Below are 57,671 nucleotides of genomic sequence, written 5' to 3'. Positions count from 1 at the left end.
ATTTTGGTCTTAAACATCTAAAAATTTTTCAAACATTCAAACACAAAAATATAATTATCATACTCGCTTAATTTTCCTCTAGGTATTTTATCTTCATTACTGAAAACAGCATAAGTATCACATTGTACATAAGACGCTTTAGATAAACCAGAATTAGGGCTATCTAAAATAGGTACACGATTAAATCTTGGTGTACCAGTTATTTTCAACCCCACTGCTTTATTTTTATCTTGAGTTAACATAATAATAAAGACAGGGCGATTTTTAGCACCTGCCCTTCTTCAAATGGGAATCTCAATTCATAAATGTAACCTGGTTTCATTAGTCATCTTCCGTCCAAAATTTATATTGAGGATGGTCTGGTGTTATATCTACATTTCCAAAACGATCGACAAGTAATACATCATCTAAGTCTAGCTTTGACGTATCAATTCGTTTTGAAATAGCTCGTAATCTGCGTTCTTCTACATCTTCTCTAACAGCTTTAGCTGATTTTTTCTCAGGAGTATTTGAAATCATTCTTCTTCCTCCTTTTTTCTTCAATACCAATCACCACCTTATGGTAATCAGTATATGCATTTTTATTAAAAATAATAATATCTACATCTATATTATATCAGATAATGTGTGCATCATCCACTTGATTATTTACTGTGTCGGTAATTCGTTTACAACTACCAAGCTGCAAAAACTTTGACATGGATAAATTTATTTTTACAATGTGTATGAACATTTGTTTCCAAATAAGCAAAGAGAAACTGCCGGCAAATCAGACAATTTTTTAATGATTCATCTAGCCCAACGTACCATAACGCTGTTTTACAATATGTGAAGAATTGGAGGTCGTTGCATGGAAAAATCCATCTAACTCAACAACAAACTGATGCAGTTAAATCTATCAAATACGTATCAACAAAATCTCAAACAGTTAGAAATTCTATTAACAAGACCTAAATATGTTTGTTTAAACAATTTGAGTTTAGATGAACTTTGTCGAGTATTTTATACTTTTAAATCCGAACAATAAGTAAAATCCATTTTCATCCATATATTGACGTGGTACCACCCTGGTATCACAACATTAAAAAAGCACTCATATTCCATAAATCGGAATGAGTGCTTTTAAAATCTCAAGATCCTATAACTCTTGTTATATCCGCCTTCACATTTAATGCGGTCGGTGGGAGTCGAACCCACACGGGTTATTCACCCACCAGGCCCTCAACCTGACGCGTCTGCCTTTCCGCCACGACCGCAAAGAATATAATATGGTGCGGATGAAGGGACTCGAACCCCCACGTCCAACGGACACTAGAGCCTGATTCTAGCGCGTCTGCCAATTCCGCCACATCCGCAATATTAAAATGGTGAGCCATGAAGGATTCGAACCTTCGACCCTCTGATTAAAAGTCAGATGCTCTGCCGACTGAGCTAATGGCTCTATTTGATATAAATGACTTTCTATAGTCTCTATCAATAAAAAAATACTATTATTAGTAATAGTATCCGCATGTACACTTTCTAAAAAATAAAATGGCTGGGCCACCAGGATTCGAACCTGGGGTGCACGGGATCAAAACCCGATGCCTTACCGCTTGGCTATGGCCCAACAATAATGGCGGTCCGGACGGGACTCGAACCCGCGACCTCCTGCGTGACAGGCAGGCATTCTAACCAGCTGAACTACCGGACCAATTATTTATTTTGAATTTTTAAAAAGATGACCCGTACGGGATTCGAACCCGTGTTACCGCCGTGAAAGGGCGGTGTCTTAACCACTTGACCAACGGGCCATTATAAAAATGAAAATGGCGGAGAAGGAGGGATTTGAACCCTCGCGCCGCTTACACGGCCTACACCCTTAGCAGGGGCGCCTCTTCAGCCACTTGAGTACTTCTCCAATAATGGCTCCACAGGTAGGATTCGAACCTACGACCTATCGGTTAACAGCCGATTGCTCTACCGCTGAGCTACTGTGGAATGTAAAGTAATCAGTTACTTGCTATGTAATATCCTTATTAAGCAACAACAAGAAATATCGTACAATATATCCTGTTTTTTGTCAACAAAATCTTTAAAATTTCTTAAAAACTTTTTTCGGCTTAGAAATAAGTAGATGCATTCCAAGTAATTTGACAATAACTGTGACGTACAATTGCTGAAAAACAAATTGTCATCTCATGTCAGCTTAATTAATTTACCACGTATCATATCTGTTCGTCAATACTTAAATCTAAAATTAAATTCGAATTAATTTTCCCTTGCATTTTCCGCATCGAAATCTGGAAACATCTACTTTCCGGATTCTTTTATAAGTCATTTTACATTTTTCGCATTCATAGGTATACCGGTAACGATTCTGCTGAGAAGGCAATTGTTTACAATGGCGGGGAGATCCTGTTTTGGCTAGCAGTTCTCTAAATTCTCTATCCCGATGTTGATATCCTTTTCCTTCAATATGTAAATGATAATGACAAAGCTCGTGTTTTATAATACCGTGAAGTTCTTCTTCTTCAAATTCCAATACATATTTCGGATTTATTTCAATCAGCCGTTTACTTGGAATGTACCTGCCGCCAGTTGTTCGTAAGCGGGAATTAAAATGCGCTTTATCATGAAAGGATTTATGAAAAAAAGTTTCTGACAGCCGATTAACCAATTGATATAATTCTTCATCTGATAGTTGATTCATCCGTTTTTTCGCTCCTCTTTTCAATAAAGCATGAACCTGAGATTCTTCATTTCTTAGAAATGCCCCCACGGCTCACTTCTCTCTATTTATTAAAATATGTCATGAAAGACCACATCAAAAATAATGCATCTCATAATGATTCATTTTAACATAACAAGGATATATCAGGAACTTTCATTCTTGCACCTCATCATTCACTTCTCTTCTAAATTCTCAATTAATATATACAATTGATAATAAATAGAATCCTAAGTATACCCTCACATTTCTTATGAACAGAAAATAAATCTTACGTTCCTCCTGTTTAAAAATACGGTTTTCACTGTTAAAGAAGAGTTCTATATATTTATTAAAAAATGTCATATAAATAACACAGAATATTAATAGCAATCTACTATTTATTATGTTATTATAATAATTGTAGTTAATTTACTAGGAGGGGAACAATTTATGAGCGATAAAAGAAAAATGACCACCGCATTTGGCGCTCCTGTACCAAATGATGATGATTCGAAAACAGCCGGTAAACGTGGTCCATTACTAATGGAAGATTTTTGGTTCCTTGAAAAGCTTGCACATTTTGACCGTGAAGTTATCCCTGAACGTCGTATGCATGCTAAAGGATCCGGAGCTTATGGAACACTAACTATTACAAATGACATTACTAAATATACAAAAGCAGACATCTTCTCAGAAGTTGGCAAGCAAACGGACATGTTTATCCGTTTCTCTACTGTAGCTGGTGAACGCGGTGCTGCAGATGCAGAACGCGATATCCGCGGAACAGCGATGAAGTTCTATACAGAAGAAGGAAACTGGGACTTAGTTGGTAACAACACTCCAGTATTCTTCATGAGAGACCCTAAACGTTTCCCTGACTTGAACCATGTTGTTAAACGTGATCCAAAAACAAACATGAAGAATGCTGATGCAAACTGGGATTTCTGGTCTAACTTGCCAGAAGCACTTCATCAGGTTACCATTGTAATGTCTGATCGCGGTATTCCAAAATCATTCCGTAACATGAACCTATTTGGAAGCCATGCATACAGCTTATACAATGAAAATAATGAACGTGTCTGGGTTAAATTCCACTTCAAAACAGAACAAGGAATCGAAAACCTTACTGACGAAGAAGCAGCAAAAGTAATTGGTGAAGACCGTGAAAGTAATCAACGTGACTTATACACGAACATTGAAGAAGGTAACTTCCCTAAATGGAAAATGTATATTCAAGTAATGACAGAAGAAGAAGCTCAAAATATGCCTTACAACCCGTTTGACCTGACAAAAGTATGGTATAAAGATGAATTCCCGCTTATTGAAGTTGGCGAATTAGAGCTGAATAAAAACCCTGAAAACTATCATGAGGAAGTAGAGCAGGCAGCATTTGCACCAACGAACATTGTTCCGGGAATCGGATTTTCTCCGGATAAAATGTTGCAAGGCCGCCTATTCTCTTATGGAGACGCGCAACGTTATCGTCTAGGCGTGAACCATTGGCAAATCCCTGTTAACTATCCGAAAAACGCGAAAAACTTCCATCCATATCACCGTGATGGCGCTATGCGTGTTGTCCCTTATACAGGCGGACAAGTCAGCTATAGTCCGAACCAATACGGTGAATGGGAAGACAGCAAAGAGCATCAAGAACCTGCACTGCAGCTTGGTACAGACGTGAATGCAGATTACTTTGATTTTGACGAAGATGATACGATGTACTATGAACAGCCTGGTAAACTATTCCGCTTAATGTCAGATGAGCAGAAACAAGCGCTCTTCCAAAATACAGCGAATGATATTGCACCAGCTTCTAAATCCGTTAAACTTCGTCATATCAACAATTGCTATCGTGCTGATCCGGAATACGGAAAAGGCGTTGCAGAAGCAATTGGTATTTCACTTGATGAAGTGGAAGCTGCAAACGAAGAATCCGTAAAATAATAGCAAAACAAAAGAAAGACGCTCTCTTTTTCCTTAAAGGCGAGCGTCTTCTTTTTTATAAACAAAAAGGAACTTAACAAATACTTAAGTTCCTTTTTTGATTTCTCTTCTTTACTGAATCATAGAAAGTGCAATTCTTCCTTTTTGTACGTTGACATCATCAACCCAAACAGTGACAACATCTCCGACAGAAGCAACATCCATTGGATGCTTAACGAACTGCTTAGACATTTTAGAAATATGCACAAGTCCATCTTGTTTTACACCGATATCAACAAAGACACCGAAATCTACGACATTCCGAACGGTTCCTTGCAATTCCATACCAGTGGTTAAATCTTCCATATTCATTACATTTTTCTTTAATAACGGCTGCGGAAAATCATCGCGCAGGTCGCGTTCTGGCTTGCTCAGCGCTTCAATAATATCCTCTAACGTCGGTAAACCAAGTTCCAGTTCTTCTGCAACAGCTTGTTTATCGATTCCTTCCATTTTTTTCTGCAAAGGTTCTGTCCCCAGATCTTTTTCATCAAATCCAAGCTTGTGTAACAGTGCTTTTGCTTGTGGATAGGTTTCCGGGTGAATCGGGGTACGGTCGAATGATGTATCCCCATCCACAATTCTCAAGAATCCAATAGACTGCTCGTATGTTTTGGCACCAAGACGCGGAATTTTCTTCAGCTGCTTGCGGTTAGTGAATTTTCCTTCCTCTTCCCGCTTCTTAATCACATTGTTCGCTACGGTTTTACTTAAACCAGATACATACTGTAGAAGTGAGGAAGATGCAGTATTCACATTAACTCCTACCTGGTTAACCGCTGTTTCCACAACGAATGTCAGAGAATTGGACAGCTCTTTTTGGCTGACATCATGCTGGTACTGACCAACACCAATCGACTGCGGATCAATTTTCACCAATTCGGCCAATGGGTCCTGTACCCGTCTTGCAATGGACACAGCACTTCTTTCCTCTACCTGTAAATCGGGGAATTCTTCTCTTGCCAGGGCGGATGCAGAATATACACTTGCTCCTGCTTCATTCACAATAATATATGGAATATCCAGGTTGTTATTGGTTAACATATCCGAAACAAATTGTTCTGTTTCTCGAGATGCTGTCCCGTTTCCAATCGCAACCAGCTCCACGCCAAACTGCTGAATAATATGGAGGACAACTTTTTCTGCACCTTTCACATCTTTCTTTGGAGCAGTCGGATAAATCACATTAATTTGATGAACTTTCCCTGTCTCGTCCACAACAGCTAACTTACAACCTGTACGGAAAGCCGGATCAACTCCCAGAATCACTTTCCCTTTTAGCGGCGGCTGGAGTAATAAGTTTCTTAAGTTCACAGAAAAAACTTCAATTGCCTGTGATTCTGCTTTTTCTGTCAACGCATTGCGTATTTCTCTTTCCACAGAGGGCTCAATCAGTCTTTTATAACTATCTTCCACAGCAGCTGTTAACAGCTCTTTGATATGTTGCGGACAATCGTTTTTGATCACCCTTTTTTCCAAGTAGGAAATGATTTTATCCACAGGTGCTTCCACCTGCACTTTTAAAATGCCCTCTTTTTCACCGCGATTCAACGCAAGAATACGATGAGAAACCAAAGATCGGATGGTCTCACTGTATTCATAATACATTTCAAATACCTGCTTTTCATCCGCTTCTTTATTTTTATCTTCAGATTGTATTGTTCCTTGCTTCATTGTGGTATCTCGAATAAATTCACGATAAGCCGGTTCGTCTGAAATCCACTCGGCAATGATATCATTAACTCCCTGAAGCACTGCTTCCACTGTATGCAGCTCGTGTTCCTCTGAAAAGTATTGGGCTGCCTGTTGTTCGACATCTACTGCTTCCTTCTGTTCCCAAATAATCAGCGCCAGCGGCTCCAGTCCTTTTTCTTTGGCAATCGTTGCCCTGGTACGGCGTTTTTGTTTATAAGGGCGATACAAGTCTTCTACCTTTTGAAGCTGTGTCGCTTTTTCAATGTCATTTCTTAGTTCTTCGGTCAATTTACCTTGCTCGTCAATGATACGAAGCACTTCTTGTTTTCGTTCAGACAGATTAAGAACATACGTCCATCTGTCCTGTATTTCTTTTATTTTTACTTCATCCAATCCGCCTGTTGCTTCTTTTCGATACCTGGCAATAAACGGAACTGTATTTCCCTCATCCAAAAGAGAAATAACTTTAGAAACAATACTATCTTGTACACTGGTATCTTTTGATACAATTTCCATGAGTTTTTCATCTACATTCACTATATTTCTCCTCCTTACTATCCTTCCTTATTGTATCAAAATAAACAAACTCATGCTTTCTAACATACTAAAAAGATTGATTTGCCATCCTTAACAACGGAACCAATGTCCATGTTATTTCATAACAAATCAACCTTTTTCACCTTTATATCTAATAGCCATTAATGTTGTGTCGTCCTGTCTGGTATTATCAATGTTTTGGGCATATAGATCGGTAATCCGTTCTACATTATAGTCTGTGAAATAATACGCTGATAATTCTTTATCTTTCACCCCATCGGAAAATACAATAAAATTTGTTCCATCACTTAACTTCTCTGTCATTACCTTTACTCCCCGATAACGCGAGCCAAGATATCCAGAGCTTGGAATATTTCGCTTCTTTTTACATCCTTGTTCCAAAATAATAATCCCTATATTTCCGATAGAGGAAAACGTATAAGTCTGATCAATAAAGTCTATTTTTAGAATCCCCATCACTGCACCGCGCATGCCTACAAGCTGTTTATTGCATAAATCAATAATCTCTTTTACTGTTTGATGCTTATACTGCTTCACAATATCGATCACAGCTTGTGAAGATTCTTTTGCATTTTCTCCGCTCCCAAGACCATCTGCAAGCACTCCTAAAAATAACTGGTCTTCTTCTATAAAAAAGTAACTGTCTCCACAAAAATGGTTACCTTTCTTCGATTTTTGATAAACGGAAACATCTACATACTTACCGGAAATCAATCGAATACCTCCGTGCTTTCCGATTGCATGGTTTCTCGTAATTTACGGAGTGCTCGCCTTTGAAGACGTGAGACATGCATCTGGGATATACCCAGCGATTCTCCCGTTTCTTTCTGACTCATATTTTTAAAATAGGTACATTCTAAAATGACCTGTTCCCGTTCTGATAAAACAGGAAGAATTTTTTCAAGCATCATTTTCTGTTCTGAATTATTAAAACTGTTATCTTCATTGCCAATTAAGTCAAGGATAGCAACGGTACTGCCGTCTGAATCAGCTTCAATTTTATGATCAACAGATAGTGCCTTATAACTTTTGCTCATTTCCATTGTTTCTAATACTTCTTCTTCTGGTACGCCAATGTATTCTGCGATTTCTTGAATGGTAGGAGATTTTTGATTTTTAGCCGTCAGTTCATCAGCACTTTTTCGGATTTTCGGCCCCAATTCTTTAATACGGCGAGGGACATGCACACTCCATGTTTTATCCCGTATAAATCGTTTTATTTCGCCGATAATGGTTGGGATTGCGAATGATTCAAACGACTTACCATAGGAAGGGTCGTACCTCTTAATTGCCCCGAGTAATCCAATCATGCCGACTTGTACAAGGTCTTCATGAATAGCACTGTTTTTGGAGTACTTTCGGGCAATAGATCCAACAAGATTTTGATAAGCTAAAACGATTTTTTCCTGTATTTCTTCATTTGTCGGATCTTCCTTAAGCGCACGTATCCACTGGTAAACCTCATCTCCCCCTCTATTGAATGGTTGAGATTTGGTCGTCATCCATGTCCACCTCTTCTTCTCTATTGTATTTAGTCATAATAACCATTACGCCATATTTATTGTTGATTTTTACTTCGTCCATTAAAGCTTCAATTAAGAACAGGCCAAAACCCCCTTCCCGGATTTTTTCAACTGGTTCATCGTTTGTATATGGCCCCGTGCCATTCTTTATTTCTTCCAGATCAAAACTTCCTCCACGATCAGCAACCATGATTTCCATGCGGTCATCATATACGCCAAAGCCGACGGTAATTTCACCGGATTCTTTTTCTTCATATGCATGCTCGACAGCATTTGTAATTGCTTCTGATATAGCAACTTTTAAATCCTCAATTGCATCATAAGAAAAACCTACCCGATTAGCAACACCTGAAAGCGTTAAGCGCATCACTCCAATATATTCCGCTTTCGCCGGTACCTTCATTTCAATATAATCAAATGCTTCCATTACTCATTGCCACCTCGAATCGCTGCTTTAATATCCATAACTCCGTTCAGGCCGGTTATCTCAAAAATACGATATACCCGTCCCTGGACATTTTTTAAAGTGAAATGACTGTCACTTTCCTTTGAAGCTTTTAAAGCACTGACAAACACACCTAAGCCAGTACTGTCCATATATGTTACATTTTCTAAATCCACTTCAATTTCATTGCCATCCTCTTTGATTAAAGGCATTAATGATTTTTTTAACTCCGGGGCTGTATAAGCATCAATCTCCCCGCTCACTTCTATAACTTTTACATCCGTTTCTTCTTGTACATTAACTGATAAATTCATAATAACCCCCTCTGTCATCATACATATAGATTATAGATAGATGACCATACAATGATAAAGTAGAACTGAATTCCGTCAAGGTTCTAAATTCCTTTTTAGAATACCAGCCGAATGAACTGAACTTATACAGATGCTTTCACCCTCACCCGCCAAACTTCCTATCTGATGGATTATGATAACAGCAGTCCGTTGTTCCGTTAAACTGTGATATTTTGCTTTCTCTATCAATCATTAAGATTAAACTAATATATTGTATTCCCTGCATGTATAACTTTAAACCTCTTTACGAAGAACAATTAATGTAAAATCATCCCGCAACTGGAAATCTTGAAGTTTTTCAAAATACTGATACACATTTTCCACCAAGTCTTGCGCGGGTAAATCAATATATTTCCGGATTACTTCCAGCAGTTCTTCTGTTTCAATAAAACGGTCACCGTCCCTGCATTCTGAAACGCCGTCCGTCAGAAAAATAATTAAATCATCTTTTTCAATATCCAATTCATATTCCCGATACTGCGCATCAGGCATAACACCGAGAACAATACCTTTTGCCCGGACTTCTTCAAATGTGCCAGTGGCTGCACGGAAAATATATCCCGGCTCATGACCAGCCGAGGATAATTTTAATTTACTTTCCTCAGGCAGATAGTGCGCATAGCACATAGTGATAAACATACTGGAATCAATATTTCTTTCCACAACCCGGTTCAGATTTTCTAACACTTTATTCGGTGACATCGTCGCTTCCGGATAACTGTCCATTGCATATTTGATCATGGACATACATAGCGCGGCCGGTATCCCTTTGCCGATCACGTCTGCAATAGCAATTCCAACAGTTCCATTGTTCCCTTTTGTAAAATGATGATAGTCGCCATTCATCTGATGAGCGGGAACACTAATCACACCAATGTCCAGTCCATCGATTTCCGGCTTTTGGGTTCCCAGCAAAGTCTTTTGCATGTTTGCCGCTACGGAGATCTCCGAAGTCAGCACATCTTTTTCCTGCCTTAAATAATCTACTTCCTGCAATGCCAATCCATAGAAAACAGTCGCTTCCAACAGAAATTCCATGGAAAGCTTGTATTCATCCATCAGTTCCGGATAAATATGCTCCATCGCTTGAATATGCAGATTAATTAATTCTTCAGGAAGGATATTCTTTTTTATAAAATCTTTACTGATCAATTCAAGGTCATATAATGCTTTTTCATCTTGTGTTTCAATATATTTCTGTAATAATTCCTGATATTTTATAGTGTTTTTTTCAATGGTTTCTTTCACGATGGTTACTCCCCCTATACTCAGAACCTTTTATTCTCTTTTAAGGCTTTCCCCAAGATGGTAACTCGGGTACGTGCGCCAGTTAAGCGCAACGTTATTTTCTCTTCTCACACCCGAATTATCCGTGCATTCATTGTTTAAAACAAGGAAAGTCAAACGAAAGGATCAGAGGATGAAACTACCTGATCCATTTAATCACCTTAATTTGTGTCCCTTCCCCTACTGTGGATGCTATATCAAAATCATCCATCAAACGTTTTACTCCAGGTAATCCGGCACCCAGCCCTCCAGAGGTTGTATAGCCATCTTGCATAACACGGCTGACATCTTGTATTCCTGGACCAACATCAACTGCAGTCATTAATATTCCTTTTTGACTGTTCGTATAGATGTGCTCAAAACAAATTTGTCCATTTTCAGCATATAAATAGATATTACGAGCTAATTCGGATACTGCGGTGGCAATTCTGGCCTGATCGACATTTCCAAAACCGATTTCTTTTGCCATTTCCCGGCCAAGCTGTCTTGCACCTACAATGTCCCACTCTTTTTGAATGTTGACACAGGATCGCGGATTCATATACTAACCTCCTAATTCCTGGTGCAGCTTCAATAATCCCTGTTCTAAATCTAATGCAGTCGGGACCTTTTGCAGGTGTATTCCTAGATCGATTAATGTCATTGCTACAGCCGGCTGTATTCCGGTTAATACAACACGTGCCCCCATTAAATCTGACATCGATACGACATCACCCAGCACCTTTGCAATGAAAGAATCAATAATCTCTACAGATGTTAAATCAATCACCACACCTGATGCATCTGTTTTATGGATCTTTTCCAATAAATCTTCTTGAAATTGAATGGCTGTCTGATCATCTATTTCCGTCTGAATAGAAATTAACAAATAGTTATGTAGCTTTAATATAGGTATTCGCATCCTGTTACTCCCCCTTAAGAGAACCCATAATATCTTCTATTCCTTTGCCGTTTGCAGGCAATTCAACGACTTCTCTGCCCGTAATCTCAAGCGCTTTTGTAAAACCTTTTTTCAAGGTGCTTCTGGTAGGGAATTTACTTAAGTCAATTCCGATATTTACGATGGTTTGAGCAATTTCCGGACGGATTCCGACAAGGATACATGTTGATCCGATTAATCTGACTGCTTCCGCTGCCTGAATAATATGATGGGCAACCATAGTATCTACTACCGGAACTCCTGTAATATCAATTAATACAACTTCAGAATTGTGCTTAATGGTTCCTTCCAATAAATTTTCCATAATTAACTTCGCTCTGTCGGTATCAATGGTACCAATCAGCGGCATAATTGTTATGCCTTCCATCACTGGAATGAGCGGTGCTGATAACTCTTGCAATGCTACCCGCTGCAGTGAAAGCATATTTTCCCAATTTCCTGTATATTCATTAACCAATTGACGGATTAACGGCTCCACCCACTCATCCACACTGGTTAATACATTTTGAAAATGATTGGAATCGACTTGGTCTGCTTGTTTCAATAAAAATTCGATAGTGACACGTCGAAAAACCTGCAGTCCATCTGTGATGTAACTCAATGGCCAGCCCAGGTTGATAATTTTCTCCGAGAATTCCTCCACTAATTTGGAAGACCCTTCATTCTGGACACTTGCAAAAATCACATTTACAAATTCTCGGTTGGTATTTACATAGAGTTCCTCAGAGATACTTGCTGTATAGTTCCCTGATTTCATTCGTCCGACTTCATCCATCCAACTATCAACAATAGAATCACTATTATTGAGAATTAATTCTTTCAGCTTTTCATCCATCAGTAGTACCCTCCATTTTACTTTTTTTGATAAATTTCTTATTGTGATGAGTGTTGTTATTCTTGCTGCATCGACTGTAAATACATAACTACTATTTAGAAAGCTCTGCACTTATCGCTACCTTAGTATAACATACATAGTATATATCTAGCATTGCTGGAAATAAGGCGGGTTTTGTCAAAATCGTTGTTGCGCTTACTCGTTCCATCGAAAAACATTTGTATGTCGAAAAGCAAAACGATCCGCCCCAGCGGTCGCCTTACACGTTACCTCTTTCCCTTCTCATCTTGTCAGCAAATATATAAAAGAAACGACCAACTCCTGTGTCTTTGAAAAGAAAGTTACTTTTAAAGTACGAAATTTAGAACAAGAAGAAATTTGAGGCAGAAAAAAGACAGCTCTTTCAAAGAGAGCTGTCTTTTTCGTGGTTACAGAAAAATAATATTAATTATTGCTGTACACATCTCGTAAGCCAAGGCTTATTTCTAGTGCTTGATCGATTTTTTCCATCATTTCTTTATCTAATTTGGTAATTTTATCCGTTAATCGCTGCTTATCTAATGTGCGAATTTGTTCTAACAGAATGACTGAATTTCTGTCAAACCCATAACGTTTTGCATCGATCTCCACATGCGTAGGCAATTTAGCCTTTTGTATCTGTGCGGTGATAGCCGCCACGATAACAGTTGGGCTAAATCGATTACCTATATCGTTTTGGACAATCAGAACCGGCCGCACACCACCCTGTTCGGAACCGACTACAGGGGATAAGTCAGCAAAATAAACCTCGCCTCTTTGAACGATCACAAGTGTTACACCCCGATCACAGAGCGCTCTAGAGTTATTTCAGCCTCCTCTTCAGCTTGAAAAGCCTCTGAAGCAATCGTCAGATTAATTCTTGCCATTTCCTCATATCCGCGCTGCATTGTCTCATGAAAACGTTGGAGGTGTTCTTCTTTTTTACGGTTTAAATAATTTTGAGTTGCTTCACATATAAAGTCGTTTAAGTCGGAACCATTCTCATATTTCATTACACCGTCCACCTCACTTAGTAAATTCTTCGGTATTTTCACTAAAATTTCTTCATTATTTTCAGCCAAATCCTAGCACCCCCGCCAACAATTAACGTTCGTTATTCAATTTAATATTATGATAGCATTGTACACATACATTTGCAAAGGGGTTATGGCGAAATTATAAAAAAATCATGTAAATTTGTCGTTTTGCATCTTACATTTCGGGGTATCCCATTACTTTTAAAGATAAAAATAAACGTTTATACCCTCCTATTATACACTATCCAGGCATTAAGGAACAATTCCAGTAACATAAACCAAGAAAGGCCAATCAGATGCTGCCATTGGCAAGGGGGACTCGCTGCAAAGAATGATGGCCTTGAAGGTAAGCACTGTCTTTGAAAAGACACTATCTTCCCTGCGACTTTTTTAACACGTTGAAGTGCATATAATTATGCAATGAAATAAATACCTGTCTATTAATTATATGCCAATATGTAAAAATCATACCTCTGAATCCAAAACAACCTTAGAACGAAAAGCGCAGGAGCGCCCTTGCAGGCTAAGAACGCGACATCCTTGTCGCAACACCTGCACTAGCACATCGTGTGCGTCGAAAAACGTAGAGACTGCGCCCCCGGTCTTTGGGGGTGGTTCTTCGACCTTGGTCGAACTTCCTTTACTTCCTGAGATAAAGGATTCATGCCCCTTTAGGGGTATGCCGACGTTAGGCTTTAGCCTGGTCTTAGTCGGCCTTCCTTTACCTTAAACCGATGATGACTTTCACCCGAGGGGCACGGCACGACGTGAAATCTCTAAAGTTTGGCGCTTTCGTGGACATGGCTATTCCTGAATAAAAATTTAAAAAGGAAATCGTATACTTTCTTAACTTACAAAAAAAGCAGGCCCGGTATCCAGAGCCTGCTTTTGCCTTCGTTGTATCATTTGCTTAATTGTCCCTGTACAGATTGTGCAACTTCAATCATTTCTTCCCTTGTCAATTCCGTGCTGGCTAGTTGATACTCCACTCCCTGGTGATTCCACGTTAACGCATTCCCCTCTAACGCTGCCACAGTTGCGCCCAGATTCACAATATCTCCATCCACTACTTCTGGACCTGAATTCACTGGAGCAGTTTCTCTGATTTCCTGGACTAGCGTGAAGTTTTTCTCGCCTTCATAGGTCGTAATAATACGCTCTCCATCATCTAAGGAAACTTCCTGCTTATCTGCCAATTCTGCTCCAGCTGTAAAGGTAGGATACAGCTCACGGACTTCTTCAGCTGCTGTTTCCAGTGCTTCCCCTTCTTCCGCGCTGGCACTTTCTTCTTCTGTTTCTTGCTCCATATTCTTATCCATTGAAAAATCATCTTCTGCAAAGGTTGCGTCTAGATCAAACCCGTGGAATGTCACATTTACCAGTGGTTCTCTATCCTGATTTAAAACATTCACCATAGCTGGTGTATGGCTGGACTTGTCAAAATAAATTTCCTGTGCCGGTAAATTGTTATTGCTCTGATAATTGGTTTTCGTTCGGAAAATATAATGATCATCTGTCGCTTCAAATTCAGCTTCTGGATCATTCACTACATCGCTGACGAGGGATTGCAGTAAATACGGCTGACTGCTGTTTTCCGGCCAATCAGATTGAAATTTAAAACTTTTTTCCAAGGCAGGTGTCAACACAAAGACACCATCTGTATTTTTCAAAATCACTTGGCTCTCGTTCTGCTCTGCTTCATTTTCAAGTTTGACACGATATTGGTCATCTGCCTGGTACCAGATGTCAATTAAAAAAGTTTGTTCCTGCTCCCCTGTATTCATCGTCATATCCGCTGTTGCCTTATATCCATCCAACTCTGTCACTGTTTCCTGTAGTTCTTCCACGACATCTTCCTGCGTTTTTTCACCACATGCTGCCAATAGCAAACCACATATACCTAATAGGAAAACGACACCGAAAAAACGTCTATTTATCATTAGCATATCTCCCTTGTCTCAATTAACAAAGGGAACGATTTGTTAACAGCTTATCACACCGTTTTTTTAAGAAAATGTACGGATTGCTTCTGGGATACCTTGAATCACATCTCCCGCAAGCAAATCCTGTTCCGAGTGTTTTTCCTGGACAAGCAAGTCTGCAGATTTTCCGTGCAAGAAGCAAGCATTGTTTATCCCTGCAAAAATAGTTTCGCTTTGCATCACCATCGCTAAAATCATTCCGGTCAATACATCCCCGCTGCCGCCTTTGGCAAGACCTGGATTGCCGCTTGACTCCACGGTCTGATTTCCATCTGGATCCGTTATGATCGTATGCTTTCCTTTTAACACAAGATAGCAGTGATAACGTTTTGCAAATGCCGCGCTATACCGGAAAGGCTCTATAAGTAATTCTGGAACAGATATATCCATTAATGCTGCAAGTTCTCCTGGATGTGGTGTTACAATAAGCGGAGCCTGTCTGGATTCGAAATCTGTTAAATACGATTTCAAATGATAAAGGCCATCAGCGTCCAAAATGACTGGTCCTTCAAATGTAAGCAGTGCTGGAAAAATGGCTTTTGCAGTTGCTTCCTTTCTCCCTAAACCAATGCCAACAGCCACTGCATCATAATCTGACAGGTCTATATGATTGATTCCAGCAATACAGCCGTCTGCTTCTGGGACCGCGATATACATCGCCTCCGGATTATTTCCTGCAATCATGGAAATAACGTTCTTGACAGAAGCTGTTGTTAATAAGCCGGATCCTGTCCGCAAAGCAGCTTTGGTCGTCATAAGAACAGACCCTGGCATCGGATCACTGCCTCCAATAATCAGCCCTCTTCCATGATTTCCTTTATGCGCATTTACTTCCCGTTTCGGAAAAGATTCCTTGAAACGAGCGGTTGTCCACAAACGTCTTTGTGTATGCGCCTGAAATAGTTTTTCAGGAAATCCGATATCAGCTACAATCCACTCTCCGTAATAAGAAGACGTGTGCTGACAGACGGCGGATTGTTTGACGGCGCCTATCATAATGGTAGCGTCTGCTTCCACAGCTTGAAAATCCGCAGAACCTTCATCTGCCGGCAGTCCGCTTGGGATATCGATGGAAATAACATATGCATTTTGTTGATTGACTTGTCTGGTCACTGTTAATATATCTCCTCTTAATGGGCCGCGCACACCAATGCCAAGCATGGCATCAATAATCACATCTGCTTCTTGGAGAACGGTATCTATGATATCTTCATCATAACGCTCCACCTGGCCGCCAAATTGCCGATAAACCTCCTTATGATACGCTGCATCCCCCGTTATTTTTTCATTTGGTGCAACCTGAATCGCTTTGACCTGATAGCCTGCTTCTGAAAGGATACGGGCAATAACAAAACCATCCCCGCCGTTATTTCCACTGCCAATCAGAATAACGATTGTTTCTTCTTTCGTTATCCGCTTCTCTACTTCCTTGCTTGCTTCTCTCCCTGCATTCTCCATGAGTATTTTCCCATCAAGTCCAATGGTGCTGATGGTTTCCCGGTCAACCTTGTACATTTCTTCCGCGGTAACAATATACAAATTCGTTCCCTCCTACCGCAATAAAATATATGAGACAAACTATGCGTTTATGCATTTTTAGCATGCGCTTCTCTTTTCTTTATCCTATCTCTTTTCTAATAAAACCTGCGCCACAGCATGGTCCCTGCTGTGAGAGATAGACAAGTGGATATGAATGCCCTCCATTCCTTCCGTTTGCATCTCCGGGGATCCGTTGGCATGATTTGTGATTTCGATTTGTTGAAAGCTCAATTTTCCTATCCCGGTTCTGTTGGCTTTAGCAAAAGCCTCTTTAGCCGCAAACCGGCCTGCGACATATTCGACGCGTCTGTGATCTGATAAATGCCTTGCTTTTTCCTGTTCCGTTTTTGTTAAAACGCGCTCTAAAAAACGGTTATTTTTTTCAAGCAGCCGTTTAATTCTCACTAATTCAACGATGTCTACACCTGTTCCAAGTATCATTTTCATTGCTCCTAAATGTTATTTTATGTATAGTCGCGCTTTTTTAATGGTCATAATCAATATAATTACTTATTATATTATATAGGATAACTTATTCAGTTTGAAGCGTTGGCTATGGGAGGCAAAATATGTTTATAAGAACGGAACGGAGTGTCAAAGAATTTTTTCAATTATACCCTGTCGTAACTATCATTGTCGGGATTAATATATTTCTTTGGTTTATCATTGATTTTTTAAATTTACAAATCGGTCAGTATATCCAATTTTTCGGAGTAGGCATTAATGCTGGTATTGCACAGGGAGAGTGGTGGAGAATCTTCACACCGATTTTTCTGCATGCCGGGGTGTTGCACATGCTGTTCAATTCCTTTTCGCTGGTGTTGTTCGGTCCAGCACTGGAGCAGATGCTTGGTAAAATCAAATTTATCTTAGCTTATGTCGGCACAGCCGCCACAGCAAATATTGTGATTTACTTTATTGAATCCCCTACCTATGCCCATTTAGGTGCTTCCGGCGCGGTTTTCGGTTTGTTTGGAATATATGTTTATATGGTTATTTTCCGCAAAGACTTAATTGATCAATCCAGCAGCCAGATTATTGGTGTGATTGTAGCTATTGCACTTGTCATGACTTTCCTGCGCGGCAATATAAGTGTACTCGGGCATTTATTTGGTATTTTCAGCGGTTTTATCTATGCACCACTGCTCTTAGCAGGAGCGAGAAGTTATTCACCATGGGCACAGCCAAGACCGCGAAAACGAACGTATGCAGACGACGATGATGGCCCGCAATTCGATCCAAACCGCTGGAACAGAAAGAAGAAAATCCCAGAGGGTATCCGAAAAAATAAGTTGTGGATTATAGTCGGTATTATCGCTGTTTTATGGTTATTGGGACAGGCGAATATTTTATAAAGCAAGAGCTGGTCATGATTTTTCGTGGCCAGTTTTTTATGGACTCAACTTTCACACTTTAAAAAGTAATTCCTTTACTATCGGGACAGGGTTGATCTTTTCTCCTCTCAATCTGTTGATAAAGATGAGCAGGTAAGGTGTAAGGTGATGCTACACCATACCCTGTTCAAAAAATAGAAGAACGCTTAAACCAAAAGCAAACAGGATAATAAAGATTATGTTCATCCTGGAACAGTAAGGTTTATATACTTATTCTTAGGTGCGTAAGTTGAGTTACGGACAATATAGGTGAGCGCATCATCCGTTTCGGGATGTAACAATGCAGATGTCGTGAACTTATTCCGCTTCTCATTTTCAAATGATTATTGATACGCAAGTACAAGCTAGTGGCAGAAGAATGAAAGAAACTATATAATGAAGGTATATAATAATTTGTATCTACATGACAGGGGGAAAATAATGAATATTATCCAAGCAAAAGATTACAAAGAGATGGGCCAGATAGCGGCAAAAAAAATAATGGAACAAGTAAATGCAAAACCGGAAAGTGTACTCGGTTTAGCGACTGGCTCTACACCAGAAGGGTTATACGAAGAAATCATTCAAGCACATAAAGACGATAATGTTTCTTTTAAAGATGTGACAACTTTTAATTTAGATGAGTATGTCGGACTTGATAAAGATAATCATCAAAGCTATTACTATTACATGCATCATCTCCTGTTTAACCATATTGATATCAATGGCGGCCAGGTTAACTTGCCAAATGGGGATGCACTTGATTTGCAGGAAGAATGCAATCGCTATGAAAAGGCTATCAAACAGGCTGACGGTATTGATATTCAAATTTTAGGGATTGGTTTAAATGGACATATCGGCTTTAATGAGCCAGGTACACCTTTCTCCATGCAAACCCATATTGTTGACCTGGATGAATCTACCCGGCAAGCAAATGCGCGCTTTTTTGATTCCATTGACGATGTGCCATTACAAGCTATCACCATGGGAATCGATACCATTATGCAATCCAAACAAATTATTCTTATCGTATCTGGATTACAGAAAGCGGAAGCATTAAAGCAGTTAGTAAACGGGCCTGTCACTGAAGATTTTCCGGCTTCTATTTTACAAAAACACGCAAATGTAACGATTATTGCTGATCAGGATGCACTATCTAAGCTCTCTCAATAATAAAAAAGGATGAAGCAATGTTCCACAAGAACGATGCTTCATCCTTTTATTTACGAAAGTTGATTAGCGGTCATCTCTTCTTTTACGCTGGTAATTTCCTTTACCTTTGCGATTTCTGCCGCCCTGGTTTCTTCCGCCTTGGTTACGGCCGCCTTGTCCGCGTCCGCCATAATAGCGTTTGTTATTATTACCGCGGCGGTTATTATTATCATTCTTCGCTTTTTTCACGCTGATTGGTGCAGCGGAAGAAATACGTACTGGTGTATCTCTTCTTTCTTTTGTCATCATGCTGATTGCTGCAGCAATAACGGTAACGGAATCATGATCATCCAGTAATTCTTTTGCAGCATTATAATAAGGCTGCAAATCTTTTTCGTTAATTGCCTGTTTCATTTTATTCATCGTTACTTGCTGCTGGCCGCGTTGTGCGTCCTGATTAGTAGGCGGCGTTAAACGCTTCATTTTACTTTTCGTTGTTTTTTCAATCAAACTCAGATGCGCCATTTCTCTTGGAGTAATAAATGAAATAGCTTCTCCCGTTTTCCCTGCACGGCCTGTTCTGCCGATACGGTGAACATAACTTTCAGGATCTTGCGGAATATCAAAGTTATAAACATGGGTTACACCGGAAATATCTAATCCGCGGGCTGCCACGTCTGTTGCTACCAGAACGTCCACACGCCCTTGCTTAAATTTATTTAATACAGACATACGCTTCCCTTGCGTTAAGTCCCCATGAATTCCTTCTGACCGGTATCCTCTTGCCTGAAGTCCTTCTGTAACTTCATCCACACGTTTTTTTGTTCTTGCAAATACAATAGCTAATTCCGGAGAATTGATATCTAAATGATTATTTAACGTTTCAAACTTAAATTTCTCTGGAATCTCAATGAAATATTGGTCAATATTTTCAACCGTCATTTCTTTTGCTTTTACTTTAACTTCTTTTGGCTCTTTCATAAGCGTCGTTGCAATATCACGAATTTCTTTTGGCATTGTTGCAGAGAAAAGCAATGTTTGTCTTTCTTCCGGAATGCCTTTTAAAATTTCACGGATATCATCAATAAAGCCCATATTCAACATTTCATCCGCTTCATCAAGTACAGCTGTATGCACTTCATCAATACGGATTGTTTTGCGGCGCATATGGTCCATTAAACGCCCTGGTGTAGCCACCACAATTTGCGGTCCATCTTTTAATGCACGAATTTGGCGATCCATTGGCGACCCGCCGAAGATAGCAAGTGCGCGGATATGCTTGAATTTAGACAGGCGGTTAATTTCTTCAGCTACTTGAATAGCCAGTTCGCGCGTAGGCGCAATGATTAAACTTTGGACCTTTCTTAATTTGGGATTGATTTTATTAATCAAAGGAATACCGAATGCTGCGGTTTTCCCTGTTCCTGTTTGCGCTTGTCCAATGACATCATTTCCTTCCAGCGCATACGGAATCGTCTCTGCTTGAATAGGAGTTGCTTCTTCAAATCCCATTTCTTCTAAAGCTTTCATTATCGGCGCAGAAACACCTAGTTCATTAAATTTAGTCACGTAATCGTCGACTCCTTTTTATTTTTTATTGCAAAAGAGGCCTTATAAGTGCGTGTTCAAAAAGCTATGACAACCAGCTTATACAGGATATGACATCTTCCGCGCCTGTCACACTTGCTTTCGGACGGAATTTGGTAATCGCAACGCTCTTTGTTGGAACAAGCAAACCCGATCCCGAGACAAGGGTGATTTTAGCAGAAGATCACTTCCCAGCTGCTTTTATTTGAGAACTTTTTGAACCTCATCTATAAAGAAAGTAGTTATTAAGAGTTTCTCATACTTTTCATCTTATTATACAAATCAGTAACAATCTCTAAACTGCCCGGTAAAAAGACATCATATTTTATGCATCTTTCTGTTTCGCTGCACATGTATTTTCATTACTGATTTACTACCTAAAAATTGCTGATTGAATGAACATGCCACTCCACATCAGCAATTAAACGAATAACGTATTTTAGTTCGTATTCATTGTCCATGTTTAAAGTATTAGAAAACCTGGCATTCTACAACTTTTTGGGTAAATGCCTCCGTTGAGGTTTCTATGACTCATCCCATTAAAACCGTTACTTTTATACAGACAGGGCAACTTTTCATATTCCTGTCCGCCAAAAAAGGCATAACCAATTCCAATAAGGTTAAGAGGCCTCCATAAAAATGCTCTACTAATGATACCATATTTATGTGACAGATATCCAGTATACTGATTAAAATGATTTTTTTTTCGTTACGTGATAAAATATAGTTAGTTATGTATGCGTATGCACTAGAAATTTCCAGATTCATTATATTAGAGGGGCACCTCTTCCCCAATGAAGAATGTATCATGCGCCCACATCCAGTTCTTCATTTTGAACACACTCGAAGAAAAAATACATCATATTGAAAATGTTAAAAGGGAGTTATCACCATGCGTCATTCCGCATTCAACCCTAAAGCAGCAGTTGTTATTGGGGTTTTTTCTATTTCTACATCAGCAATTTTTGTGCGGCTGGCCACAGAGGCATCTGCTTCCATCTTAGCCAACTACCGCCTTTTATTTGCAGTTTTACTTTTATTACCATTTATTTTATTTCATTACAAGCACGAGATTAAACGTATTTCCACAAAAAATTGGTGGCTTTCTATTCTTGCCGGAACCTTTTTAGCGCTATATTTTATTTTGTGGTTTGAATCACTTCATTATACTTCTATCGCCAGCAGCGTTGTACTTATATCACTCCAGCCGTTGCTTGCTTTTATCGGAACATACTTCTTATTCGGAGAACGTTTTTCTTCCGCAGCCATTATCAGTATATTCATTGTCTTACTAGGCGGATTGATTATTGGTTCAGGAGATTTTCAGTTATCCGGAAACGCCCTGTTCGGAGACATGCTTGCACTGCTCGGAGCAATTGCAGTGACCATCTATTTTTTATCCGGACAGCATGTTCGGAAAAAAGTTTCTTTAATCACTTATACATTTATTGTTTATGGCATCAGCGCCATCTTATTAACGCTGTTTAATATCATCCGGCAGGAAAATTTCTTCTCTTATCCTGCAGACCATTGGTGGATTTTTATCGCTTTAGCCATTATCCCGACCTTTTTAGGACATTCTCTTTTTAATTGGTCTTTAAAATGGTTGAGCACCTCCACTATTTCCATGGCTGTTGTATTTGAACCGATTGGCGCGAGTATCCTTGCTTTTCTCATTTTAAATGAAGCGCCGACTTGGTCACAGTTCCTTGGTGGAACAATTATTGTATTTGGATTATTTTTATTTATCCTTAGTACATCCCGAAAAGACAAAGTTACTATTTCAACAAAGAATTACAAATAAAAACATATAAAGCAGGTGAATCAATGACCATCCAATTAATGACCGACAGCTCTGCTGATCTCCCTTTATTCTTAAAAAACAAACTTCATGTCAAAATCGTTCCGCTATATCTCCATTTCAGTGATGGCCAATATAAAAGCGGCGAAACAATGGACATCGAATTATTTCATCAGAAAGTAAAAGAATTAGGAGAAGTGCCACGGTCAGCAGCTCCCAGTCCTTCTGATTTCTATGAAGCCTATAAACGCGTTCCACCTGAAAAGCACATTCTCATGCTGAGCATATCCCATGAAATAAGCAGCACCTATGCGAATGCTGTAGCTGGAAAAAAGCTGTTATTAGAGGAAGAGCCTGAACGTATCATTGAGATTATTAATACAAAGACTGCTTCCTGCGGCATTTGTCTATTGATGCATGAAGCGGATAAAAAAATAGAGGAAGGATACTTCTTTCATCAGTTAGTCGATCATTTGAAAGAGCGAATTGAACAGACTGCTACTTTATTTGTATTAAAAAATTTAGATAACCTTATTTTAGGCGGCAGATTAGAGAAAGTGAAAGGGAAGATTGCCAAAACGTTAAACATCAAAATACTGATGAAAGCAACAGATGAAGGAACCATTGATGTGGCAGAAAAAGTGCGCGGAGAAAAGAAATCCATCCAGCGGTTTGTTGACCAAATCGGGGAATATACGCAAGATACAGAGAATAAAATCCTTACCATGACCTATTGCCGGGATAAAGCAAGAGCGGTTAACGTACTTGAAAAAATCCGCAGTAGATATGGTTTTTACGATACAATCTTAGAGGAATCCGGTCCGCTTATTTCAACATATGGCGGGGAAGGAGCCCTTGTTATTTCCTTTTTTAAAATGTAGTTTTTCAACCATTCCTTTTGATGAAAAGCCTAAAAAAGCCGGGAGCGTATCCCGGCTTTTTTAGGCAGTTGATTCCATCAGAAAATCATAAACCATATTATTTAATGTGTCTTTATCTGTTCCCAGGCAAATTAAGTGTTTGGATCTTTCAAAAAAAACGACTTCTTTTTCCTCTGAATGGATTTCCTTATCCAGATAATAAGCTGTTTTATAAGGCACCATACCATCAAGCTGTCCTTGGGCAATTAGCACCGGCGTATTCACTTTATCCAGGTATTTCCTTGTAAAACGAACCAATTTCATAAACTCAATGTGTGCTTTTAATGGAACAACGCCTGCTTTCTTTTTATAATGATGGAATAATTGGTTTTCTTGTAAATGACCGCGCAAACCATCTCCAATTATGCTGGCGACATCTATACCTATTTGCTTAAAGGATAAATATTTGCCGGAAGTAGCTAAGAGAACAAGCTTGGTAATGTTATATTTTGCTGCTAAATAGGAGGCAATCATTCCACCCATAGAAAATCCGATAATATAAATAGTATCGAACTGTTCAACAAGTGTTTGCAATTCGTCTTCTGCCGCCTGAATCCAAGCTTCATAAGAAGCATCTTCTAAATTTAATACGGTCCCATGTCCCGGCAATGTTGGTACCTTAATATGCCAGTCCGAGCTGTCTCTTAAATAATTTGCCAATGGTTCCACTTCGTAGGGCCCTCCTGTATACCCATGAATAATTAAACATCCTGTCATGATTTTCTTCTCCTTTTACAAATTTACACATTCCATGAATCTCCTCCTGTTATTGTCTCAGGAAGTTAACCTTATCTTTTCTGAATTTGATTGATATATACTTACATGAACCCTTTTACAAACGTGCTAAATTGTTTGACAATGGGGGAAACTTGATGGTAAGTACTTGCCAATTGACCTACCTTACTAATCATCGTGTCAAAATTAAACGGATTATTCTCATTCGTCCCGCCCGCACCGGCAGTCGGTTGTGATTGAACTTGCTGCTGGGACATTAAATACTGTGTTGGCAATTCTGGCTTTGAAAACAAATCATATGGAGTAAGTTCTTGCCTCATATTACGCTGACTTATATTTGAAGAATTTGGTATGTTCGGATGATTTCCATTCCATTCATTAGGGGGTACGTTTCTTTGATATGATGGTTGATATTGCACATCTCTCACCTTCTTTTGCCTTTGATGTTTTAGATTACTGCCATATTATGCAAAGGAGAGTGTATATGTGCATTACCTTTATTTATCTCTAAACACATTGTCAAAAGAATACGTATCGCTGTTTGAATTATCAGCTAATCCTAACTCATATCGTATTTTATTCTTTTGCACGCCTTCTATTTTCTTGTCATCAATAAACAGTGTCGGTGTACCAAAAATTCTCATTTCCTGCAGCTCTTTTAAGTATGCTTTGTTGTGGGTTACATTTTTCAGTTCATAGGAAACATCATTATTATCCAGAAATGCCTTTACCTTTTCTGATGCCTGATTGTCTTCACTGAAAAACAATGTGACCTTTTTCATAAAAAATCCTCCTAATTAGTCCCTTCTCTAACGTTTATCTTATTGTTAATTACCCTCTTTTTTTACGTGTAAAACACTTCATATTATTAAAATTTTGTTTTACTTCGTTCTCATAATTGGTTAATTCATTTTATATTTTGTATTTTTATATTTTTTTATACGAAGATATACTAACACGGAAAATGAATAGTTCCAAACGAAAAAAGAGGGCTGCATCGCCCTCTTTTTTCTATAGTTATTCATTTTTATCAATCATCTTCATAGTCGACTTCCAGGGAAAGAATATCTCCTGTTTCGCCATGAATATCAATATCTGCTTCTTGCTCTCCATTAGCAAGTTCCATCTCATAGACATATCTGCCATCATCATAATCCAATTCTAATTCGACAACTTCTCCATCAAATTCTTGTTTTGCAATTTCAATTGCTTCATTTTGGGCTATGATATTGTTCTTGTCAGCATGGTTGTTTTCATTTCCTTCACTTGCTTCTTGCTGACCGCCTTCCATATTTCTTTCTTCATCTCTGTCATCATCATCTTTTTCTTCGTGAACCACTTCCCCCGTAGCAGCATCGATTACCACATCGTATTCTTGATTATCAGCAATGATTTCTGCTTCATAGTAAAGATTGTTGTCTTCTTTATCTAATTCTAATTCTTTAATAGTACCTTGGTATTCCTCTTCAAGCTTTTTCGCTACATCCTCTGTTGCTACATTTTCATTTTCTGTTTCTGTAATTTGTATTTGCTCTTCATTTGAACCCGATGCTTCCGCATGATAAATTCCTGTCCCGACAACTCCTGTCAATGCGACTGCTCCAACGATGATTCCAATTTTTTTGTTCATTTGTTTTTCCTCCTTATTTCTTATTAATTTCATCTTACCCTAGAATAATGACAACACCATTGGAGTAAGATTAGAATTTCATGAGAAATAAGTTTTAAGGAAAATGCTGCAACCAAAAGGAACAATTATTGGATTTTGCCTTTGGACATTATCCAGTTGGACGTGTTATTCGCTAATTGCTTTAGCAAATTGCTGTACATAACTTGCTGCTGATTCTCCCGCCAGTTTGCCAAACACAGCTCCAGACATTAGTCCAGATCCTCCAGGATAATTCCCGTAAAAAAGTCCGCCTATCATTTCTCCTGCAGCAAATAACCCCGGTATTGGTTTTTGATTTTCATCTAGTACCTCGCTATACTTGCTAGCTTGAATTCCTCCAAACGTAAAAGTAATTCCGCAAGTAACTGGATAAGCATAGAATGGAGCTTTTTGAAAAGACAAAGCCCAATTGCTTTTCGGTGGTGTTATTCCTTTTGTCCCTTTACCATCTTTGATCGCCGGGTTATACTCTCCACCTTGCACAGCATCATTATAATCTCTTACAGTTTCTAAAAATTTATTTTTATCTACACCCATTTTTTCAGCCAGTTCTTCAATTGAATTGGCTTTTATACATGTCGCTTCTTCTAAATGATACTCTGCTCTTAATAATGGACGAACTTGCTCATCAAATAATTGAAATGCTTTCTGTTTTGGCTGGCGTAATGTTTCTTTTCCATATTTCGCATAAGTATAATTTCTAAAATCGGCTCCCTCGTCAACAAAACGTTCTCCATTTGCATTTACAATTAATCCAAGAGGATAGGAAGATTTCTTGTAAATATCACCTGGTTTTTTATAATCACCAACTTTTGGAGCTTGAAAATCTGTCGTATGTGCATGACAGCTTGACCAATCCCCGTAAGGTTGTGCTCCTGCTTTCATTGCCATATCAAGACCGTCTCCTGTATTGAATTCACTTCCTCGGACGATTGCTTCTCCCCATTCTTTCCCAAGGTATTTCATCCTTTTTTCTTTGTTTGCTTCAAAGCCCCCACATGCCAGAACCACTGACTTTGCCTGGATTTCCTTTCTCACTCCGTTTTCTTCAACGATGACACCGCTTACTTTATTATTTGCAGTTTCTAGTTGAACAGCTCTAGCGTCATAACGAATTTCTACCCCAAGTGATTCTAATTTTTGAAACAATGCCTCGACTAATCCAATACCTTTACGATATGTTTTCACAGGTAACCCGCCCCAAAACTGCTGGACACCATTATTATCAAATGACTGGTTCTCATTTAGTTCAAAAGCTACTCCTTGCTGCTTCATCCATTGAATAGTTTCATAAGATTTTTCAACTAATTGTTTGGAAAGCTCCGGATCGCTTTTCCCTTCTGTTACAGAAATAATATCTTGATGAAAGTCAGCTTCTTGGTATTCCGGCATACTTATTTTTGCAAAATCTTCTGAAGTTAAGTGTGACAAAATGGGTTTTAATGCATGTTTATCTTGATAAGCAAAGCGAATTGCTCCATCCGTAAAGAAAGAATTTCCACCGCGTTTCTCCTTGGGACCACGTTCCAAAATAAGGACATTCATTCCATTTTCTTTTGCAGCAACTGCCGAACAAAGTGCTGCATTCCCTGTACCTACAACAACTACATCAAATTTTTGATTTTCGTTTTTATTCATATTGTCCTCCCTTAAATTATTTATAATCTACACTGAGTATAATGCTTTTTCACAGATAAATTAAATACTGTTTTTTTAGCACATATGATAAATTATTTTTATGACGGGAGTCTTTTCAGAACTTCATCTGTGAAAGCTTCGGTTCCTTTGTCTCCTCCTAAATCCTTTGTAGTTATACCTTCTGCTAACGTTTGATACAGGCTTTTCTCAATCGTTTTTCCTGCAGTTTCTAACTTGGAATCAGCGTATCGTTTGCTCATCCATTCCATTAATAGAGCAGCGGAAAGCATCATGCCGATTGGATTCGCAAGGTCCCTTCCTGCTATATCTGGTGCGGATCCATGAGCAGCTTGCGCCATTGCAACGTTTTTATTGGTATTGATAGAAGGTGCCAGTCCTAAACTGCCAATTAATTCACCAGTCAAATCAGATAGAATATCTCCAAACATATTCTCTGTCACAATGATATCAAAATCTGCCATTCGCCGAACAACATGCGCACACATTGCATCCATATGATAATCATCTACTTCCACTTCTGGATAGCTTTTTGCAACCTCTTTACATACTTCCAAAAACATGCCTGATCCCATGCGAATCACATTTGCCTTATGGACAATGGTTACTTTTCTTTTACGCTGCATGGCTTTTTGAAAAGCAGCATGAGCAATTCTTTCAATAGCTTGCCGGGTAAAAACGCCTGTCGTAAGTACAACATCCTTGGTAACCTGAAATTCTCCGACGCCTTGAAACATATTCCGATCGACGTAAAAACCCTCTGTATTTTCTCTGTAAATAATCAGATCCGCTTCTTTCACGACGCCATGGATACCAGGTAACGTTTTTGCCGGGCGGATATTCGCAAATAGATCAAATTGATGCCGTAATTCTCCGCTTGGGTTACGTATTGCTTTAAACTTCTCTGGATAAGATGCAGAATCATGTGGGCCTAAAACCCAGCCATGACATTGCTTTAAAGCTGTAATCGTCTCATCAGGAAGCGAATGTCCTGCTTCGTGAATCCCTTCCCAGCCAACCAAAAGATTGATCCATTTGATGCTGACATGTTGCTTTTCGACAGCGGCATTTACTAAACGAGCAGTTGCCTGTATAATTTCTGGACCAATCCCGTCCCCTTCCAATAAACCAAGTTTATATAATGCCATACTTTTCCTCCTTTTCCTGCTTTGGCTTATAACATACTCTATCCTTTGGTTAACGTCTAATACTATTTTCTTTAAAAAGGTAATAAATAAATTTAATCTTCTTCATTCCACTGTTTTAAGTAATTTACAAAATGATTCACTACGGATAAATTTTCAAATAATTGGTTATACACAAGCCAAGTTTCTCTTGTAACCGGTGTTCCGTCTTTAAAATAAATTGCCTGCTGGTATAAATCATCATCTTGTTTCAAACATATCCCGGGCACAACAGCGAAACCCAAATTATTTTTCACCATTTCTTTACACGTTTCAAGCCGGTCTACTTCCATTTCGATATTTGCAGGCTCAGAAAACTGGTCTGCCCACCAGGAGGTAATACTCTCTTTTAATGAACTGTCTGTATTATAATTAATCAACCGATATTCCGGTAAAATATCCATATTTATTTTTTCTTTAGAGATAAGATACAATGCTTCATTCTTTAAAAGTATTTTTTCTCCGTGCCATCCTCGAATGTTTCTTAAAATTCCAACATGCACACTGGAGTTATTAAGGAATTCAATAACTTGTGTACTCCAACCCGTTTTAACATTAAACCGAACATTCGGATAATTATTCGAAAACTCCTTTAATACCCTCGGCAACAAATACTGGGCAAAATTGCTGGATACACCGATTCTCAATGTTCCGGATACCTTATCTTTCATATTACTCATGGTATCTTTCATAAATTGAAACTGTTTAAGCATTTCTCGGGAATAATCTACTAAGTATTCACCCTCAGATGTAAATTCTACCCCTTTTTTTGTTTTAAAAAATATACTTACTCCCAAATTCTCTTCCAGATTCCTTAATCGATAACTTAAAGACGGTTGAGATACATATAATTTTTCTGCGGTTCGAGTCATATTTCTTTCTTCGTAAAGCGTTTTCAATAAAATCCAATCTTTTTGTTCCATCTAGTTCCTCCTCTGGATTTATTTAAATCTTATTATGTAGAAAAGGTTATGGGTTATCAAGTTTTTTTATGAAGTTAAATAAAATATCATTATTTTACTTATCCTCTGAAAGCGTTTACTATAAAAACAATCATTATTAGGAAAGGGATGAATCTTTTGAAAATAAAACTTATTTATATTTTATTACTCTTGTTGAGTGTCATGCTCTTAGGCTGTAACACCATGGAAGTATCAGGAACGCAACAAAATGAAGATGGAAGCACTTCTTATGATGGAGAAACAATTTCTTTTGTTGTTCCTTTTCAAGCAGGAGGAGGAACAGATGTTTTTGCTAGATTTATGACTCCTTACTTCGCTAAACATATAGAAGGAGAACCTAGAGTGCAAGTAGAAAATATTCCTGGCGGCGCTAGTATTACCGGGACAAATGAATATGCTAATTCCCGCCAGCCTAATGGATTTAATATTCTTACTTCCAGTGCGTCATCTCACGTTCCATTTATGTTGGAACAATCTTCCGTCGATTACGATTTGGAAGATTTCACGCCGTTAATTGGTGCTCCATCCGGAGGAATTGTCTATACAAAGCCTGAACTTGCGGAAGATGGAATGGAAAACTTGACCTCTTTAGAAAATGAACTATATTACGCGGGAATTTCACCTACTGGATTAGACTTGGTAACCCTGCTTTCCTTTGAAGTTTTAGAAATGGATGTCAAAGCTGTATTAGGCTATGAAGGACGCGGACCATCACGCGTTGCATTTGAACAAGGAGAAAGCAATATTGACTATCAAACCACTTCTGCCTACACAAGCAATGTAGAAAATTCGGTAGAAGAAGGGGATGCAGTTCCTTTATATAGTCTGGGTCATGTTGATCAAGACGGCAACCTTATCCGGGATCCACAATTTCCAGAACTCCCAACTATTGAAGAAATTTATATCGACATCTATGGAGAAGAACCAAGCGGAGAAGCATGGGAAGCTTATAAACAAACCGTGGCTGCCTCTTATAGTTTAAATAAAATCATTTGGGTTCACGAAGACGCACCAGAAAATTCAAAAGAATTATTACAGCAAGGGATGGAAAAGTTGGTAGAAGATACAAGCTTTGAAGATGAATCTGAGAATGTCCTTGAAGGATATGATGCTTTTGTGGGAGAGGAATTAAATAACCAAATTGAACAGTCTTTCTCTATCACACCAGATACAAAAAAATGGATTATCGACTATTTGCAAAATAATTTTGATGTTGATATTAGCAAGCTCTAGAAAGGAGGAATTGGATGATTGAAAGTGCAATGGAAGCCTTATTGATTGTATTAGATCCTTCAAGACTCATCTATATGTTTTTAGGAATTGGTATTGGAGTCATTGTTGGATTACTACCAGGTTTAAGCGGAACAGTTGGAATGTCTTTACTGCTTCCTTTTGTTTTCGGACTTGAACCATATGTTGGAATGGCTCTTCTCATTGGAATGATTGCTGTTATTCATACAGGTGATACCTTTCCTTCCATTCTGTTTGGCATACCTGGAACTTCAGGATCTCAAGCGACCATTATGGATGGATATCCGTTGACGAAAAAGGGTGAAGCTTCCAGAGCTATGGGAGCATCCTTTTTCTCCTCCATGATTGGCGGTGTTATTGGCGGTATTGCGCTTTATTTAACTATTCCCTTTGCCCGGCCACTAATTACTTCATTCAGCTCACCGGAGTTATTTATGCTGACAATGTTGGGGCTCAGCATGGCAGGATTATTAGCGGGAAAATCACCAATAAAAGGAATTATCTCTGGTATTCTCGGTTTGCTTATTGGCGCTATAGGAAGTGCCCCGGCAGTTCCTGAATACAGATATACATTAGATACACTTTATTTAACACAAGGGATATCCTTACCTATCGTAGCCATGGCTATCTTTGCATTTCCAATTCTCATTACAATGCTGACAGACAAAGGAAGTGTATCCAATCACGCGAGATTACAAAGCGGCATTTTAAAAGGGGTCATGGATACACTGAAAAGTAAATTCTTGGTGTTTCGAAGTGCAGTGATTGGGGCTCTAATTGGATTTATTCCTGGACTTGGCGGCAGTGTTGTCGATTGGATTGCTTACGGTGCAGGACAAAAAACGGTTAAAAATAATCACTTTGGTAGTGGAGATATCCGTGGTGTGATTGCACCAGAAAGTGCCAATAACGCGAAAGAAGGCGGCTCTCTGGTTCCAACATTGCTTTTTGGCATCCCTGGAAGCGGAACAACAGCTATTCTGCTCGGCGGACTGACACTTATGGGGCTAGAAGCAGGTCCTAAGATGCTATCTGATGATCTTCCAGTAACCTTATCTATTGTATGGACGCTCGTATTTGCAAATATTTTTGGTGCTTTATTATGTATGTTATTAGTTCGCCCTATTTCAAAAATTAGTTTAGTTCCGGGTGAAAAAATTGTTCCCTTTCTTTTAGTTTTACTAGTCGTTGGCGCCTACCAAAGTACAATGTCATGGGGAGATCTGATTGTATTTGTTATTATCGGCTTACTCGGATATGTTATGACCGTCTTAGATTGGCCGCGTCCTCCGCTGCTTATTGGTTTTGTACTTGCTCTACCTGCTGAAAGATACTATTGGATTTCCATTGAAAGATATGGATGGGAATGGCTTATGAATCCATTAGTCATCATCATTGCTATTGTTATCGTGCTTCTGCTTGCAGGCGGGACAATCATGAAACGTGTAAGTAGCAAATACGAAAGTAAAGGAGGAATGTAAAATGAATAGAGATTATCTCAATCTTATTTTCAGCGGATTTCTTTTTCTTTTATTTACACTTACTTTGATTGAAGCTTTAACATTCAGTCAACTGGCACAGTTTTTTCCACTTTATATTTCTATTGCCGGCGCTGTACTAATGTTTATTTATTTCATTACTCAAGTGTTGGCAATCTATAAACAGAAGAAAGAAGAAGGAAATCCAGTAACTATTCCTTTGTTGCAACCACTTAAATATATTGGATGGATAATTGGTTACTTATTACTTGTTTTTATTACCGGACTGATGGTAGCCACTACTATATTCTTATTTATATTTCTAATTTTCGAATCAAAAATGAAACTGATATCAGCCGGGATTTCTGTAGCTTGTGTTCTTATTGGTGTCTCCTTGCTGAGTTCAGCACTTGATATCTATTGGCCTACAAATTTACTTGGATTTTAATTCGTATAGAAGGAGGATTTTTTGTGAGAGATTATGAAAAAATACGTTCAGCAATTATCCGTGGTGGAACAAGCAAAGGCGTTTTCATCCTAAAGAATGATTTGCCTGCTGACCCAGAATCGAGAGATAAAGTTATTCTTTCCATCTATGGCGGGACTGACGAGAGACAAATTGACGGTTTAGGAGGAGCTGATTCACTTACCAGCAAACTAGCAATTATCAATGTTTCCCCTCGGCCTGATGTCGACATCGAATTCACATTCGGACAGGTCGGTATCGGAACGGGAACAATCGATTATAACTCCAATTGCGGTAATATTTTAAGTGGCGTAGGTCCATTTGCTGTCGATGAAGGCTTAGTCGCTGTACAAAAACCATACACAAAAGTACGTATTCTTAATACAAATACAAATACGATTATTGAAGCTGCTGTCCCTGTCAGCTCTGGAAAAGCTGTAACGAAGGGAAATTACACAATAGACGGTGTGCCCGGAAAAGGGGCGAAAATCGTTTTAAATTTCCTACACGCTGATGGATCGAAAACAGGGAAGCTTTTTCCCACCGGTAACCGAAAAGAGGTTCTTCATACGAAAGCCGGAAATTTTGATGTTAGTATCGTTGATGTAGCTGCACCAGCAGTATTTGTACAAGCTGAACAGCTAGGACTTAATGGGACAGAAATGCATACTGACTTAACAGCAGAGCAACTGCATATTTTGGAAATGATCCGTTCATCTGCCGCTAACAAAATAGGATTTGTAACAAGAAAAGAGGAAGCAACAAAGGTAACTCCTTCGAGCCCTAAAATCGTTATTGTTTCTCCTTCTCAAACATATACAAATATATCCGGAGAAACAATAGAGCAGCAAACAATCCATTTAACTGCTCGCGCAATGTCTATGCAGAAAATGCATAAAACATTTCCAGTAACTGGCGGAATTTGTACAGCAACAGCTGCAAAATTAAAAGGTACCGTTGTTTATGAATGCAGCATTCATCACCATAATGATGAATTTATTATCGGCCACCCATCTGGTTCGATGGAATTCTCAATCAGATGTAAGGATAATGGGCAACAGGTGGAATTGGACAAAACAGCTGTAGCAAGAACTTCTCGTCGTCTCATGGAGGGTTACGCTTACGTGCCAAAAGAATTATTTTGGAATGAAGCAGAATCCATTTATTAGTTATATCATGAACTAAAATTATAAGAATATAATTCTAAAACAGTTTAATTCCCTATTCATAAAGAAATCCAAACGTTAATTTATCACATGCAGTGACATTTCGTTTGGATTTCTTTATGATATTTTTAATCATCTAAATCAATTTCCAGTGTAATAATATTGCCGGTGTAAGCATTAATTTCTATCGTTGCTTCATCTTCTCCGTCAATCATTTCAATTTCATAAATTAACATGTCGTCATCTGAATCCATTTCCAGGTCCGTTACTTCCCCCGGAAATTCATTTCTGGCAATTTCCATTGCTTCTTCATGCGATATCACCGCATCATTTTCTGTTGTTGGATTATTCGCATTATCTTCAGTGTTTGCTTCTTCCCTTTCTGATCCATCATTTGATTCTGGATTTTCATTTACGTTTTCTTCTTGAGGCGCTGTGTCTTTTTCTGTTTCTTCTTCTTTATTTTCAGCTGTTCTCTCTACAGCTGTCAGATCAATAACTTGCCCTGTATCTCCATTTAATTTTAAGGAATAGACGCCTTGGTCTTGCGTAACTTCCATCTGATAAACCGGCTCTCCGTTCTCAACATTCAACTCCGGTTCCGTATGTTGACCCGGGTATTGATCATTTACAAATGTTTTAATCTCCTCCGAGTTAAGATCCGGATTAGAAGATGTCGCGTTTGTCTGATATACCGTTAAACCGATAATAGCAAACACAGCCAGGGCGCTGATCACCCAGATTATTTTCTTCCGCACACCCTATCACTCCTTTTCTTACAGTATAAAGGGTACTTTTTATGAATCCATGATAATTTGATTAGAAATTGATGAGAATGAAAAGATTATTTTAAAAGTGTCCATGTAAATGTAGACCCTTGACCAACTTCGCTATCCACAGTGATTTCTCCGCCGTGTATGTCAATAATTTCTTTTGCAATGGCCAAGCCTAGTCCTGTTCCGCCAGTCTCACGATTTCTCGCCCGATCCACACGGTAGAAACGGTCAAATATCTTTTCCTGCTCTTCTGGTGCAATTCCTTCCCCATCATCTTGAAATTGAATTTGGATTTTTTCTGTACCTATCCGCATCTTTATCAAAACAGCTTCTTCACTATATTTCAAGGCATTTTCAATTAATATATATGGAATTTGTTTGATTTGATCGATATTTCCAAAGATTTTATAATCGCTCGATTCTGCGTCGAACTGGATTGACCGATCGGGGTATGCATTTTGGAAGGTCTGGATAACTTGTTCTACTACTTCCCGTATATTTACTTCTTGCTGTTTGTTATCGTTCTTATGTTTTGCTAATAAAAGCAGCTGCTCTACCAGCTTTTGCATGCGATCAGCCTCGGAATCAATTGCGCCTACAGATTCATCTAATAACTCCGGACGCTTCTTCCCTTGTCGCTCAATAAGCTGGGCGTAGCTTTTTATAATCTGAATCGGCGTCTTTAATTCATGCGATGCGTTGGATACAAAAGCTTCCTGCTTCTCAAAGTTTTCTTTTAAAGAATCAATCATTTCATTAAAAGTCATTTCCATCTCATAAATCTCATCTTTATTACGTTTTTTTACATCACTCTTTTCCCCATTCTCATCCTTGAAGCGACTTTCTATATCAATCTTCTGCCAATTTTTATTATGGATATTCCGCCGCATCGTATCTTTTAACTTTTGAATCGGTGTTAATAAAAAACGACTCAAAGTGATACTCGCTATAACAGTTGGAATAAGTATCACCGCACTAGAAAAGAGAAGCACATATGTTAATGTTCTCATTGTTTCATCCAGATGGATCAATTCATTTGCTACATGAACGGTAACAATTTCACCATTCTCCCAGATAATCGGTTTTTCGATAACAGCAAAATTGCTTCCAATATTGTCATCCTGAACAATACGACTTGTTTCTGACGTTGTATAGTTTACTTCCAAATTCGTGTAATCACTGGATTTTGTTTGCAAACGGACAACATTGCTACCTGTTTCATCAACAATACGAATCATCCCATTTGCCGGTAAATAGGCCGTTAACAGATTGCTCATGGCTTCTGTTGATGTAGTATCATTTTCAGCAATGGCTTCCACTAATGCATCCGCCTGCACACGAAGCTGATCAATCTCTCCATCGGAAGCACTCCGGTAAAATAAAAAATAAATCGCAGTATGTGCAATAGCAATCACCAAAAACATAAAGACGGATGAAAATAGGATAATCTTTTTACGCAATGTCATTGGCTTGTTTCCTTAATCGAGTAGCCTACTCCACGTATGGTTTGAATATATGCTTTATCATACCCTTTATCAATCTTTTGGCGCAGATAGCGGATATAGACATCCACCACGTTTGTTTCGCCAATATAGTCAAAACCCCATACTTTTTCAATTAACTGTTCACGCGTAAGCACCCTATTTTTATTTTCTAATAAACAAACTAATAAGTCGTATTCGCGCGGGGTTAATTCAATGGGCTTATCGGAACGGGTAACTTCATACGCCGCTGTATCTACTCGCAAATCTCCTGCTTGTAATGTCTCTTGATTGGATGTAACTTGCACCGTTTTACGTAAATTCGCGCGGATACGGGCCAGCAGTTCCTCAATTTGAAATGGTTTCGTGATATAATCATTTGCTCCAAGGTCGAGACCATTTACTTTATCATACACTTCATCACGGGCAGTCAATAAAATAACCGGGGTATCATTTTCTTGCCTGCGCATTCTTCTTAAGACTTCCAAACCGCTTAATTCAGGTATCATAATATCGAGCAGAACAAGTCCCCACTCTTTTGCTTCTATATATTCCAGCGCTTGTTTGCCATCGGCGGCAACTGTTGTCTCATAGCCTTCATAATCTAATTCCAACTGTAACACACGGCTGATCTTCTGTTCATCCTCTACAATTAATATCCGTTCAGCCATTGGCCGTGCTCCTTTCTGTAAACATGTGGTACAAAAAAAACTGCCCCCAAACAGCTCCATGAACAATGGTATTCGTCCAACGTTCTACTTCAATCATCCAAACTTCCTTTCACAGAAGTTTTTACGGATAATTTCTCCGTAAGAAAGCAAAACGGCTTTTCGTTCAATAGCTTTGGGGGCAGGTTATCTCATGCATGGAAAAAAATCACATGCATCATTGCTTAGCCTAAATGCTGTTTTAAGAAATCTGTAACAGATTCCGGTGTTTTCGTATCAGCACTATGCTGATGTGCGATTTTTTCTCCATTTTGAAATAGGAGGATGCTCGGAATCCCCATTACTTCATATTTTTCAGCTAATCCGGATACTTCATCACTATTTATTTCATACCAGTCATTGCCTGCAAATTCTTCCATAACTTCTCCGATAAACATATCCATACGTTTACAATCCGGACACCAGTCCGCGAAGAACTTTATAATAACAGGTTTCTCGCTTTGAATGGTTTCTTGAAATGCTGCTTCTGTTTGAATTGCTTGCATGATTATCTCTCCAATTCTTTGTGTTATTTATATTCTAATCTTCCCAATGCCAATGCTGCAATTAATCCGCCTATAAATAAAAGAACACATATTAGGATACTGCCGGCACCTGCAGGAATACCTGGAAATACAATGGTAATCGCACCAATAACCAATCCGATAATAACGGCGTAGGTACTTATGAAATAATTTCTTAAAAAGTAAGCAATTACCTTGCTCATCGTAATAAACCCTAGTGCAATCCCAGCACCAGCTACAATAATAATAGAAAATTGAAAATTACTGATAGCGCTCATTATTGTGGGATATACACCAAGCAGCATCATTATCATGGACCCGCTAATTCCTGGCACAATCATGACACTGCTGCCGATAAAACCTGCTACGAATAATAAGATATACGTATTTGTACTAATATTTTCAATAACCTGTCCTTCATTTGGATTTAAAATACCTAATCCTGCGACAATAATAAATCCAATAAGCAACAGCATATACTGCTTTGTATGAAATTTTGTCTTTCCTTCTGCTTTTTGGTATAAGTAAGGAATCACACCAATGACCAGTCCCAAAAAGAAAAATTGTGTTTGCATGGGATAATGCGTAAATAACCAATCAATTACTCTGGCAAATAAGAAAATAGCTGTGACCATGCCAATTCCTAAAGGTACCAGAAAACTCAGGTGTTTCTTCCAATCTTTACTGAAAAAACCGCTTATAGATGCAATCAAACGTTCATAAATACCTAACAGGACAGCAATAGTTCCCCCGCTTATACCGGGAACAACTTCTACAGACCCCATTATTAAACCACGATATAAATTTTTCCACTCCATGTATTCTTTTTCTCCTTCGTATTTCATCGCTACGGAATCATTTTATCAAAAGTAGTCCGAAAAATACACTTTGGAAAAAGATTTATTTCCATTGATACATTTCTTTTGAAAAATAAGAGAAAACATCAAAGGATAAGAGCTTTTATCATGACGATATACAATAAATCATTTATAATGACTGTATAAATTAAAAATGCAGAGAAAAACTATAGAATAAACTTTGTATAGTTTCATATGTATTATTGTGTCCATTTTTTTAGGGGGAAAGAAAGATGAAACGGTATTTAACACTGATTTTATTTGCTTTAAGCATTCTGATTATATATATTGGATCTAAACTGCAACTGTATTGGAGCGGCGTTGCTGCATGGGGGCTCGCTTTAGTATGTCTTATTTTTGCAGTACATTATTCGAAGTACATTCCGAATGAAAAAAACTCCAAAAATAAAAAGAAAGAAGTATAAAATCTCCCCGTTTTTTCAGTTTACTGACGAGGAGATTTTTGTATGAGACACTATCTCTTTTTTCATACGGCAATGCTGTTAGTCTCCTTACCCAATCCCTCTAAAATACCCGCCTGCCTGCACACATGCAATCCCGTCTTACATCCTTCACCATTACGTTTCCTGATACTGCTTTTAAGTAAAAAAACCATCGTGCAACTGCTGCGCTTACTCGCCCCATCGGAAAATGTTGGCAAGTTTTTGAACACACATTATAATGAACATTAGAAATGTATTTCTGACAGCAGAATTGGGGGCTAAGTCAACATGGTAAAAAAGGAAGAAAAATTAACTACAATCCATTGTCAAAATGAGTATGACCCTTTACATCAAGTTATTGTTGTTCCACCGGACAATATGAAAATTACAACCGTTATCAATGAAACCCAAGCTTATTATGCAAAAGACAATATCGATCGAAAAAAAGCAATGGAACAACATGCTTTTTTTATAAAAACCTTAGAAGATAACGGAACAAAAGTGATTTCATTATCGCCAAGGCCAAACTTAAATGAACAGGTTTTTACACGGGATATCGGTTTCGTTATCCGTGATTATTTATTCATTTCTACGATGAAACGAGATATCCGTAAAAAAGAAAGCCCTATTTTGCAAAATTGGCTGGATGAGGAGAAAGTAAACTATCATACTTTTTCCGATACCACCATAGAGGGCGGAGATGTCATCATTGATAACGATCATATCTGGGTCGGCTTAAGCCAACGTACAGAGCAGGCGGCCGTTGACTGCCTTTGCAGGCAATTTCCTCACATGGAAGTAACAACAATTCCATTACAGGAGGATATCCTCCATTTAGATTGTGCATTTAATATTTTAGAGGGAAAATATGCGTTAATCTATCCGGACGGAATGAGTGAAAACGCCTATCACCTACTAAAAAAACACTATACATGCGTTGAAGTAACCAAAGAAGAACAATTCTATATGGCACCCAATGTATTATCTATTGGACATCATAAAGTCATCAGCCTTCCTGAAAATAAACGGATAAATAAGATATTAACAGAACTTGGCTACCACATCATAGAAGTTCCCTTTTCTGAAATTATTAAGTCCGGCGGCTCTTTCAGATGTTGTACGCTCCCGCTTTACCGAATCAAATAAATACAATGCCTTTTAACCTGCCAAAACTGGCGTATGCTGCAGCCATTTCGGCAGGTTTTATTTCATAGAACCCCGCTTCTTTTCAGCCCTCTTTCAAACTTTTAATTACTCTATTCCTTCAAACATCTTTTTTCTTTCTCTAAAAAAGAGTATAATAAATAAGTACGGAACATATTTTTAGTAACTAAATTACTATTTTTTTGAGAATTCTATTTTGTAAGAGTATACATGTAAGAATTTCAGTTAAGGAAGGTTTGTGACAATGATGAGGAAAGATACGAATCAGACAGATGTCATTTTAATCGGCGGTGGGATTATGAGTGCCACGATTGGTTCCTTATTAAAAACACTGCAGCCTGAATGGCAGATTAATGTTTTTGAAAAGCTGGGTCAAACAGCACAGGAAAGTTCGGATGCATGGAATAATGCCGGAACAGGTCACTCTGCGCTTTGTGAAATGAACTATACACCGGAACAGCCGGATGGTTCACTCGACATTACGAAAGCAGTTAAAATAAATGAGCAGTTCCAATTATCAAAACAGTACTGGTCTTACCTTGTTGAACAGGGCGTATTAGATAATCCAGAGGAATTTATTCAATCATTACCGCATATAAGCTTTGTAGAAGGCGAAGACAATGTGGAATTCCTTAAAAAACGGGTAGAAGCACTTCGAAACAATCCATTATTCGAAGGCATGGAAATTACGGAAGATGAAGAAACATTGAAAGAATGGATCCCGCTTATGATGGAAGGCCGGGATGATCGTGAACCGATTGCTGCTTCAAAAATTGATTCAGGAACGGACATTAACTTTGGCAGTTTAACACGTAAATTATTTGATCAACTGGAAGAACAGGGGACAAGACTTTACTTTAAACATGAAGTCGAATCTATTGCACGTACAAAGGATAACCTCTGGGAAGTAAAAGTGAAAAATTTATTTAATGGCAAAGTTTCCTATCACAAAGCAAAATTTGTATTTATTGGAGCTGGCGGCGGAAGTCTGCCGTTATTGCAGAAAACAAATATCCCAGAATCCAAACATATCGGCGGCTTCCCGGTGAGCGGGTTATTTATGGTTTGTAACAACCCGGAAGTTGCCGAAAAACATCATGCAAAGGTATATGGAAAAGCAAAAGTAGGAGCACCTCCAATGTCCGTACCGCACTTGGACACCCGATTCATCAACGGAGAACGCTCTTTATTATTTGGCCCTTTTGCAGGTTTTTCACCGAAGTTTTTAAAAACGGGGTCAAATCTGGATCTATTTGGATCCATCCGGCCCAATAATTTAACAACAATGCTTGCAGCCGGCGCAAAAGAAATGGGACTGACAAAATATCTTATTCAGCAAGTCCTTCTATCAGATGAAAAAAGAATGGAAGAGTTGCGTGAATTCATCCCTGATGCGAAAGCCGGAGAGTGGGATATTGTTGTTGCCGGACAGCGTGTACAGGTGATTAAGGATACAGATGCAGGCGGAAAAGGAACTCTGCAATTCGGTACCGAAGTCATTACTGCGGAAGATGGTTCTATCGCTGCTTTACTTGGCGCTTCACCAGGTGCTTCCGTTTCTGTAGATGTCATGCTCGATGTTCTTCAACGTTGCTTTCCGCATCACTTTAAAAAATGGGAACCTAAAATCAAAGAAATGATTCCTTCCTATGGTATTTCTTTATCCGATAACCCTGAAGTTTTTGCAGATGTAAGTGCAAAGATCAATGAAAAGCTGCAGCTGGAAGAAGAAAGAAAAGAAGCTTTATTAAGTTAAGTGTTTGATAAATACTTCCATAAAAAACGTCGATTCTATATATAGAATCGACGTTTTTTCTCTATTTCACAACACTTTGACCGGATCCCAAGATACAGCATTCAATATAAAAGAAGCCAGTTCTTCTTTATATTTTTTTATTTCTTCTGGAGTACGTTGAAACAGAATCATGCCCCTTGCTGTAGTCTCAATTAACGAGATAATAAACTCACTATAATAATCAGCATCGATATCCGTGCCAATGTCTCCCTTCTTCTTGGCTGCTTCCAGATAGTTTGCCACAAGATCGTATAGAGGACGATAAATCACCTTCCATTTATCGATATCTCCGCTTCTGGTAATACCTGCATAAACAATCGAAGGAATCGTTCGGTCTTCCTGATTTGTTTCAAAAATACGGTTTATCGCCAGCCTTAAGTTATAATCCAGTCCCGCATCCAAATCACCATGTTCTGTAAGGTATTTTGTGTAATTGGAAATGATTTGCTGCGCCAAATCCGGCAAAACATCCAATTTGCTCTGATAATACAGATAAAAAGTACCTTGAGCAATCCCGGCTTTTTTTACAATTTGCGAAACACGTGTATCTTCCAAGCCATTTTCCTTAAAAACCTGATAAGCACTCGTCAAGATAAGTTCTTTTTTATTAGCAGTTTTCGCCATATCACTACCTCCTTTTTAAACTGACTGATTGTCATTCATTTATATTTATGATACCATACTTTTAGGAAAAGTTGAATAGTAAGAATAAAAGGATTGGTTAAAATACGGTATACCTGCTAATCAAGATGTACGGTATTATTTGTAACATATGTCATCATTCATTATCCGGGAAAGAGGAGATTTTTTTGAAAAAGGCTTTTAAAATTACAAAACAAGATATGAAAAACATCATTCGTGTTCCCTCTGTTCTTATTTTGATTATTGGATTAGCAATCCTCCCTTCTTTTTATGCTTGGTTTAATATAAAAGCATCCTGGGACCCTTATTCAAATACACAGGGAATCCAAATCGGGGTCGTCAGTGATGATACCGGAACAGAAGTGGAAGGCGAATCCATCAATATGGGAGACGAACTGATAGACAATTTGAAGGAGAATGAATCATTAGGATGGCAATTCGATGATTCGATTGAAGAAGCAGATGAAAAGGTTTATAAAGGAGAATATTTTGCAACCATTCACATCCCTGAAACCTTTTCGGAAGATGTGACCAGTATCCTTGATGATGAGCCTAAAAGTGCAAATGTACAATATAAAGTAAATGAAAAAACCAATGCAATTGCTCCTAAAATGACAGATACTGGAGCTACACAAATTACAGAAACCATTAATGATACATTTGTACAGACAACAGCTCAAACATTGCTGGAAGAATTTAATAATGCCGGGATTGAACTCGAGCAAAACCTTCCTATCCTGGAGAAAATCAAAAGTGCTGTTTATAACCTGCATGATCATATAGATGATATCGATGAAGCAGGAGATCTCATTGTTCAGTTAGACGAAGACCAGGATAATATTCAAAACTACGCAGATACATTGGACAGTTTAGAGGACTATGAGTCAAACATCCGAGAAGGCGGAGATCAGATTCTGACTGTTCAATCCCATATGGACGATATCAACCGTCTGGGAGATGCTGTCGTTGAATTAAACCAGTCCATGCCTGATATCGAAAATGCGTTAACTCGAATCAGTTCGATTCAGCAATATTTCCCTGCTATTAACCAGGGATTAGAAGACGCTTATAATGCCAGTATTACAGCAGGTGATACCTTAGCGGATGTGCAAGAGCGTATTCCGGAGATTAATCAGCAAATTCGTGATTATCAGGATCAGGTCGACCGCGCACAAGATACTGTAAATGAGGCTGAACAGACAACAGATGACGTTGCCGAACTGATTCATAGCCGAGTCAACGAAGCGGAGGAAATTATCAACGGTCTTCCTTCTTTTGATTTCAACTCAGAAGAAATGACCACACCTGATTTTGTAAATAACGTTAAAGACTCTGTTACTGATTCGCAGCAGTCATTGGAAGATATTTTAGAAGAGGTTCGTGATCCAGCCAATCTGGAATCCAATGAATCTCTGGAAAAACTAAGCACTTCAGCAGATGAAACAAAAGAACAAGGAAATGACCTTTCTTCTGAATTAGAAGATATACTTCCTAAAATCGAGGAAAATAATCTTACAGAGGAAGATGTTAATACTTTAAATGAAGTAATAGACAACTATCAATCCTCTTTCAATGATGTCAAAGAAGATTTAGCAAACGCAGAATTTGTTCCAGATACAACACAAGATGAAGCAAACGACGAAAATACGGATAACAGTGAAGATGGATCGGCAGAAGATACAGGTCAGGACAATGAGGACTCCGAGCAATCTGATGAAAATGCGGAGCAAGACAGTGAGGACTCCGAGCAATCTGATGAAAATGCGGAGCAAGATAGTGAGGACTCCGAGCAATCTGATGAAAATGCGGAGCAAGACAGTGAGGACTCCGAGCAATCTGACGAGAACGCGGAGCAAGATAGCGAGGACTCCGAGCAATCTGATGAGAACACTGATCAAGACAGCGAGGACTCCGAGCAATCTGACGAGAATGCGGAGCAAGATAGCGAGGACTCCGAGCAATCTGATGAAAATGCGGAGCAAGACAGTGAGGACTCCGAGCAATCTGATGAAAATGCGGAGCAAGATAGCGAGGACTCCGAGCAATCTGATGAAAATGCGGAGCAAGACAGTGAGGACTCCGAGCAATCTGACGAGAATGCGGAGCAAGATAGTGAGGACTCCAAGCAATCTGACGAGAATGCGGAGCAAGATAGCGAGGACTCCGAGCAATCTGATGAAAATGCGGAGCAAGATAGCGAGGACTCCGAGCAATCTGACGAGAACGCTGATACACAACAGCGAGATGAAGAAATTGATCAAGTAATCGGTGACCTGCATGAAGATACGATGAACGCTTTTGATGAAATTTCAACTGTGTTAGATCAAAATATAGATCTTGCAACAAGCAATATGCAGCAACTCCCTGAATTAATTGCCATGAAAGAAAACCCGGATAGAGAAGAATATGCGGAAGAGCAAATTCAGGCGGTTCAGGAAAGTCTTGAAGGGCTGCAGTCTTCTATTACAAGTACGCAAAACTCACTTGACCTATTAGAAGTGCCAGAGAATAAAGAGGAATTGGAGTCCATTAAAGATACACTTGAAGGCAACAGTTCTCAATTAATTGATGTTATTGACTATTTGGGGAACAGTGATTTTGACCCTGACCAATTAGAAGATATAAAGGATGACGCAGTAAATAATCTGGAATCATTGCAATCCTTTAATGAAGATACATTGAGTCCATTTGTGAACGATGCATTTACGACTTTAGAAAATAGATTGAATGATGCAGATTCCAAATTAAATGCTGCATTAGATTATACGGATTTAGCTTCTGATTATTTATCGGAAGCAGCGACTGTTGTCGATGATTCACAGTATTATTTGAACCTTTTAAATGAAAATTTACCGTACTATGAAGAAGAATTCAGTGATATCTCTGATACCGTTAATCAATACTTCCCTGATTTTAAAAATGGTGTGGGTGCGGCAAGTTCATTTTTCCAAAATGATATGCCTCAATTAGAAGATGAAGTCAATAACTTAGCCGGTTTTGTAACAAATGATATGGATGATTTAATTGAACAATACAAACAGCTAAATTCCCTTGTTCAGGATAATTTACCGGAAGCTCAGGAAGCTATCGGCGAAATGGCAGACTTTATCCGGGATGATTGGCCAGGATATAAAGAAGATATCCAAAACGCCTATGATCGCATCCAACAGATGGAAGACGATCAAATCATTCAAGAATTAATTGATGCATTGCAAAATGACCTGAGTGATGAAACAGAGTATTTCTCCCGTCCAGTGCAGCTCGATGAAGAAAAACTCTTTGCCATTCCAAACTATGGTTCAGCTAATACACCTTTCTATACGGTGCTTGCACTATGGGTCGGTGCGTTATTGCTTTGTAATTTAATTACCACCGAATTGAAAGATAAAAATAGAGAAATATTCAGCTTAAGAGACATTTATCTCGGCCGGATGACGTTATTCTTAATCGTAGCTGTCTTACAGGCAATCATCGCCTCCTTGGGTAACATCTTTATATTGGATGTTTATATGGCACATCCATTTTACTTTACACTCTTCAGTGTGTTGATTGCATTAGCGTTTATGATTATTGTATATACGCTGGTATCCCTGTTTGGCAACGTCGGAAAAGCCCTTGCGATCATCTTTATGATCCTGCAATTATCGGGCGGTGGCGGCATGTTCCCAATTCAAGTAGCGCCGGAGTTCTTCCAAGCTATTCATCCATTTCTGCCGTTCACGTATGCCATCGATATTCTGAGAGAAGCAAGTGGCGGAATTGTGTGGTCTGTTGTATTTAACAAATTTGCTATGCTTGCCATCTTCCCAGTGATATTCATCCTGTTAGGATATACATTCCGGCCATGGATTGCGCCAAAGGTTCATAAAGCTTATTTAAAAACCCAGAAAAGTAATATGGTTGATTAATACGAATTGGTTTCACATCAGCTCGGCGTTCGATTTCGAAGCGTCGAGCTGTTTTTTTCGTTCGCCAAAAAAGAAAAGATATCACAGATTATCCTAAAGAAACCTTGGCGAATGTCCCATTTTCGAATAAAATGGATAGTATCTTGTTTTTTAGCGATGATATCTTTAATAAGAGTCTGAAAATGGAAAACAACAATGGAGGTTTATTGTGAAGTATTTCATCATGATTGTACAAATTGGTATATTATTCCTTTTTAATTATATAGGAGTGCTTATTCAAAACTTTTTTGCACTCAACATTCCCGGCAGCCTTATTGGTATGCTGCTTCTTTTTGTCCTGCTTATCTCAAAAGTCATTCCTTTGAGATGGATCCAATCCGGTGTTGATTTTCTGTTAAAAGATATCCCCTTTTTCTTTATCCCGGTCACTGTTGGTGTTATTCAGTACTTAAGCTTTTTTTTTGGTAAGGGCAGTCTGACGATTTTATTAGTTATCATAAGTACCTTCATGGTTATCGGTATTAGCGGGATCGTAACGAATGCCTTGCTTAGAAAAGAGGTGACGTCCCATGAGTAGTTTTTTTATCGGGATAATAGCGATTGCAGCAACTATTTTTCTTTATTATTTTTCCAAGAAACTACACAGCAGAAAACCAAATCCATTCACTATGCCAATATTTCTGTGTACTGCGAGTATTGTCTTGTTTTTATTTTTAACCGGGATTCCTTACGAAACATATATGGTTGGCGGACAGTGGATTGACTTGCTTCTTGGTCCCATTGTGGTTTCGCTGGCAGTTCCTTTATACAGAGAAATTTATTTAATTAAAAAATATGCCGGCGCAATCAGTATCGGTATATTTGCCGGTTCTCTGACTGGTGTTATTACTGGAATAGCGGGCGCAAAACTGTTTGGATTTGAAGACTGGCTGATCCAGTCTGTTGCTGCGAAATCCGTTACTACACCAATTGCTATCAGTATTACAGACACCGTAGGCGGAAATATGTCAATGGCTGCTGTATTCGTCATGATAGCTGGTGTCAGCGGAGGAATGTTTGGACCGGTTATTTTGAAATTGTGCCGAATTCATCATCCAATTGCTAAAGGGCTTAGCATCGGAACCGCGTCCCATGCTATTGGAACAGCAAAAGCATTAGAAAACGGGAGGATCGAAGGAGCTATCAGTGTCTTATCCATGACCATCAGCGCTGTGGTAGTTTCATTTCTTGTTCCATTCTTTTTAACTTTTATGTAATCAAATATGGTAATATATTTGCTTTCATCAATAACTGGTTTTCTGCATTATTTTAAACCTTACAATTCCATAATAAAAAAGCAGGGGAAATTAATTGGTTTCCTCCGCATTTTTATTATGGAATCCTGCTAAAATGATTATTTATTTTTCGCTTTGGGTTTTGTCCCTTGAAATATTATATAATAGGAAAGTCCAACCAAAACACCCATTGTGATTGCCCTGTAGAGCCACCCATAGTTGAAGCTGCTAAAAGGTTCGAAATTTGTTATGATAAGAGACAATACACAAGTGATTATAAATAATAACAAGTACCTAACAAACGTGTTCATGTTATAATCTCCTCGCAATTTCTGCTATTGTATTTCTTCTTCAGCGATGTCGCATTCAAAGACCGCATAAAAATACTTCCATAATTGGTATATATTACTATTAAAATATATCATATGACATTTTTCTTTTAAATAGTAAACCTATTTTCCATAACTAGAATATTTCGATTATTATGTTAAAATAGAATAAATAACATCTATTTAGAAAGAGGCATGAGATATGCACTTCTTGACGTTTTTTATTTTAGGCGGAGCTGGTATTGTGTTGATGGTCATTTTATCGATAGCTGGATTACTGCGTTATTTTAAATCTTAAAAACAAAAGGCGGGCAGATTTGATAATCAAATCTGCCCGCCTTTTGTTTTATTTTCTTTTTGCTGCTTTTTCACGTTCATTTTTATCAAGGATTTTCTTACGGAGACGAATCGTTTCTGGTGTCACTTCACAATATTCTTCTCCACTTATATATTGTAATGCTTCTTCAAGTGACATTTCTTTTGTTTTACGAATAGTTGCTGTCTGGTCTTTTGTTGCAGAACGCACGTTGGTCAAGTGTTTTTCTCTCGTAATATTAACTGTTAAGTCATTGTCACGATTGTGTTCCCCAACAATCATACCTTCATACACTTCCGTACCAGGTGCAACAAAGATAGTTCCCCGGTCCTCCAGGTTCATAATGCCATAAGTGGAAGCTTTACCTTTTTCAAGTGCTACCAGCACTCCTTCACGGCGACCTCCGACTTGGCCTTTAATAACAGGTTCAAATGCATCAAAAGTATGGTTAATGATTCCATAACCACGTGTTTGAGACATAAATTCTGTCGTATATCCTAGAAGTCCGCGTGATGGTACTTTGAAGTCAATACGAACTTGTCCATTTCCCTGGTTCACCATATCGAGCATTTCACCTTTACGCTCTCCTAATGATTCCATAACAGAGCCGGTGTGCTCTTCCGGAACATCTACTTGAACACGTTCCATCGGTTCACATTGTACACCATCGACTTCTTTGATAATTACTTCCGGTTTGGATAATTGCAGTTCATAACCTTCACGACGCATGTTTTCAATAAGAATAGACAGGTGCAATTCTCCGCGTCCGGAAACCGTCCAGGCATCCGGTGAATCTGTCGGTTCTACACGTAAACTTACATCCGTTTCTAATTCTTTTAATAAACGTTCTTCAATGCGACGGGAAGTAATATATTTTCCTTCTTTTCCTGCGAATGGGCTGTTATTGACAACAAACGTCATCTGCAAGGTTGGTTCATCAATACGCAACCAAGGAAGCGGATCCGGATGGTCAGCCGGACATACCGTTTCGCCGACGTTCAGGTCTTCCATTCCCGCTAAGGCTACAATATCTCCAGATACTGCCTCTTGAATTTCAACCCGTTTTAATCCGATAAAACCAAATAATTTGGAAACACGGAAGGATTTTTGTGATCCATCTTCTTTTAATACAACAACCTGCTGTCCTACTTTAATAGAACCGCGAACAACTCGTCCGACACCAATTCGTCCGACATAATCATTATAATCCAATAATGTCACTTGAAATTGCAGTGGTTCTTCTCTTGTATCAGCCGGTGCAGGGATATGCTCCATAATCGTGTTAAAGACCGGATCCATTGATTCTTGCTGATCTTCCGGTTCTAGTCCGGATGTTCCGTTTATTGCAGAAGCATAAACAACTGGGAATTCCAATTGGTTATCGTCCGCTCCTAGTTCAATAAATAAATCCAATACTTCATCAACCACTTCTGCCGGTCTGGCATTCGGACGGTCAACTTTATTTAATACCACAATTGGTGTCAATTTTTGTTCTAAAGCTTTTTTCAATACGAAACGTGTTTGCGGCATGGTTCCTTCATAGGCATCAACCACTAAGGCAACGCCGTCAACCATTTTCATAATACGCTCTACCTCACCGCCAAAGTCTGCGTGACCCGGTGTATCAAGGATATTAATCATCGAATCTTCATATTTTAAAGCTGTATTTTTAGCTAAGATCGTAATCCCGCGTTCACGTTCTATATCTCCAGAGTCCATTGCACGCTCATCAACTTGTTCATTTTCTCTGAAAGTTCCTGAATATCTTAATAGCTGATCCACTAATGTTGTTTTTCCGTGGTCAACGTGTGCAATAATTGCGATATTACGAATATCATTTCTTAATTGCATAAATAGTACGCTCCTCTAACATATCGAATGTAAAACCAATTTATTATATCATATAATGTTGGACATTGTAAAATTGTTATTTTTTTATTTAGCATGTGTTATTTCTCATACATTATTATAATGGAAAAAGAAGAACTTAATTCTGATTCGTCACAAAGTAACTGTTTATACCATTCCCATTTTAAGCATAAAGAAAACTTAAAAATTCGGAACATCTCATTAAAATAGCTTTAAAAAAGCCGATTCGTCCAGCGAATACCTGTCATTTAGAAAGACTTCTTCCTTACCTGTCCGGGTATAGAAAGAAGTCTTTTCTTTATTTCTCTACGACTTCCCTTTTTTATTTCCTTTTGGCTTACTGGAAACAGGGAGACATATCATAAATTTCGCTCCGCCTAATTTTTTCGATGGTCCAGCATAAATCTTGCCATTTGACTGTTCAATAATGGCACGGGCAATAGCCAGTCCTAAGCCGGTTTCTCCGCCTTTTCCTTTGATAAAACGATAGAATATCTTATCCATATCTTCTTCAGAAATTCCTTTTCCATCATCCTCGATATCAAAATAAATTTCATTCTTTTTCTTATACACGTGAATGGATACCTCTTTGGAAGCATATCTAATAGCATTAAATACGACATTGGAAACGGCACGCAGCAATTTTTCTTCATCTGCATGCAGCGTAATCGAACCGTCCACCTTCTGATGAAGATCCAAGTTATTTTCATGAACGATTGGCAATGCTTTGCTTACAATACCATCGATGAAAGCCTGCACATCAATTTCTGTTTCTTCATATACATCCGGTTGAGAGTCTAACTTGGCAAGTAAAATCATTTCATTAATGATTTTTTTCAGCCTGTTCACCTCTGTAACCATTACTTCCAGCCCTTTTTCCGTATCTTTTTCATCAAAGATGCCGTCACGGATTCCTTCTGCATAACCTTGAATTGTCATCAATGGCGTTTTCAGCTCATGGCTGGCATTTTGGAAGAAGGTTTGCTGTGAGTTCATATATTGCTCCAATGTCTGTGACATCTCATAGACACTCTGTTCCACTTCTTTTATCTCTCCGGTAGCCCGGATTCGCTTCATTTGATCAAACTGGCGGTTTTCTACCTTTTTTAATTCTTTCTTCAACAAAGATAACGGGGTAACCAGCTTATTTGTCATATAATAACTTAAAATCACTGCTGCTAAAGCACCAATTAAAAACACCCAAGATAAGCGGAAGAAAAAGTTCTGTTGTACCGCTCTTAAATCATTAATGGGAGTTAAGAGAATCAATTCCATCCCGGACTGCTCTGGAGAGAATATGATTCGTTGTGTTACAAAACGGTCATTCCCATGCTGCCACAGTGTTTCATCACTATCTTCAAAATCATTCTCCTGGAAAAATTCATTCACAACAGAAATAGACATTGTCGAAAATAACACTGTATCTAAATTCCTGTCATATAAGAACAACTGCAAATCCTGTTCTTGTAAAAAGGTATCAATATTCCGATACTCACTTGCATCCTCATACTGTTCCGAAAGAAAACTAATCAGTAATTCACCTGTTTCTTCAAGCTGACGCTGTTCATCCTGTATAAGTACATCTAAAACAAGGGAGTAAATAACCAGCCCTGCCGTTGTCATAATAACAAAGAGCAGTGCTGTAAATGCAGCATTTAATTGCGATTGTAATTTCATTGTTATGCTTCCTCATCTTTTCTTAAACGATAACCAAATCCCCATACGGTCTCAAGGGGTATATGTTCCATCTTTTTACGGATACGTTTCATTAAATCATCTACCGCACGATCACTGCCAAAATAATCATCGCCCCATACTTTTACCAGCAATTCTTCCCGCGAAAACGCACGATTGGGATTCTCTGCGAGCAGCAGCAGCATATCGTATTCTTTTGCTGTTGTTTCATATTCGATTCCTTCAAAAAACACTCTTCTTTCATTTTTATAGACAAGAAGCTGATCCACCTTCACCCGGTCATCCGGTTCCTTATCCACAGAACCCGGCTGTACCCTTTTAAACAATCTTTTTATACGGGCAATGAGTTCTCTTGGGCTGAAAGGTTTTGTTAAATAGTCATCACCGCCCAGCTCCAGCCCCAAAATTTTATCGATTTCCTCATCTTTTGCAGAAATAATAACGATGGGAACATCACTTTCATTACGGATTTTCTTGCAAAATTCATAACCATCCATTCCGGGAAGCATAATATCTAACACCCACATATCAGGCGGGTTGTTTTCCCATAATGCCCAGCCGTCTTCTGCATTATCCATCACAGTTAGCTGGTAGCCTTCTTTTTTCAGATAAGCAACCACAATATCTTGTATATTTTTATCATCTTCAACTAAACCAATATGATAAGACATGTATTTTCACCTCTTTCGCCCAGTACTACATTGTAGTTTAGCATCTACAGTTTTGAAAAGACACTGCTTCGTTACATTACAACCCTACCGCCAGCCAGTGGCATTAGTGAAAATCTCCCTAAATAAAGTTTCATCTTATGTTTATTATAAAAAGCAGAATGGGTAATTTTAATAATAGGGGAATAATATTCTTACAGCTTCTTTTTTCATAGTATATTATTTATTTTTACATGAATCTCCCCTATCTGACAAACCGGGGGTAAGATTACACAGTTTTTACACATTTATACCAAAAGATTACCCCTGCTCCATACTATAATGTAGATAAATCAAATTTAACTTGGAGGTGCTTTACAATGAATAATAATGATTATGAAAATGAAAGAAATAATAATGTATCGAATGATTTCGACAAAAAGCGTGAACCTTCAGCCGAGGAAGAAGCATCGACAACAAATACGAATAAAACAGAACAAAATAATACAATCAATGAACAACAGGCAACATATAATGCTTCAACAGAACAAAAGCCGCAAAGATCCAAAAAACCAAATCGTTGGTTAAGCGGTTTTTTTGGCGGGGCAATTGGGGGAATTGTTTCTTCCATACTTGTTGTTTTACTCTTAGGAAATCAATTATTACCCGCTTCTGAAGGGGTTTCCAACTCATCAGGCGGAGGGGGAGAAGAAAGTGCCTCACCAGAGACCTCCGAATCCATTATTCCTACGATAGCTTCTGATGACGCTGATGTTTCTACAGATATTTCAGAAGTTTCACAAGCTGTTGTCGGAATTATTAATATGCAGCAGCAAAGTTTATGGGATGAGAGTGAGGAAGCAGGAACAGGGTCTGGTATCGTCTATAAAAAAGAAGATGGAAGAGCATACGTAATCACGAATAACCACGTGGTAGAAGGTGCAGAACAACTTCAAGTAGCTCTGGATGATGAGCACCAAGTAGATGCGACTGTGCTTGGGACAGACGCTTTAACAGATTTAGCTGTACTTGAAATCGATGGAGAATATGTTGACACAGTAGCTAGTATGGGGTCTGGTGAAGACAGAGAAGTGGGAGAAACAGTGATGGCAATAGGTAATCCGCTTGGAATGGAATTTAATAATAGTGTCACAAGAGGCATTATCAGCGGATTAAATCGTAATGTAGAAGTAGATACAAACGGAGATGGGGCTCCAGATTGGGTAACAGAAGTTCTGCAAACTGACGCAGCTATCAACCCTGGTAACAGCGGCGGCGCATTAGTGAATGCAGATGGAGAGGTCATTGGAATTAACTCCATGAAAATCTCTCAAAGTCAGGTCGAAGGAATCGGTTTTGCCATCCCAATTGATGAAGCATTACCAGTTATTGAAAAACTGGAAACTGACGGTGAAGTATCCCGTCCGTTAATCGGTATTTCTACTGCACCACTAAGTCAGGTGCCACCGGAATATCAGCAGGAAACCTCACTCCCTGAAGATGTAGACGGCGGCATGGTCGTTGCTAATGTCCAATCCGGTTCACCGGCAGATAACGCAAACTTACAGCAATTTGACGTCATCACCAAAATAAATGGAAATCCAGTAACCTCCATTATCGATTTACGAAAAGAATTGTTTGACCAAGGTCAAGCCGGAGAACATGTAGAAATTGAATTTGCCCGTAATGGAGAATTGCATTCCATTACCTTGAAAATGGATGAATTGAAAGGAAATCAGCCTCCAGAAAATCAACAAGGATAAAAAACATTGCTATTGCAAAGAGCAGCTTGCCAGTAAATCCCGGCAAACTGCTCTTTGCTGTATAGGAAGAAAATCATGTAGGAAAATCAACACTTAGTTTTTATTTTACGATTGTATCATTTATAATGACCTTAGTTATCCTTGGGATTTTGAATAACTTTTTTATTACAGATGCAATTACAAACATAATTGAATCTATAGACTGATATCTTATTTTCTACATAAAACACCGGACAAATGAACCTTCTCAACAATGGCCTCATTTGTCCGGTTTTTTGTTTTTGCACTTTAAGTATAAAGAATACAAGGAATAAAGTATAAGTGCAATGCTTTTGATGAGGTGAATAATCGCAAAAGCTCTTCGGTGAGGCGAGTAAGCGCAGCCCCAGCCCCACTGAAGGCATTCACAAAAGGGTTGCACTTAAGAGTACAAGGGATACTAAGAAAGCAAAATATGCTTTTAAGTCCCTCTTTCACAAATGCCAAGTTTTCTTTATCGTTCTTCACTCCTCCTCTTCCCTATCCAATTCGTCTTCATATGCTTCATGATTAGGCATAACACCTGTATATTTTCCTTCCATATCTGCAGCCAGAAAGTCTTCCACTTGTATATCATCAGCGCTTTCTTTGCCGTCTTCCGAGACCCCTGTTCCGTCATGATAATCTGGGGTATAACTGGATGTTCCATATTGTTGAACATCTTCCCAGCTGTTTTCACCGCCGTCTTCTCTTCCCCTGAATGTTTCTTTAGGAGTGGTTTCTCCGTGATATGCCCACTGTTCTGCATGTTGCTTACAGCAATCTGCAGTGGGTAAAGCCTCCAGCCGCTCCGGCTCAATATTTTCTCCACACACCTTACATATGCCGTAAGTCCCTTCTTCCATCGCATGAATCGCCTTATTAATATCCTCTAATTCCGATTCGGCATGCCGTTCTAAAGCACTGTCCTTTTCCCGTTCAAAAAGTTCTGTTCCCGTATCGGCAGGATGATTATCATAATTGGATAATTCCCCCATCACTTCTTGACTGAACTCATAATTCATTTCTTTCCTTCCATTTATTCGTTCAATTAATTCTTCCTGCCTTGTAAGCAAACGTTGCTTCAGTTGTTTTATATCTGCCTTCATGACTAATTCTCCCCCTTTTGTCCATTCATAAGCAAACTGCTTTTTTATATCATCAAATCATTTTATACTATATGTAACCAGCATCATTCGATTCACGGCAATCGTTACCAAGTTTTATTGGATCATTGAAATGTATTTTATGTTATTTTGGAATACCTTGTTCCTTTACAAATAGTTGCGTTTTGCCAATTTTCATGACAAGCTGAAGGTAAACATCTATACAAAGGAGACGGATAGGATGGTAACTGCATCAACAGCATCAATCGGTTTTATTGGTTTAGGCGTTATGGGGAATAGTATGGTTAAAAATTTAATCAATGCCGGCTACAGTCTGCATGTTTACACAAGAACAAAATCAAAAGCAGAAGAAGTATTGGAACTTGGAGCAGATTGGCATGAAAGCCCAGCCAGTTTAGCTCAGGCAAGTGATGTGATTATTACGATGGTTGGCTATCCCGTCGATGTTGAAAACGTTTATTTCGGCGACCAAGGGATTTTAAATCATACCAAAGAAGGTGCTTATGTCATCGATATGACTACATCGAAGCCCAGCTTGGCAATCGATATTTATGAAGAGGCAAAAAAGAATGGTTTTACTGCTTTAGATGCGCCAGTTTCCGGCGGAGATATCGGTGCCAAAAATGGAACACTAGCAATCATGGTCGGCGGAGACAAAGAAGCATATCATGACGTTGCCCCCATCTTTCGGGTCCTCGGAGAAAGAATTACATTACTTGGACCGGCAGGAGCAGGACAACATACAAAAATGGCCAATCAAATTGCGATTGCTTCCAATATGATCGGCGTTTGTGAATCCATTATTTATGCCAGAAAAGCCGGATTAGATGCAGAGGAAATGCTCGCCACCATTTCTACCGGTGCTGCTGCAAGTTTTTCTCTATCCAATTTAGGTAAAAGAATGATTGACAAAGATTACGAACCAGGATTTTATGTAAAACATTTTATTAAAGATATGGAAATTGCTTTAGAATCTGCGCACAATATGGGGATGCCGGCACCCGGACTGGAATTATCACTAAATCTTTATAAAGATTTAGCAGATATGGGAGAAGAAGACAGCGGAACGCAAGCATTGATTAAATTACTTGCACATGAAGCAGAAATGTCACTATAGCAAAATGCTTTCCAGTCATTTTAAAAACCTCGAATGTCTCTAGAAAACATTCGAGGTTTTTTATCATTTTATATCATTCGTATTCGAATTAAAGACGAACAACGTTTGCAGCTTGTGGGCCACGGTTGCCTTCTACAATTTCGAATTCAACGTCTTGACCTTCTTCAAGCGTTTTGAATCCTTCAGCCTGAATAGCAGAGAAGTGTACGAATACGTCGTCTCCGTCTTCACGCTCGATGAAACCAAAACCTTTTTCTGCATTAAACCATTTTACTTTACCAGTCATTTACATGACCTCCTTATACAAGATATGCAAAGTCATTGAAACCTAAATACTTTTACACCGTCTTGAAAAAGAGATCGTAAAGTATTCTCGTAACTCCAATTACCTTTTGCAATTATTATTTTAACCCCTTTCATAAAAAAATGCAAGGAAATTTCAAACTGTATTATCAAATAAAATTCGACGCGTCTCAACAGAAGAAGCGTTTTCATATAAACGCAGTACGTATGCTCATTATAACCATTTATTCTTATGTATGTTAAAAATAGTAAATATAAAATTATCTTCTATATAAGTTGAATTATTAAATCTATCTTTTTAATTTTTCTAACGTAATCATTCATTAATTATGTTGTTATATACTGTAATCAGCAGAGGAAAACACGAAGACTCTTATGGGAACAGGGCGAGCTGAAGATCCACTTGAAAAGCGGGTTTCTTTTCAAGTTAGCTGAAGCCGGCCCCATGGAAAGCATAGTGTTTTTCCGGAGCGAATGCCAGAAGGCAAAATCTTTACTTCAACCTGAATTATTCATAGAAAAATCTAAATAGCTTCTCATCCCATACCTGTCAAGGAACTATGACAGATATAGACTGCATCAAATAAATGAAAAAAGAACCCATTTCTGATAAGGTTAAAAGTACCACC

General features: G+C 38.6%; 52 protein-coding genes and 8 tRNA genes. 17 read left to right on the top strand and 43 right to left on the bottom strand.

The genetic code is table 11. The features are described 5' to 3' along the window. Positions 1-321: 321 nt before the first annotated feature. From ACFQ19_RS14095 to ACFQ19_RS14050, 10 genes are all read right to left on the bottom strand, one after another. Entirely contained in the window at positions 322-519 is a 198-nt protein-coding gene (locus ACFQ19_RS14095; protein ID WP_379593126.1) for a hypothetical protein, read from the bottom strand. A 653-nt stretch (positions 520-1,172) separates the two neighbouring features. Then, positions 1,173-1,256: transfer RNA gene (locus ACFQ19_RS14090), tRNA-Leu, on the bottom strand. A gap of 13 nt (positions 1,257-1,269) precedes the next feature. Further along, positions 1,270-1,355 (bottom strand) — tRNA-Leu (locus tag ACFQ19_RS14085). 10 nt (positions 1,356-1,365) lie between these two features. Further along, positions 1,366-1,441, bottom strand: a tRNA-Lys gene (locus ACFQ19_RS14080). Positions 1,442-1,534: 93 nt separating this feature from the next. Beyond that, positions 1,535-1,609 (bottom strand) — tRNA-Gln (locus tag ACFQ19_RS14075). A gap of 7 nt (positions 1,610-1,616) precedes the next feature. Further along, positions 1,617-1,693, bottom strand: a tRNA-Asp gene (locus ACFQ19_RS14070). 28 nt (positions 1,694-1,721) lie between these two features. Next, positions 1,722-1,793, bottom strand: a tRNA-Glu gene (locus ACFQ19_RS14065). A 16-nt stretch (positions 1,794-1,809) separates the two neighbouring features. Then, positions 1,810-1,900 (bottom strand) — tRNA-Ser (locus ACFQ19_RS14060). Positions 1,901-1,905: 5 nt separating this feature from the next. Continuing rightward, a tRNA-Asn gene (locus tag ACFQ19_RS14055) sits at positions 1,906-1,980 on the bottom strand. Positions 1,981-2,239: 259 nt separating this feature from the next. Next, on the bottom strand, positions 2,240-2,692 hold the full coding sequence (locus tag ACFQ19_RS14050) for a SprT family protein (RefSeq protein ID WP_379593124.1): 453 nt from the start codon (positions 2,690-2,692) through the stop codon (positions 2,240-2,242). A gap of 450 nt (positions 2,693-3,142) precedes the next feature. On the opposite strand from ACFQ19_RS14050, the gene ACFQ19_RS14045 reads away from it, so the two are divergent. Beyond that, on the top strand, positions 3,143-4,636 hold the full coding sequence (locus ACFQ19_RS14045) for a catalase (RefSeq protein WP_379593122.1): 1,494 nt from the start codon (positions 3,143-3,145) through the stop codon (positions 4,634-4,636). A 111-nt stretch (positions 4,637-4,747) separates the two neighbouring features. On the opposite strand, the gene ACFQ19_RS14040 is transcribed toward ACFQ19_RS14045, so the two are convergent. The 14 genes from ACFQ19_RS14040 to acpS form a co-directional block, all read right to left on the bottom strand. Continuing rightward, the gene (locus ACFQ19_RS14040) at positions 4,748-6,886 is read right to left on the bottom strand and encodes a Tex family protein (protein WP_379593186.1); all 2,139 of its coding nucleotides are present in this window, start codon (positions 6,884-6,886) and stop codon (positions 4,748-4,750) included. Positions 6,887-7,036: 150 nt separating this feature from the next. Next, entirely contained in the window at positions 7,037-7,642 is a 606-nt protein-coding gene (locus tag ACFQ19_RS14035; protein WP_379593120.1) for a SpoIIE family protein phosphatase, read from the bottom strand. Further along, complete coding sequence (sigB, locus tag ACFQ19_RS14030) at positions 7,639-8,430, bottom strand: RNA polymerase sigma factor SigB (RefSeq protein ID WP_379593118.1); 792 nt, start codon at positions 8,428-8,430, stop codon at positions 7,639-7,641. Before sigB ends, ACFQ19_RS14035 begins: the two co-directional genes overlap by 4 nt. Then, positions 8,402-8,878 (bottom strand): anti-sigma B factor RsbW, encoded by a 477-nt coding sequence (gene rsbW, locus ACFQ19_RS14025; protein ID WP_379593116.1) that lies wholly within the window; start codon positions 8,876-8,878, stop codon positions 8,402-8,404. The genes sigB and rsbW overlap by 29 nt, the downstream gene beginning before the upstream one ends. Then, positions 8,878-9,210, bottom strand: a complete 333-nt coding sequence (locus tag ACFQ19_RS14020; RefSeq protein ID WP_379593114.1) for an STAS domain-containing protein — start codon at positions 9,208-9,210, stop codon at positions 8,878-8,880. Before ACFQ19_RS14020 ends, rsbW begins: the two co-directional genes overlap by 1 nt. 273 nt (positions 9,211-9,483) lie before the next feature. Continuing rightward, a complete protein-coding gene (locus ACFQ19_RS14015; protein WP_379593112.1) occupies positions 9,484-10,497 on the bottom strand; it encodes a PP2C family protein-serine/threonine phosphatase in 1,014 nt (337 codons plus the stop codon). 178 nt (positions 10,498-10,675) lie between these two features. Next, positions 10,676-11,077: an anti-sigma regulatory factor gene (locus tag ACFQ19_RS14010; RefSeq protein WP_379593111.1), complete on the bottom strand. Its 402-nt coding sequence runs from the start codon at positions 11,075-11,077 to the stop codon at positions 10,676-10,678. A 3-nt stretch (positions 11,078-11,080) separates the two neighbouring features. Continuing rightward, positions 11,081-11,437 carry an STAS domain-containing protein gene (locus ACFQ19_RS14005; RefSeq protein WP_379593109.1) on the bottom strand — a complete coding sequence of 119 codons (357 nt, stop codon included), beginning with the start codon at positions 11,435-11,437 and terminating at the stop codon, positions 11,081-11,083. A gap of 4 nt (positions 11,438-11,441) precedes the next feature. Beyond that, entirely contained in the window at positions 11,442-12,311 is an 870-nt protein-coding gene (locus ACFQ19_RS14000) for an RsbT co-antagonist protein RsbRA (protein WP_379593107.1), read from the bottom strand. Between the two features lie 444 nt (positions 12,312-12,755). Further along, the gene (locus ACFQ19_RS13995; protein WP_379593105.1) at positions 12,756-13,118 is read right to left on the bottom strand and encodes a type II toxin-antitoxin system PemK/MazF family toxin; all 363 of its coding nucleotides are present in this window, start codon (positions 13,116-13,118) and stop codon (positions 12,756-12,758) included. 5 nt (positions 13,119-13,123) lie between these two features. Continuing rightward, on the bottom strand, positions 13,124-13,342 hold the full coding sequence (locus ACFQ19_RS13990; RefSeq protein ID WP_379593184.1) for an antitoxin: 219 nt from the start codon (positions 13,340-13,342) through the stop codon (positions 13,124-13,126). A gap of 926 nt (positions 13,343-14,268) precedes the next feature. Next, entirely contained in the window at positions 14,269-15,306 is a 1,038-nt protein-coding gene (locus tag ACFQ19_RS13985) for a LolA family protein (RefSeq protein ID WP_379593103.1), read from the bottom strand. Between the two features lie 66 nt (positions 15,307-15,372). Then, positions 15,373-16,887 carry an NAD(P)H-hydrate dehydratase gene (locus ACFQ19_RS13980; protein WP_379593101.1) on the bottom strand — a complete coding sequence of 505 codons (1,515 nt, stop codon included), beginning with the start codon at positions 16,885-16,887 and terminating at the stop codon, positions 15,373-15,375. A gap of 84 nt (positions 16,888-16,971) precedes the next feature. Continuing rightward, positions 16,972-17,328, bottom strand: a complete 357-nt coding sequence (gene acpS / locus ACFQ19_RS13975; RefSeq protein WP_379593099.1) for a holo-ACP synthase — start codon at positions 17,326-17,328, stop codon at positions 16,972-16,974. A 128-nt stretch (positions 17,329-17,456) separates the two neighbouring features. Here acpS and ACFQ19_RS13970 point away from each other — a divergent pair, with 128 nt between their 5' ends. Both ACFQ19_RS13970 and nagB read left to right on the top strand, forming a co-directional pair. After that, positions 17,457-18,242 carry a rhomboid family intramembrane serine protease gene (locus ACFQ19_RS13970; RefSeq protein WP_379593097.1) on the top strand — a complete coding sequence of 262 codons (786 nt, stop codon included), beginning with the start codon at positions 17,457-17,459 and terminating at the stop codon, positions 18,240-18,242. Positions 18,243-18,701: 459 nt separating this feature from the next. Further along, a complete protein-coding gene (nagB, locus tag ACFQ19_RS13965; protein WP_379593095.1) occupies positions 18,702-19,433 on the top strand; it encodes a glucosamine-6-phosphate deaminase in 732 nt (243 codons plus the stop codon). A 63-nt stretch (positions 19,434-19,496) separates the two neighbouring features. Here nagB and ACFQ19_RS13960 read toward each other — a convergent pair whose 3' ends face one another. Further along, entirely contained in the window at positions 19,497-20,981 is a 1,485-nt protein-coding gene (locus ACFQ19_RS13960; RefSeq protein WP_379593093.1) for a DEAD/DEAH box helicase, read from the bottom strand. A 910-nt stretch (positions 20,982-21,891) separates the two neighbouring features. Here ACFQ19_RS13960 and ACFQ19_RS13955 point away from each other — a divergent pair. Then, positions 21,892-22,803: a DMT family transporter gene (locus ACFQ19_RS13955; RefSeq protein ID WP_379593091.1), complete on the top strand. Its 912-nt coding sequence runs from the start codon at positions 21,892-21,894 to the stop codon at positions 22,801-22,803. Between the two features lie 23 nt (positions 22,804-22,826). Continuing rightward, positions 22,827-23,681: a DegV family protein gene (locus ACFQ19_RS13950; RefSeq protein WP_379593089.1), complete on the top strand. Its 855-nt coding sequence runs from the start codon at positions 22,827-22,829 to the stop codon at positions 23,679-23,681. Positions 23,682-23,741: 60 nt separating this feature from the next. Here ACFQ19_RS13950 and ACFQ19_RS13945 read toward each other — a convergent pair whose 3' ends face one another. The 7 genes from ACFQ19_RS13945 to ACFQ19_RS13915 form a co-directional block, all read right to left on the bottom strand. Then, positions 23,742-24,437 carry an alpha/beta hydrolase gene (locus ACFQ19_RS13945; RefSeq protein ID WP_379593087.1) on the bottom strand — a complete coding sequence of 232 codons (696 nt, stop codon included), beginning with the start codon at positions 24,435-24,437 and terminating at the stop codon, positions 23,742-23,744. Between the two features lie 101 nt (positions 24,438-24,538). Continuing rightward, positions 24,539-24,775 (bottom strand): hypothetical protein, encoded by a 237-nt coding sequence (locus ACFQ19_RS13940; RefSeq protein ID WP_379593085.1) that lies wholly within the window; start codon positions 24,773-24,775, stop codon positions 24,539-24,541. A gap of 177 nt (positions 24,776-24,952) precedes the next feature. Continuing rightward, positions 24,953-25,237 carry a glutaredoxin family protein gene (locus ACFQ19_RS13935; RefSeq protein WP_379593083.1) on the bottom strand — a complete coding sequence of 95 codons (285 nt, stop codon included), beginning with the start codon at positions 25,235-25,237 and terminating at the stop codon, positions 24,953-24,955. Positions 25,238-25,485: 248 nt separating this feature from the next. Next, on the bottom strand, positions 25,486-26,085 hold the full coding sequence (locus ACFQ19_RS13930) for a PepSY domain-containing protein (protein WP_379593081.1): 600 nt from the start codon (positions 26,083-26,085) through the stop codon (positions 25,486-25,488). 165 nt (positions 26,086-26,250) lie between these two features. Further along, entirely contained in the window at positions 26,251-27,762 is a 1,512-nt protein-coding gene (tcuA, locus tag ACFQ19_RS13925) for an FAD-dependent tricarballylate dehydrogenase TcuA (protein ID WP_379593079.1), read from the bottom strand. A 98-nt stretch (positions 27,763-27,860) separates the two neighbouring features. After that, positions 27,861-28,928, bottom strand: coding sequence for an isocitrate/isopropylmalate dehydrogenase family protein (locus ACFQ19_RS13920; protein ID WP_379593077.1), 1,068 nt, complete (start codon positions 28,926-28,928; stop codon positions 27,861-27,863). Positions 28,929-29,020: 92 nt separating this feature from the next. Further along, on the bottom strand, positions 29,021-29,887 hold the full coding sequence (locus tag ACFQ19_RS13915; RefSeq protein WP_379593075.1) for a LysR family transcriptional regulator: 867 nt from the start codon (positions 29,885-29,887) through the stop codon (positions 29,021-29,023). 156 nt (positions 29,888-30,043) lie between these two features. Between ACFQ19_RS13915 and ACFQ19_RS13910 the strand changes: the two genes are divergently transcribed. The 4 genes from ACFQ19_RS13910 to ACFQ19_RS13895 are packed head-to-tail and all read left to right on the top strand — an operon-like array spanning position 30,044 to position 34,290. Next, entirely contained in the window at positions 30,044-31,159 is a 1,116-nt protein-coding gene (locus ACFQ19_RS13910) for a hypothetical protein (RefSeq protein ID WP_379593073.1), read from the top strand. A gap of 14 nt (positions 31,160-31,173) precedes the next feature. Next, positions 31,174-32,658: a tripartite tricarboxylate transporter permease gene (locus tag ACFQ19_RS13905; RefSeq protein WP_379593071.1), complete on the top strand. Its 1,485-nt coding sequence runs from the start codon at positions 31,174-31,176 to the stop codon at positions 32,656-32,658. A gap of 1 nt (position 32,659) precedes the next feature. Continuing rightward, positions 32,660-33,103: a hypothetical protein gene (locus ACFQ19_RS13900; RefSeq protein WP_379593069.1), complete on the top strand. Its 444-nt coding sequence runs from the start codon at positions 32,660-32,662 to the stop codon at positions 33,101-33,103. A gap of 23 nt (positions 33,104-33,126) precedes the next feature. Continuing rightward, positions 33,127-34,290 (top strand): 2-methylaconitate cis-trans isomerase PrpF family protein, encoded by a 1,164-nt coding sequence (locus ACFQ19_RS13895; protein ID WP_379593067.1) that lies wholly within the window; start codon positions 33,127-33,129, stop codon positions 34,288-34,290. A 125-nt stretch (positions 34,291-34,415) separates the two neighbouring features. Here the strand turns inward: ACFQ19_RS13895 and ACFQ19_RS13890 are convergent, their stop codons facing one another. From ACFQ19_RS13890 to ACFQ19_RS13870, 5 genes are all read right to left on the bottom strand, one after another. After that, positions 34,416-35,045 carry a PepSY domain-containing protein gene (locus ACFQ19_RS13890; protein ID WP_379593065.1) on the bottom strand — a complete coding sequence of 210 codons (630 nt, stop codon included), beginning with the start codon at positions 35,043-35,045 and terminating at the stop codon, positions 34,416-34,418. Between the two features lie 86 nt (positions 35,046-35,131). After that, positions 35,132-36,529, bottom strand: coding sequence for a sensor histidine kinase (locus ACFQ19_RS13885; protein ID WP_379593063.1), 1,398 nt, complete (start codon positions 36,527-36,529; stop codon positions 35,132-35,134). Beyond that, complete coding sequence (locus ACFQ19_RS13880) at positions 36,526-37,215, bottom strand: response regulator transcription factor (RefSeq protein ID WP_379593061.1); 690 nt, start codon at positions 37,213-37,215, stop codon at positions 36,526-36,528. Before ACFQ19_RS13880 ends, ACFQ19_RS13885 begins: the two co-directional genes overlap by 4 nt. Positions 37,216-37,436: 221 nt before the next feature. Continuing rightward, positions 37,437-37,757: a thioredoxin family protein gene (locus ACFQ19_RS13875; protein ID WP_379593059.1), complete on the bottom strand. Its 321-nt coding sequence runs from the start codon at positions 37,755-37,757 to the stop codon at positions 37,437-37,439. 23 nt (positions 37,758-37,780) lie between these two features. Further along, entirely contained in the window at positions 37,781-38,593 is an 813-nt protein-coding gene (locus tag ACFQ19_RS13870) for a DUF368 domain-containing protein (protein WP_379593057.1), read from the bottom strand. Positions 38,594-38,865: 272 nt separating this feature from the next. On the opposite strand from ACFQ19_RS13870, the gene ACFQ19_RS13865 reads away from it, so the two are divergent. From ACFQ19_RS13865 to mqo, 3 genes are all read left to right on the top strand, one after another. Beyond that, positions 38,866-39,057 carry a hypothetical protein gene (locus ACFQ19_RS13865; protein ID WP_379593055.1) on the top strand — a complete coding sequence of 64 codons (192 nt, stop codon included), beginning with the start codon at positions 38,866-38,868 and terminating at the stop codon, positions 39,055-39,057. Positions 39,058-39,363: 306 nt separating this feature from the next. Then, entirely contained in the window at positions 39,364-40,221 is an 858-nt protein-coding gene (locus ACFQ19_RS13860) for a dimethylarginine dimethylaminohydrolase family protein (RefSeq protein ID WP_379593053.1), read from the top strand. Positions 40,222-40,486: 265 nt separating this feature from the next. Next, positions 40,487-41,995, top strand: coding sequence for a malate dehydrogenase (quinone) (gene mqo / locus ACFQ19_RS13855; protein WP_379593182.1), 1,509 nt, complete (start codon positions 40,487-40,489; stop codon positions 41,993-41,995). A 66-nt stretch (positions 41,996-42,061) separates the two neighbouring features. Here mqo and ACFQ19_RS13850 read toward each other — a convergent pair whose 3' ends face one another. Continuing rightward, a complete protein-coding gene (locus ACFQ19_RS13850; protein WP_379593051.1) occupies positions 42,062-42,658 on the bottom strand; it encodes a TetR/AcrR family transcriptional regulator in 597 nt (198 codons plus the stop codon). A 185-nt stretch (positions 42,659-42,843) separates the two neighbouring features. Between ACFQ19_RS13850 and ACFQ19_RS13845 the strand changes: the two genes are divergently transcribed. The 3 genes from ACFQ19_RS13845 (at position 42,844) to ACFQ19_RS13835 (ending at position 47,840) form a co-directional block, all read left to right on the top strand. Beyond that, positions 42,844-46,584, top strand: a complete 3,741-nt coding sequence (locus tag ACFQ19_RS13845) for a YhgE/Pip family protein (RefSeq protein ID WP_379593049.1) — start codon at positions 42,844-42,846, stop codon at positions 46,582-46,584. Between the two features lie 208 nt (positions 46,585-46,792). Next, a complete protein-coding gene (locus ACFQ19_RS13840; protein ID WP_379593047.1) occupies positions 46,793-47,161 on the top strand; it encodes a CidA/LrgA family protein in 369 nt (122 codons plus the stop codon). Continuing rightward, the gene (locus ACFQ19_RS13835) at positions 47,154-47,840 is read left to right on the top strand and encodes an LrgB family protein (protein ID WP_379593045.1); all 687 of its coding nucleotides are present in this window, start codon (positions 47,154-47,156) and stop codon (positions 47,838-47,840) included. Before ACFQ19_RS13840 ends, ACFQ19_RS13835 begins: the two co-directional genes overlap by 8 nt. Before the next feature lie 693 nt (positions 47,841-48,533). Here the strand turns inward: ACFQ19_RS13835 and typA are convergent. The 3 genes from typA to ACFQ19_RS13820 all read right to left on the bottom strand — a co-directional run bounded on the left by typA (position 48,534) and on the right by ACFQ19_RS13820 (position 52,738). Then, on the bottom strand, positions 48,534-50,354 hold the full coding sequence (typA, locus tag ACFQ19_RS13830; RefSeq protein ID WP_379593043.1) for a translational GTPase TypA: 1,821 nt from the start codon (positions 50,352-50,354) through the stop codon (positions 48,534-48,536). Between the two features lie 324 nt (positions 50,355-50,678). Beyond that, a complete protein-coding gene (locus tag ACFQ19_RS13825) occupies positions 50,679-52,049 on the bottom strand; it encodes a sensor histidine kinase (RefSeq protein WP_379593041.1) in 1,371 nt (456 codons plus the stop codon). A gap of 2 nt (positions 52,050-52,051) precedes the next feature. Next, the gene (locus ACFQ19_RS13820; RefSeq protein WP_379593039.1) at positions 52,052-52,738 is read right to left on the bottom strand and encodes a response regulator transcription factor; all 687 of its coding nucleotides are present in this window, start codon (positions 52,736-52,738) and stop codon (positions 52,052-52,054) included. 356 nt (positions 52,739-53,094) lie between these two features. Between ACFQ19_RS13820 and ACFQ19_RS13815 the strand changes: the two genes are divergently transcribed. Further along, positions 53,095-54,477 (top strand): S1C family serine protease, encoded by a 1,383-nt coding sequence (locus ACFQ19_RS13815; RefSeq protein ID WP_379593037.1) that lies wholly within the window; start codon positions 53,095-53,097, stop codon positions 54,475-54,477. A gap of 503 nt (positions 54,478-54,980) precedes the next feature. Here the strand turns inward: ACFQ19_RS13815 and ACFQ19_RS13810 are convergent. Continuing rightward, the gene (locus tag ACFQ19_RS13810; protein ID WP_379593035.1) at positions 54,981-55,604 is read right to left on the bottom strand and encodes a TraR/DksA C4-type zinc finger protein; all 624 of its coding nucleotides are present in this window, start codon (positions 55,602-55,604) and stop codon (positions 54,981-54,983) included. A 175-nt stretch (positions 55,605-55,779) separates the two neighbouring features. On the opposite strand from ACFQ19_RS13810, the gene ACFQ19_RS13805 reads away from it, so the two are divergent. Continuing rightward, positions 55,780-56,739 (top strand): NAD(P)-dependent oxidoreductase, encoded by a 960-nt coding sequence (locus ACFQ19_RS13805; protein WP_379593033.1) that lies wholly within the window; start codon positions 55,780-55,782, stop codon positions 56,737-56,739. 88 nt (positions 56,740-56,827) lie between these two features. Here the strand turns inward: ACFQ19_RS13805 and ACFQ19_RS13800 are convergent, their stop codons facing one another. Beyond that, positions 56,828-57,025 carry a cold shock domain-containing protein gene (locus tag ACFQ19_RS13800; RefSeq protein WP_017795660.1) on the bottom strand — a complete coding sequence of 66 codons (198 nt, stop codon included), beginning with the start codon at positions 57,023-57,025 and terminating at the stop codon, positions 56,828-56,830. Positions 57,026-57,671: the final 646 nt, after the last annotated feature.

It is taken from the genome of Oceanobacillus locisalsi, assembly GCF_042675985.1.
In the GTDB taxonomy this organism is placed as follows: Bacteria; Bacillota; Bacilli; order Bacillales; family Amphibacillaceae; genus Oceanobacillus; species Oceanobacillus locisalsi.
This window is presented reverse-complemented; position numbering and strand designations above follow the sequence as displayed.

Coding starts and splice junctions, on each gene's coding strand:
- ACFQ19_RS13885 (WP_379593063.1), bottom strand. CDS start 36,529: ATGACATTGCGTAAAAAGATTATCCTATTTTCATCCGTCTTTATGTTT.
- ACFQ19_RS13870 (WP_379593057.1), bottom strand. CDS start 38,593: ATGGAGTGGAAAAATTTATATCGTGGTTTAATAATGGGGTCTGTAGAA.
- ACFQ19_RS13835 (WP_379593045.1), top strand. CDS start 47,154: ATGAGTAGTTTTTTTATCGGGATAATAGCGATTGCAGCAACTATTTTT.
- ACFQ19_RS14000 (WP_379593107.1), bottom strand. CDS start 12,311: ATGGATGAAAAGCTGAAAGAATTAATTCTCAATAATAGTGATTCTATT.
- ACFQ19_RS13970 (WP_379593097.1), top strand. CDS start 17,457: ATGTTTATAAGAACGGAACGGAGTGTCAAAGAATTTTTTCAATTATAC.
- ACFQ19_RS13810 (WP_379593035.1), bottom strand. CDS start 55,604: ATGAAGGCAGATATAAAACAACTGAAGCAACGTTTGCTTACAAGGCAG.
- ACFQ19_RS14040 (WP_379593186.1), bottom strand. CDS start 6,886: ATGGAAATTGTATCAAAAGATACCAGTGTACAAGATAGTATTGTTTCT.
- ACFQ19_RS13825 (WP_379593041.1), bottom strand. CDS start 52,049: ATGAAATTACAATCGCAATTAAATGCTGCATTTACAGCACTGCTCTTT.
- ACFQ19_RS14010 (WP_379593111.1), bottom strand. CDS start 11,077: ATGAATCCGCGATCCTGTGTCAACATTCAAAAAGAGTGGGACATTGTA.
- ACFQ19_RS13905 (WP_379593071.1), top strand. CDS start 31,174: ATGATTGAAAGTGCAATGGAAGCCTTATTGATTGTATTAGATCCTTCA.
- nagB (WP_379593095.1), top strand. CDS start 18,702: ATGAATATTATCCAAGCAAAAGATTACAAAGAGATGGGCCAGATAGCG.
- ACFQ19_RS14020 (WP_379593114.1), bottom strand. CDS start 9,210: ATGAATTTATCAGTTAATGTACAAGAAGAAACGGATGTAAAAGTTATA.
- ACFQ19_RS13880 (WP_379593061.1), bottom strand. CDS start 37,215: ATGGCTGAACGGATATTAATTGTAGAGGATGAACAGAAGATCAGCCGT.
- ACFQ19_RS14005 (WP_379593109.1), bottom strand. CDS start 11,437: ATGCGAATACCTATATTAAAGCTACATAACTATTTGTTAATTTCTATT.
- ACFQ19_RS13820 (WP_379593039.1), bottom strand. CDS start 52,738: ATGTCTTATCATATTGGTTTAGTTGAAGATGATAAAAATATACAAGAT.
- ACFQ19_RS13915 (WP_379593075.1), bottom strand. CDS start 29,887: ATGGAACAAAAAGATTGGATTTTATTGAAAACGCTTTACGAAGAAAGA.
- ACFQ19_RS13815 (WP_379593037.1), top strand. CDS start 53,095: ATGAATAATAATGATTATGAAAATGAAAGAAATAATAATGTATCGAAT.
- ACFQ19_RS13945 (WP_379593087.1), bottom strand. CDS start 24,437: ATGACAGGATGTTTAATTATTCATGGGTATACAGGAGGGCCCTACGAA.
- ACFQ19_RS14050 (WP_379593124.1), bottom strand. CDS start 2,692: ATGAATCAACTATCAGATGAAGAATTATATCAATTGGTTAATCGGCTG.
- ACFQ19_RS13940 (WP_379593085.1), bottom strand. CDS start 24,775: ATGAGGCAAGAACTTACTCCATATGATTTGTTTTCAAAGCCAGAATTG.
- ACFQ19_RS14095 (WP_379593126.1), bottom strand. CDS start 519: ATGATTTCAAATACTCCTGAGAAAAAATCAGCTAAAGCTGTTAGAGAA.
- typA (WP_379593043.1), bottom strand. CDS start 50,354: ATGCAATTAAGAAATGATATTCGTAATATCGCAATTATTGCACACGTT.
- sigB (WP_379593118.1), bottom strand. CDS start 8,430: ATGACGACCAAATCTCAACCATTCAATAGAGGGGGAGATGAGGTTTAC.
- ACFQ19_RS13900 (WP_379593069.1), top strand. CDS start 32,660: ATGAATAGAGATTATCTCAATCTTATTTTCAGCGGATTTCTTTTTCTT.
- ACFQ19_RS13935 (WP_379593083.1), bottom strand. CDS start 25,237: ATGAAAAAGGTCACATTGTTTTTCAGTGAAGACAATCAGGCATCAGAA.
- ACFQ19_RS13985 (WP_379593103.1), bottom strand. CDS start 15,306: ATGATAAATAGACGTTTTTTCGGTGTCGTTTTCCTATTAGGTATATGT.
- ACFQ19_RS13850 (WP_379593051.1), bottom strand. CDS start 42,658: ATGGCGAAAACTGCTAATAAAAAAGAACTTATCTTGACGAGTGCTTAT.
- ACFQ19_RS13950 (WP_379593089.1), top strand. CDS start 22,827: ATGACCATCCAATTAATGACCGACAGCTCTGCTGATCTCCCTTTATTC.
- ACFQ19_RS13860 (WP_379593053.1), top strand. CDS start 39,364: ATGGTAAAAAAGGAAGAAAAATTAACTACAATCCATTGTCAAAATGAG.
- ACFQ19_RS13875 (WP_379593059.1), bottom strand. CDS start 37,757: ATGCAAGCAATTCAAACAGAAGCAGCATTTCAAGAAACCATTCAAAGC.
- acpS (WP_379593099.1), bottom strand. CDS start 17,328: ATGATACTTGGAACAGGTGTAGACATCGTTGAATTAGTGAGAATTAAA.
- ACFQ19_RS13800 (WP_017795660.1), bottom strand. CDS start 57,025: ATGACTGGTAAAGTAAAATGGTTTAATGCAGAAAAAGGTTTTGGTTTC.
- ACFQ19_RS13930 (WP_379593081.1), bottom strand. CDS start 26,085: ATGAACAAAAAAATTGGAATCATCGTTGGAGCAGTCGCATTGACAGGA.
- mqo (WP_379593182.1), top strand. CDS start 40,487: ATGAGGAAAGATACGAATCAGACAGATGTCATTTTAATCGGCGGTGGG.
- ACFQ19_RS13920 (WP_379593077.1), bottom strand. CDS start 28,928: ATGGCATTATATAAACTTGGTTTATTGGAAGGGGACGGGATTGGTCCA.
- ACFQ19_RS13955 (WP_379593091.1), top strand. CDS start 21,892: ATGCGTCATTCCGCATTCAACCCTAAAGCAGCAGTTGTTATTGGGGTT.
- ACFQ19_RS13990 (WP_379593184.1), bottom strand. CDS start 13,342: ATGAAATATGAGAATGGTTCCGACTTAAACGACTTTATATGTGAAGCA.
- tcuA (WP_379593079.1), bottom strand. CDS start 27,762: ATGAATAAAAACGAAAATCAAAAATTTGATGTAGTTGTTGTAGGTACA.
- ACFQ19_RS13865 (WP_379593055.1), top strand. CDS start 38,866: ATGAAACGGTATTTAACACTGATTTTATTTGCTTTAAGCATTCTGATT.
- ACFQ19_RS14045 (WP_379593122.1), top strand. CDS start 3,143: ATGAGCGATAAAAGAAAAATGACCACCGCATTTGGCGCTCCTGTACCA.
- rsbW (WP_379593116.1), bottom strand. CDS start 8,878: ATGGAAGCATTTGATTATATTGAAATGAAGGTACCGGCGAAAGCGGAA.